The following is a 45455-nucleotide window of genomic DNA, read 5'->3' as shown; positions in this document are numbered from 1 at the left end:
ACCCATCGGGACCTGGTTCGTGATGAAGGCTTCTGCGAAGGTGGTGTGAACATTCACTACCTGGAACACAAACTGGCCAACCAGTAAGTGCTCCACCCAACAAAACCGCCTTCGGGCGGTTTTGTTGTTTCTGCACACCTGTTTTCCAGGATGCACACATTCCAAATGTGGGAGGGGGCTTGCTCCCGATAGCGGTGGATCAGTTACAGATACTGAGGCTGGCAGACTGCAATCGGGAGCAAGCCCCCTCCCACATTTGGTCCGCATTCACTCAGTAATGTCGTCTTATGCTGTTCGCTCGCGTAAACTTGCGCGCTTTCGCGACCTCGCTCGTCGCACACTCATTTTTTCAAAGGTGCCCGCCATGCCTTGGCTGCAAGTCCGTCTCGCCATCAGCCCAGAACAAGCCGAAACCTACGAAGACGCTTTCCTCGAAGTGGGCGCCGTCTCGGTGACCTTCATGGACGCAGAAGACCAACCGATCTTCGAACCGGAACTCAACACCACCCCGCTGTGGTCCCACACTCACCTGCTGGCCCTGTTCGAAGACGGCACCGATGCCGCCGCCGTGCTGGCCCATATGGAACTGCTCACCGGCGGCCCGCTGCCTGAGCATCACAGCGAAGTGATCGAAGACCAGGACTGGGAGCGCAGCTGGATGGATAACTTCCAGCCGATGCGTTTCGGTCAGCGTCTGTGGATCGTGCCGAGCTGGCATGCCGCCCCAGAGCCTGACGCAGTCAACCTGCTGCTCGACCCCGGTCTAGCGTTCGGCACCGGCACCCACCCCACCACCGCACTGTGCCTGGAATGGCTCGACGGCCAGGACCTGACGGACAGCAACGTGCTGGACTTCGGCTGCGGCTCGGGGATCCTGGCGATTGCCGCCCTGCTGCTGGGCGCCAAGGAAGCCGTGGGCACCGATATCGACGTGCAGGCCCTGGAAGCCTCCCGCGATAACGCCGGGCGCAACAACATTCCTGAAGGCAAATTCCCGCTCTACCTGCCTGAAGACCTGCCCCAGGTGCAGGCCGATGTGCTGGTGGCGAATATCCTCGCCGGGCCGCTGGTTTCCCTGGCACCGCAACTGTCGAGCCTGGTTAAGCCGGGTGGGCGTCTGGCGCTGTCGGGCATCCTTGCCGAGCAAGGCGAAGATGTCGCTGCCGCCTATGCCCAGGATTTCGAGCTGGATCCGATCGCTAACCGCGATGGCTGGGTACGCATCAGCGGGCGTCGGCGCTAGAATGAGCGCTTGCCTGAATCGGATGGCCGCATGACCGACAGTTTCGTCACCCAGTGCCCGCATTGCCAAACACGCTTTCGCGTCAACCACGCTCAATTGAGCGTGGCCCGTGGCGTTGTGCGCTGCGGCTCGTGCCTGCAAGTGTTCAACGCGGCTCGCCAGTTGCTGGAGCAGCGCGCCCATGCGCCGGAGCCTGAACAACCGGTGATCGCGCTGCCCCCTGAGGCACCGCGCGCCATCAGCCAAAAGCAATGGACCGCCGAAGAGCTGGACCTCGACAATCTGGACCTGGACGAAGAACTGGCCAAGCTGGAGCGCCGCGAGATTCAGCACACGCTGCCCGTGGGCGCGGAGCGTCGCCAACCGGGTGCCGAGCGCAGGCAGAAAGAAGACGCCCTCAGCGCCAGCCGTGAGACCGTCAAGGCCGAAGAAGAAAAATGGGCCGCCAGCCTGTTCAGCGAGCCGCCAGAAGAGCGCACCAACGTCTCGGAAGACGAGCCGGAATCGACCAAAGTCCCAGCAACCAAGCAGCGCACCGAACCGTCCATGTCGCATCACATCGACACTATCGACGACGAAACGCCGTTGCGCGCTTCGCCCGATGATGACGACATCGACCCACCGTTCACCCCGCTCACCCAGTCAGCGGACGAACCGGAACCCGAAGAGCGCCCCCAGTTTCGCCGCAAACGCCCACGCCCCGAGGCCGGCGTTCACGACGACCTGCTTCAGGACCTCGAAGACGATCCGCTGCACCTGTACGCGCAAAAACGCCCGCAGGGCTTGGGCCGCCGCCTGATCTGGATGCTGCTGGTGCTGATCGCCGCGGCCGGTCTGGCAGGCCAGTACATTGCCTACCAATTCGACGACCTGGCCCGCCAGGACGCTTACCGCCCATGGTTCCAGCAACTGTGCCCCACACTGGGCTGCACGGTGCCGTCACGGGTCGATATCGCCCATATTAAGAGCAGCAACCTGGTGGTGCGCAGCCACCCGGAATTCGCGGGAGCGCTGGTGGTGGATGCGATCATCTATAACCGCGCGACGTTCTCCCAGCCCTTTCCGCTGCTGGAGCTGCGTTTTGCCGACCTCAATGGCAGCCTGATTGCCAGTCGTCGCTTCAAACCCGCCGAATACCTCAGCGGCGAGTTGGCCGGTGTTAGCGAAATGCCATCTCAGACCCCGATCCATATCTCCTTGGACATCCTTGATCCGGGCAACAAAGCCGTGAATTACAGCCTGAGCTTCCACTCGCCCGAGTGAGGCGACCCATGCGCCGAAGCTTGACGGTGGATTATTGACTCGGCGCCGCGCATCCAAACCGGTGGCGATAAAGAAATAACTGTTCAGATTTTATCCAATCCAGCCTTTATCCAGTCATCGAGAGCGGGTATCATGCCAACCCTTTTTCGAACTCTAATGATCCGGCCCCACAACAGGGAAGTCCTATGTCGGCGGTACGCATCGGCCCATATACATTGCAGAACGGCTTGATCCTCGCCCCAATGGCGGGCGTCACCGACCAGCCCTTTCGTCAGCTGTGCAAGCGTTTGGGCGCGGGTCTTGTAGTCTCGGAAATGGTCACCAGCGACATGAGCTTGTGGAACACCCGCAAATCGCGGATGCGCATGATCCACGAAGGTGATCCCGAGCCCCGCTCGGTACAGATCGCCGGCGGTGATGCGCAGATGCTGGCGGATGCGGCCCGAGCCAATGTGGAGTTGGGCGCACAGATTATCGACATCAACATGGGCTGCCCGGCCAAGAAGGTCTGCAACAAGGCCGCCGGTTCCGCACTATTGAAAGATGAGCAGTTGGTTGCCGAGATCCTGCAGGCCGTTGTCGCCGCAGTGGATGTGCCGGTAACCCTGAAGATTCGTACCGGCTGGGACCGGGACAACAAAAACGGCCTGACGGTGGCGAAGATCGCCGAACAGGCAGGCATTACAGCGCTGGCAGTGCATGGCCGCACACGCGCCGATCTATACACCGGTGAAGCCGAGTACGACACCATCGCCGCAATCAAGCAGGCAGTGTCGATGCCCGTGTTTGCCAATGGCGACATCGACTCAGCCGAAAAAGCCCGGCGCGTGCTGCACGCCACCGGTGCCGATGGTTTGTTGATTGGCCGGGCCGCCCAGGGGCGTCCATGGATTTTTCGTGAGATCGAACATTTTCTGCGTACCGGTGAAGTCTTGCCTGCGCCGGAGTTGGTCGAGGTGGAACGTATTCTGCTTGAGCATCTGGCTGCACTTCACACCTTCTATGGAGACGTGATGGGCGTGCGCATTGCTCGCAAGCATGTGGGTTGGTATCTCGCAACCCTGCCGGGCGCCAGGGAGTTTCGCGCCGGGTTCAATCGTTTGGATGAAACGCAAGCACAGGTCACCGCCGTTCGTGAGTTTTTTGCCGAGCGAGACAAGAGCCTGAGAGCAGGGGACGGAGAAGGGGTGGCCGCATGACGATGATGACCGAGACTTTAGTGAGTGGAACAACACCCGTGAGCGACAACGTCAATTTGAAACAGCACCTCAACACGCCGAGCGAAGAAGGCCAGACCCTTCGCGGGAGTGTCGAGAAGGCGCTGCATAATTATTTCGCCCACCTTGAGGGCGCTTCCGTCACGGACGTGTACAACCTGGTGCTCTCCGAAGTCGAGGCGCCCTTGCTCGAATGCGTGATGAACTACGTCAAGGGCAACCAGACCAAAGCCAGTGAGCTGCTGGGCCTCAACCGTGGCACCCTGCGTAAAAAGCTCAAACAATACGATTTGCTGTAAGCATTCAATCCAACCAGAAAGGCGCCCGCGTAAAACCGGTCGCCTTTTTTGCTGACTCCTTTGCTTTTGATGGAAATTGAAATGACCGACCAGACTACCCGCCTGCCGATCCGCCGCGCCTTGATCAGTGTCTCCGACAAGACCGGGATCCTCGAATTTGCCCGGGAGCTGGAAGCCCTGGGCGTGGAAATCCTCTCCACAGGCGGGACCTTCAAACTGCTGCAGGACAACGGCGTGGCCGCAGTAGAAGTCGCGGACTACACCGGTTTCGCAGAAATGATGGACGGTCGGGTCAAGACCCTGCATCCGAAAATCCACGGCGGCATCCTCGGCCGTCGCGGCATCGACGACGCCATCATGACCGAGCACGGCATCAAGCCGATTGACCTGGTAGCGGTTAACCTCTACCCGTTCGAAGCCACCATCAACAAGCCAGGCTGCGACCTGCCGACCGCCATCGAGAACATCGATATCGGCGGCCCGACCATGGTTCGTTCGGCAGCCAAGAACCACAAAGACGTGGCCATCGTGGTGAACGCCGGTGACTACGCCCAAGTACTGGAAAGCCTGAAAGCCGGCGGCCTGACCTACGCCCAGCGCTTCGACCTGATGCTCAAGGCGTTCGAACACACCGCCGCCTACGACGGCATGATCGCCAACTACATGGGCACCGTGAACCAGGCCGCCGAGACCTTGAGCACAGAAGGCCGCAGCCAGTTCCCGCGCACCTTCAACAGCCAGTTCATCAAGGCCCAGGAAATGCGCTACGGCGAGAACCCGCACCAGAGCGCGGCGTTCTACGTGGAAGCCAAACCTGCCGAGGTGGGTATCGCCACTGCGACCCAACTGCAAGGCAAAGAACTGTCCTACAACAACGTGGCCGACACCGACGCCGCGCTGGAATGCGTCAAGAGCTTCGTCAAGCCGGCCTGCGTGATCGTCAAGCACGCCAACCCATGTGGCGTGGCCGTGAGCCCGGACGCGGAAGGCGGCATCCGCCAGGCGTACGAACTGGCCTACGCCACCGACACCGAGTCGGCGTTCGGCGGCATCATTGCCTTCAACCGTGAGCTGGACGCCGAGACCGCCAAGGCCATCGTCGAGCGTCAGTTCGTTGAAGTCATCATCGCCCCTTCCGTCAGCGAAGAAGCCCGCGCCATTGTGGCTGCCAAAGCTAACGTGCGTCTGTTGGCCTGCGGTGAGTGGTCGGCTGACCGCGCCGCAGCCTGGGACTACAAGCGCGTCAATGGCGGCTTGCTGGTACAGAGCCGCGACATCGGCATGATCGGCAGCGAAGACCTGAAAGTGGTGACCAAGCGCGCCCCTACCGAGCAAGAGATCAACGACCTGATCTTCGCCTGGAAAGTCGCCAAATACGTTAAATCCAACGCCATCGTCTACGCCAAGAACCGTCAGACCATCGGTGTCGGCGCTGGCCAGATGAGCCGCGTGAACTCGGCGCGTATCGCCGCGATCAAGGCTGAGCACGCTGGTTTGCAGGTTGTAGGTTCGGTGATGGCATCCGATGCGTTCTTCCCGTTCCGTGACGGCTTGGACAATGCAGCCAAGGCCGGCGTAACCGCCGTTATCCAACCGGGCGGCTCGATGCGCGACGCAGAGGTTATCGCCGCTGCTGATGAAGCTGGCATCGCCATGGTCTTCACCGGCATGCGCCACTTCCGTCACTAAACACCACTGCTTTCCTACTGTAGGAGCGAGCGGGACGCCTAGTTCTTGCTCGCGAAAAGCCCGAGAACGCCACGGGGAGTCAGATGCCCCCCGTTATCGTTGACGATCTTCGCGAGCAAGAACTAAGCGTCACCCTCGCTCCTACAGAAAGCACAGCGTTTCACAGAGGTTTTTGAAATGAATGTTTTGATCATTGGCAGCGGTGGCCGTGAACACGCCCTGGCCTGGAAAGTTGCCCAGGACCCACGTGTCCAGAAAGTTTTCGTAGCACCCGGCAACGCCGGTACCGCCATTGAAGCCAAGTGCGAAAACGTCGCCATCGACGTGCTGGCCCTTGAGCAACTGGCCGACTTCGCCGAGAAAAACGTCTCCCTGACCATCGTCGGTCCGGAAGTGCCATTGGTGGCGGGTGTTGTGGACCTGTTCCGCAGCCGTGGCCTGGACTGCTTCGGCCCTACCGCTGGCGCTGCCCAGTTGGAAGGTTCCAAGGCTTTCACCAAGGATTTCCTGGCACGCCACAAAATCCCGACCGCCGACTACCAGAACTTCACCGAGATCGAGCCGGCCCTGGCTTACCTGCGTGAAAAAGGTGCGCCAATCGTGATCAAGGCCGATGGCCTGGCCGCCGGTAAAGGCGTGATTGTCGCCATGACCCTGCAGGAAGCCGAAGACGCCGTGCGCGACATGCTCGCCGGCAATGCCTTTGGTGACGCCGGTTCGCGCGTTGTCATCGAGGAATTCCTCGACGGCGAAGAAGCCAGCTTTATCGTGATGGTCGATGGCAAGAACGTACTGCCGATGGCCACCAGCCAGGATCACAAGCGCGTCGGCGACGGCGACAGCGGTCCGAACACCGGCGGCATGGGCGCCTACTCCCCTGCCCCGGTGGTCACCAGCGAAGTGCATCAACGCGTTATGGACCTGGTGATCTGGCCGACCGTGCGTGGCATGGCCGATGAAGGCAATGTCTACACCGGTTTCCTCTACGCCGGTCTGATGATCGACAAGGCAGGTAACCCGAAAGTCATCGAGTTCAACTGCCGCTTCGGCGATCCGGAAACCCAACCGGTGATGCTGCGCCTGCAATCGAGCCTGGTGCTGCTGGTGGAAGCCGCCCTGGCTCAAGCCCTGGACAAGGTTGAAGCACAATGGGATCCACGCCCGAGCGTTGGCATTGTGCTGGCGGCCGGCGGTTACCCTGCCGACTACGCCAAGGGCGATGTGATTGAAGGCCTCGACGCTGCCGCTGTGCTGGAAGGCAAGGTGTTCCATGCGGGCACCGCGCTCAAGGATGGCAAGGTAGTGACCGCCGGTGGCCGTGTACTGTGCGCCACGGCAATGGGTGCCAGTGTCGACGCTGCGCAGCAACAGGCTTATGCACTGGCCAAGAAGATCGACTGGAAAGGTTGCTTCTATCGCACGGACATCGGCTACCGCGCCATTGCCCGCGAGCGTGGCGAAACCCAGTAACACTAGCTATCCGTTCGGTTAGGCAAGGGCCCAAGGCCCTTGCCGTATAAGGCTGCCCCGCGCATAGTTAACCGTGCATCAACCTACGAAGGGATTTCGCCGTGCGCTGGCTCAGGATCGCCATAGGTTTCACTGTCAGTCTGCTGACGCTGCTCTGCTTGCTCCCGGCCCAGGCCGCCGCGCAAGGCAGTGGCTGGGCAGTATTGCTTGATGAACAGGCCGACCTGCAACTGAGCGACATCCGTTCGCCCCGCTACACCAATCAATTCAGCCCCATCGAACTGGACCGCGTTACTGCTGCGCAGCCGGACGGTGCGTTGTGGGTGCGGTTCAAGCTGCAACCCGGCAAGCACGAACAAGTGCTGCGGATATTCGCTCCGGACCTGTCGCACCTGAGCCTCTACGTGCTGGACGGCGACACACTGGTCGAGCAACAAAGCACCGGCACCCGCCAGCCCCAGTCGGAACGCCCGTTACCCAGCAGCGACTTCATGCTACCGATGCCCCAGAGCCAGAAACCTCTTGAGGTCTACCTGCGTCTGGTGTCGGAACACGAACTTCGCCCCTATATCACCCTGGAACCGGCCGTGCTGGTCGCCGCCGACCAGACCCAGACGCTGATCTACGGCCTGCTGTTCGGCTGTCTGTTGATGCTGATCCTGCACAACCTCACACGCTTCGCTTACCACCGCTCGCGCAGCAGTCTATGGCTGGCAGCATCCGAACTGTTGTTGATGCTCAGCCTGGCGCTGCTGCTCAACCTGGTGGGCCCATGGCTGCCGAATTGGCACGGGATTCAGACCCCTGGCGCCTACCTGGCTCTGCTGCTGACCGCACCGTGCGGGCTGATGTTCGCCTATCGTTTCTTCATGCCCCTGGGTCCACACCCGCTGAACAAATTGTTGATGGCCGATATCCTGTTTATCGTGCTGTGTGGCCTGCTGCTGTTGTTCGTCAACACCCTGCCGCTGAACATCATGACCTACGCGCTGGTGGCGCTGGCGGGCCTGAGCATGCTGTTTGTCTCGTCATATCACTGGCAGAAAGGCTACCGCCCGGCACGCTTGTTCGTAGCCGGCATGGTGGTGTTCAACATCGGCACGCTGATTATCCTCCCCGCGTTGCTGGGTCTGACGATGGTGTCGCCCCAGGGGTTGATCATCACGCTGCTGGCGTTCATCTGCCTCAGCGGTCTGTTGATGAGCCTGGCCATGGGCGAGCGCCAGCGCGCGATTGTTGAGGCTCGCTTCAGCCTCAGTCGCGACCTGGCCGCCAGCAACGCCGAGATTGCCGCCAAGGCCGAGTTCCTGGCCAAGATCAGCCACGAAATCCGTACCCCCATGAACGGCGTGCTGGGCATGACCGAGTTGCTGCTGGGCACGCCGTTGTCGGTGAAGCAGCGCGACTACGTGCAGACCATCCACAGCGCCGGCAACGAGTTGCTCACACTGATCAACGAAATCCTCGATATCTCCAAGCTCGAATCCGGCCAGATCGAGTTGGATGACGTGCAGTTCGATCTCAATGCCCTGATTGATGACTGCCTGAGCATCTTCCGCGCCAAGGCCGAGCAGCAGAATGTCGAGTTGATCAGCTTTATCCAGCCCCAAGTGCCGCGCGTCATCAGCGGTGACCCCACACGCCTGCGCCAGGCGCTGCTGAGCCTGCTGGAAAACGCCCTGCACAAGACCGATGAAGGCGAAGTGCTGATCGTCGTTGCCCTGGACGACCGCAGCACCAAGCCACGCCTGCGCATTGCCGTGCAGGACAGCGGCCTGCCGATGGAGGCCGCCGAGCGCGACGCGCTGCTGCACAGCGAACTGCACAGCAAGAACTTCCTCTCGGCCACTCGCCTGAGCGGCCACTTGGGCCTGGTGATCGCACGCCAACTGATCATGCTGATGAACGGCGAGTTCGGCATCAAGAGTGGCAGCCATCAAGGCAGCACGTTGTGGCTGACCCTGCCGCTGGACCCGGAACGCCTGGAACACCCTACCTCCGACCTCGATGGCCCGCTCAAGGGCGCGCGCGTGTTGGTGGTGGACGACAACGACACCTGCCGCAAAGTGCTGGTGCAGCAGTGCACGGCCTGGGGCCTGAACGTCAGCGCGGTGCCATCGGGCAAGGAAGCCCTGGCATTGCTGCGCACCAAGGCGCACCTGCGTGATTACTTCGACGTGGTGCTGCTGGACCAGAACATGCCCGGCATGACCGGCATGCAACTGGCGGCGAAGATCAAGGAAGACCCGAGCCTGAATCACGACATTCTGTTGATTATGCTCACCGGCATCAGCAACGCGCCAAGCAAGGTCATCGCGCGCAACTGTGGGATCAAACGCATCCTCGCCAAGCCGGTCGCCGGCTACACGCTCAAGACCACCCTGGCCGATGAACTGACTCAACGCAGCAAAGGCGGCGTGCAGCCTCGCCCAGTGTTGAACGCCCCGGCTGCGGTGATCGTACCGAGCGATTTCAAGATCCTGGTGGCCGAAGACAACAGCATTTCAACCAAAGTAATTCGCGGCATGCTCGGCAAACTCAACCTCAACCCGGACACCGCCAGCAACGGCGAAGAAGCGCTGGAGGCGATGAAGGCCCAGCGCTACGACCTGGTGTTGATGGACTGTGAAATGCCGGTCCTCGATGGCTTCTCGGCCACCCAGCAGCTGCGTGCGTGGGAAGTCAGCCACCAGCGCATTCGCACACCAGTAGTGGCGCTCACGGCGCATATCCTCTCGGAACACAAAGAACGCGCACGCCAGGCAGGGATGGATGGGCATATGGCCAAGCCGGTAGAATTGTCGCAGCTGCGTGAGCTGGTGGAGTTTTGGGTGGCACAGCGTCAGCAGCGGGCGGAACACAGCACGGTTTCATGATCTGGAATGCAATGCCAATGTAGGTGGGGGCTTGCCCCCGATGGCGGTGGTTCAGTGACAGGTAATCTGACTGTTACACCGCCATCGGGGGCAAGCCCCCTCCCACATTTGAAGCCTATCGCCTGATAGACTCTCCCCCACTTTTCCTGCCGCGAGCCACTCCCCATGCTCCACGTGTTATTCAGCGTCTACCTGAAAATGCTGGTGCTCTACAGCCCGTTCTTCGTGCTGTCCTGCTTTATCAGCCTGACCCGTGGCTACTCCAGCAAAGAGCGCCGACGCCTGGCCTGGAAAGTGGCGCTGGCGACCCTGGTGTCGAGCGTATTGCTCTATCTGTTCGGCCGGGTGATTTTCAGTGTGTTCGGCATCACCGTGGATGCGTTTCGCATCGGTGCCGGCAGTGTGTTGTTTATTTCGGCCCTGGGCATGGCCCAAGGCAAGTCAGCGGTGCAGACCGATAACGTGCAGCAGGACGTGACCATCGTGCCGCTGACCATTCCCCTCACCGTCGGCCCCGGCACTATCGGTGCGTTGCTGGTGATGGGCGTCAGCCAGCCCCATTGGGATGACAAGATCACTGCCATCCTCAGCATCGCCCTGGCCAGCTTCACCGTTGGCGTGGTGCTGTACCTGTCCAACCGTATTGAACGCATTCTCGGTGACCAGGGCTTGCAGATTGTCAGCCGGTTGATGGGGTTGTTCGTGTGCGCCCTCGCCGCGCAAATTATCTTTACCGGCGTGCGTGGTTATCTGGTGCCCTAAATCCGGTACTTGGCAATTGCCAACTGCACTTTGTCGCCCGCACTCTCGCGCATCAATTGGATGGTTTTTTCGTTGACCACCGAGGTATTCAGCACCAGGCAGGTTTGCCCGCTGAAGGCCTCGACCGAGGAGCTGTCCCATTCAAGGAACGGCAACCCCACCTGCTTACTCACGCTTTGAGTGCTGTAAGTCACCAGCACCATTGTCAATTCGCCGTCCGCTTCTACGCAGGACGCCAGGCCGAAATCACCGCCCTGGTGCACCGTACTGTTGCGTTTGAACAGCTCAAAGGACGCCGGTTGTTGCTTCATGGCCTCCAACGCATCGGCCGCCAGTTTAGGCAGCGCCGTGATCAATGGCCCCGAAACCGACATCGATGCCAGCATCGTGGCGATGATATTCAGGGCCGCCAACTGCACCGACAAACCCTTGCCCGAATGTGAGACCCGCTCGAAACGGCTGCGCACCGGCAGCCAACCCAGGCTGATCATCACCTTGATAAATTCGTCGTACCAGGCCTCGGTACCTCGGTGAATCTTCAATACATCGCTGACATAGCTGCTGGCCAACAAATAGCTTTTGCGGATGTATTCCCGGTTCAGGCCGGACAGCCCCTCGGCAAACGACATGACGCTGTTGTTCACCACGGCAGCGTTGCAATCATCCTCGGCATTGATCGCCAGGGACGGCTGCTTGCCCGGCGCACCCGGCAGTTTGTAGGCGGCGATCAACTTGCGCCTTTTCGTACTGTTGATCCTTTTGTGTTGTCGCTCCATTTCAGTTCTCCACAAGCACCCCACATGGGGCTTGCTTGAACACTAGTCCAGGGGGCGATGGGCTTTCCAGACGACAAACATCCCTTGGCCAGACACGCCAACCAACCCACCCCAGCAATCACGCGGGGGCCCCGTGAGCGCTCGGTTTTTCCTCGTGTAAAAAAGAAAAAGCCCCGAACAACAGCAGAACAATCACTGCGTCATTCGGAGCTTTCCAGCAGCCAACAGGCCGTTTCAGGAGACGGGTTTTTCGCCGTACCAGCGAGGCGTATATACCCACTCACCACCACCGGCACGGGGGAATGTGCAGGTGGTGGACGAGCCGATCAGCACCATGGTGCGCATGTCCACTTGATCAGGCGTGAGTTGCCCAAGGGTGGTGACACGCAATGTCTGGCCCGGCCGGCCGATATCGCGGCCCAGCACCACCGGTGTTTGCGGCGTACGGTGCAGCGCGACGATTTCCAGGGCGCGGCCCAACTGCCACGGGCGTGACCGCGAGATCGGGTTATAGAACGCCAGGGCCAGGTCGGCCTGGGAAGCCAGATCCAGGCGTTTCTCGATGATCGACCAAGGCTTGAGGTTGTCCGACAGCGACATGACGCAGAAATCATGACCCAACGGCGCACCCGCCTGAGCTGCGGTGGCCAGAGAGGCCGAGACACCGGGCAGGATTTCCACGTCGACCTGATGCCAGGCAGGGTCGCTGGACTCGTGCAACGCCTCGATCACCGCCGCCGCCATGGCGAACACGCCAGGGTCACCGGACGACACCACCACCACCGAACGCCCTTGAGCGGCCAGCTCGAAGGCATGGCGCGCGCGCTGCATTTCTTCGCGATTGTCGGTGCAGTGCTGAACCTGGTCGTCGCGAAATGGCCCGGCCATGCGCACGTAGGTTTCATAGCCCAGCACATCGGTGCAACGTGCCAGTTCGGCTTTCACCGCCGGCACCATCAATTCGGCGGCGCCGGGGCCCAGGCCGATCACGGCAAGGCGGCCACGCGGGCGGCCAACGCGCGACAGGTCTAACGGCTGCTCGGCAACGTCAATCACGATGTCGGCATCCTGGATAACGCTGGTGAAACGCAACGGCACTCCCAATGCCGATGCGGCTTCATGCAGCGACGCCTCGGCCATCTGCGTGTCGCTGGCCAGCAGGCACGCCAGGGATTGCACGGCGATGCCGGCATCATGCAAAGCCCCTCGCACTCGCGCAGCCAAATCCGCACCCGGCTTGCAGGTGACAGATACCGTCTTCGGATAGATCAGCAATTCATTGGCCGCCGGCACGCGCTCGGCAGTGCCCACGTGAATCGCCAAACGCGCTTGCTGGTCTTGCGGCAAATTCGCTTGATCCAGCCACGGCGCCGCGCCTTCGATACGCACGCGTTCGCCGGCCAGCAGGTCGGACACGAAGCGCTTGCCCAGCTCCAGATCCGCCAGTTCATAACCCGCAGGCGGGTTGAGCAAACAAGTGCCGAAACGCAGCTCGCCACTGGTGGTGATCGCAGCCGCCACGTTGAGTGCGGCCGCGATGTCCCGCGCCATCACGTTCACACCGCCCAGGCCACCGAGCAACGGCACCACGGCGCTGCCATCTTCCGCCACGGCCAGCACGGCAGGTTCTTCGCCTTTTTCCAGCAGCAGCGGCGCCAGGGTGCGGATCACGATACCGGCGGCGCACAGGGCAATCAGCGGCGTGCCTTGCTGATACAACTGACGCAAGGTGGCGCCGAATTCGCTGTAAGCCTGGTCCGCACCTTCAACACGTCCGGCCAAGCCGTGGATCACTGCGCCGGGGTACACCTGCTGGATCTTGCGCGCGGTCGCCAGGCTGCCCTGGCCGAGGATGACAATTGCCGGATTCATCACCCTTGCCACCGTTCACCGGGCACGATGATCAGCGAGAAGTACGGTGAGGACGACGGGTCAACCTGATCCAGTGGCACGATTTTCTGGTTGGCCATGGTGGCGCGCTCCACATACAACGCGCGCTCGGCCAGGCCGAGTTCTTCCAACACTTGGCGCACCTTGGGGAAGTTGCGGCCCAGTTTCATGATCACCGCCGCGTCGGCATCCGCCAGGCGGCGCTTGAGGTCTTCATGGGGCAGCACACCCGAGAGCACCGACAGGCTCTGGTTGCGGTACACCAACGGCGCGCCCAGCACGGACGCGCCACCGAGCATCGAGCACACCCCCGGAATGACCTGCGCTTCGTAGCGCTCGGCCAAACGGTCGTGCAGGTACATGTAGGAGCCGTAGAAGAACGGATCGCCTTCGCAGATCACCGCCACATCGCGGCCGGCGTCCAGGTGCGCGGCCACGTCGATGCTGGCGGTGTCGTAGAAATCGCTGATCACTTGCTCGTAGGACAGCGGCGCCGGCAGTGCCTCGGTGGTCACCGGGTACACCAGCGGCATCAGGGTCTGTTGCGGCACCAAGTGGTCCTCGATGATGCCGAACGCGTTGCCCTTCTTGCCCTTGGCGACGAAGTACGCCACCACTGGCGATTCACGCAGCAGGCGCAGGGCCTTGAGGGTGATCAGCTCCGGGTCGCCGGGGCCGACGCCCAGGCCGATCAAACGTCCGCGTGCCTGCATTATTCGACCTCCGTGGCGAGTGCATTGACCGCCGCAGCGGCCATGGCGCTGCCGCCCAGGCGGCCTTGCATGATCACGAACGGCACACCACGACTGTCAGCGGCCAGCATCGCCTTGGATTCGGCAGCACCGACAAAACCCACGGGGAAACCGAGGATCAACGCCGGTTTCGGTGCGCCGGCGTCGAGCATTTCCAGCAGGTAGAACAACGCGGTCGGCGCGTTGCCGATCACCACCACACTGCCTTCCAGGTGCGGGCGCCACAGTTCCAGGGCAGCGGCGGAGCGGGTGTTGCCCAGCTCGCGCGCCAGTTGCGGCACGCTGTCATCGCGTAGGGTGCAGATCACCTCGTTGTTGGCCGGCAGGCGCGCGCGGGTCACGCCTTCGGAGACCATCCGCGCATCACACAGAATCGGCGCGCCAGCGGCCAGCGCATCGCGCCCGGCCTTGCCGGCGCCTTCGGAGAATTGCAGGCCGTCGATGGCGTCGACCATGCCGCAGGCATGAATCACCCGCACCGCGAGTTTTTCCAAATCAGCCGGGATACGGTCCAACTTGGCTTCCGCGCGAATAATGGCGAAGGAGTTGCGATAGATCTCCTGACCGTCGCGGATGTAATCAATCATCGATGTTGCTCCGTGGACGAGCGCGCAACAGGGCGCTCGCCGCTTCAATGGAAAGAGTGCGCGCGTGCAGCCGGCCGAAACCTGGGTAGGCTGCATCGCGAAAATAGAGGTCGTAGTGGCCGGGGCTCACCGCCAGCAAGGTGACCGGCGCAGTGTGCGCGGCGGCGCAGGAGCGCGGGCAGCCGGTCAGGTGCACGTCATGGTCGAGTTGCTGCGCAGCCAGTTGCAGGGCATCGGCCTTGGTATCGGCCAGGGCCTTGGCGCAGCCGCTGGAACCGGTGCAGGCGGTCAGGCGCGCCAGCGGTTGGTCGATGGTGCAAAGAAAGCCCAACTGCGCCAAGCGCTCGGTCACGGCGTGAGGTTTTTCGACGTTGGGCAACAGCACGCCTTGCCAGGGGGTGAAGCGCAAGGTGCCGTCGCCATAGTCGCGGGCGAGTTGTGCGGCGCCCTTGAGCATCGTCGAATCCAGGCGACCCAAGGGCGCGATAGCAGCGACATAGAACTGATTTTTTTGAGGCTGTGGATAAGTACCAAGGTGCAGTAAAGCGCCACTGGGCGGGCGTTTGAAGCCATCGGTCGGCAGCAGCGGCAGGCGCAGATGGCTCAGTAAGTTATCCACAGGCAAATGGCGCATGCGTGTTTGTTCTGGGGTGGCCAGGTCGAGAAAGGCTTCCAGCACGGCCACCACCAGCGCGTGGCCCTGATCCAATGGCACAGCTGCCAATGGCGCATCCAGGCCCGGACAGCCGGCCAGACCGAACGCGAGCAGCGTCTCGCCATCGCGTAGGAACGCCGACAGCCACAGATCGTGATGATGTTCGAGCATCGCCAGATCCTCACCGCCATCCAACTGCACGGCGAACTTGGCCGACAACTCATGGAAACGCGGGTGGTTTTGCAGGGTGGCGAGGATCTGCTCGGCCAGCGGGCGGGTGTCGAACAGCATCTGCGGGTCGATGCCGGCGCTGGGGCTGAGCATCAGATTGCGCACATCGTCACCGGCGGCGTTGCTCGGGCCGAGGCCTGCGGCCAGCAGCATGGCAATCAGCGCATCCTGCTCGGCGCCGATCCCGCGTATTTGCAGATTGGCGCGGTTGGTCGCCTCGATCACCCCGCCGGCATAGGCCTGGGCGGCATCCGCCACAGCGTCGGCTTGGGCTGAGGTGATCGAACCACCGGCCAATTTGATCCGGCAGATACCGCCATCCAAGGCCTGGACGATACGCAGCAACCCCGGACAAGCCGAGGGGCGCAAGGTATTCAGAGCGGGCGTTGGGTTCACGGGGCTACCGGTTCACAGGTAAAGGCGCGGTATTATGCCTGCTTTGTCCGGCGGCATGAAAAGCCTGCCCGTCGGATGTCGCTCAAGGAATGGATATGTCGCCCTGGCTGACGGTTGTAGGCATCGGTGAAGACGGCTTCAAGGGCCTGGGCAGAAATGCCCGGCATGCCCTGCTGCGCGCCACGCGGATTATAGGTGCTCAGCGCCAGTTGGACCTGTTGCCGGTGTGTATTCGCGGCGAGCGCCAAGTGTGGCCGAGCCCGTTTTCCCTTGAGCCGGTGCTGACGCAGCGCGGTACGCCTGTGTGTGTACTGGCCAGCGGCGATCCGATGTTCTATGGCGTGGGGGCCAGTCTGGCGCGGCAGGTCGCGGCTGAAGAACTGCTGATTTTACCGGCGCCGTCGTCGGTGTCGTTGGCGGCAGCGCGGCTGGGCTGGCCGTTGCAGGAAGTGGTGACGTTATCCGTGGTGGCCCGGCCGTTGGCGGCGATCAATGCGCATCTGGCCACGGGGGTGCGGTTGCTGGTGTTGAGCAATGACGGCAGCAGTCCTGCGTTGATTGCTTCGTTGCTGGCTGAGTCCGGGTTTGGGCCCAGCCGGTTGAGCGTGTTTGAACACCTGGGCGGTGTCGACGAGCGGCGCATCGATGGCTTGGCTGATGATTGGCAACACGCGCGCGTCGCTGATTTGAACCTGATCGCCATCGACTGCCTGGCCTGCAGCGACACACCGCGCCTGTCGCGCATCGCTGGCCTGCCCGATTCCGCCTTCCACCACGACGGCCAACTGACCAAACGCGATGTGCGCGCCATGACCCTCGCCCGCCTCGCCCCGATGCCCGGCGAACTGCTGTGGGACGTGGGCGCGGGCAGCGGCTCCATCGGTATCGAATGGATGCGCGCTCACCCAAGCTGCCGCGCATTGGCGATTGAAGCCGACGCAGGCCGCCAGGGCCTGATAGAACACAACCGCGACGCCCTCGGCGTGCCGGGTCTACAACTGATTCGCGGCAAAGCGCCGGACGCCTTGCATGGTCTGGAGGCACCGGACGCCATCTTCATCGGCGGCGGTGTCACCCGCGACGGCGTGCTCGACACCTGCTGGCAACACCTGCGCCCCGGCGGTCGGCTCGTCGCCAACGCCGTGACCCTGCAAAGTGAAATGACCCTGATGAACTGGCGCGCTCAACATGGCGGCGAACTGACGCGCATCCACGTCGCTCAGGCCCAGCCGCTGGGTGAATTCGATACGTGGCGGCAGGCGCTTCCGATCACCCTGCTGGAAGTGGTCAAGCCGCGATGAAACGGATTCTGCTGTTGGGTGGTGTGACCGAAGCGCTCGCCATCGCTCGCACGTTGGGCGCGGAGCATATCTACAGCCTGGCGGGCGTGGGCCGTGTGCCAACGGATCTCACCTGCCAAGTGCGTGTCGGCGGTTATGGCGGCGCCGAAGGATTGGCGCAATTTGTTCGCGACGAACAGATCAGCCTGATCCTCGACGCGACCCATCCGTATGCGGCGCAGATCAGCCGCAATGCCGCCGAGGCGGCAAAGGTGTGCGGTGTGCCGTGCTGGGCAGTACGTCGCCCAGCGTGGCAACCGCAGGCCGGTGACGACTGGCGTGAGGTGAGTGACTGGGCCGAGTTGATTACGGCGTTGAAACCCTTCAAGCGCCCGCTGTTCACCTTAGGCCGCGAGCCATTGCAGCATCTTGATGAAATCCCCGCCGACCAGTTCTGGACGCTGCGCGCGCTGGATGTGTATCCGGGCAATGAGCGGTGTGAAGTGATCGGTGCCCGTGGACCGTTTTTGATTGACGACGAGCGGGTGTTGTTTGAACGGCGTGGGATTGATGTGCTGATCAGCAAAAACAGTGGCAGCACGGCCACCGAGCCGAAGTTGGAAGTGGCGCGCGAGCGTGGAGTGCCGGTGTTGGTGTTGAAGCGGCCGGTGTTGGCGGCGGTGGACCGGGAGTTCCCAACGGTGGCGGCGGTACTGCAGGCAATCCACTCGCCTTGAATACCGAAGTTCAAATGTGGGAGGGGGCTTGCTCCCGATTGCAGTAGATCAGCCAATAAATCAGTGACTGACACACCGCAATCGGGAGCAAGCCCCCTCCCACATTTTGAACTGCATTGTTAGCTGCTTGCGGCGGACACCTGCCCAACGCCGCTGTGTACACGATCAGCCAACAACTGCGCCAGCTCAATCAACTGCGCAACGCCCAGCAACTCCTCTCGTTTTCGACCTTCCAGATCAAACGCCAAGTCACAACTCAGCGCGTTAGCCGAGGCGAGTGTTTCGCTGAGGTTGACCAACAGGTCTTCGGTGCTGATGCCATCGGCCACGGTGAAGAGCCGGACGGGGGGATTTGGGGTGGGCTTGATCATTGTGAAGCTCCTTAGGAAAGTGGAGCTGCCACTGATTCGCCGCGACGCGATAGGGTGGCAGCTGTACGCAGGTTCGCGGACCGGTCCTAAGGCAACCCGGCATACCCGAAGGTATCCCGCGCACAGCCACCATTGCGCCGCACAGTAGACGATAAAAAAGCGCCAACTGAAAGCAGACGATGACGCTCAGCGTCCATAGGAACCCGGGCCGCGACGCCCGTCCGCTGCGTTTGCAGCGGTGCGCGGAGACTAGAGATCAAGCGTCCTAGGGACAACCTCAAAGGCTTGTCGGAAATTTCTGTTTATACGAACAACCAGCTGAACGGCCAGCAATCAGGCCTCACCGCCTAAGGGCAAATCCCCCTACAAACACTTCCGAACCAGCTGGCTGGCTCAGCCAAAAGCCCCCGCCCTAACCTCCACCCTCGCGGTTTTGGGTTAACTCCCCGCGAGGGGGCACGCCGTTTCGACAACGTGTCACAGCTTGCCATTTTGTATCCTGAGGAATACGATCCGTGACAATTGAGTTCAATGAAACCACTGAGTTTGTCAAATGGTTGGAAGCAGTTCGGGACCCGTTCGTAAAAGTTCGCGTGATCAAGAGAGTGCGAATGGCTGAAGCCGGAAATTTTGGTGACTGCGAGTCAGTGGGGGATAGCGTGTTTGAAATGCGGATCCATTACGGCCCAGGGTATCGCGTTTACTTCACCCGCCGAGACGAGGTGGTTTATCTGTTGCTAATCGGCGGTGACAAATCAACACAGAGCAGAGACATCAAACGTGCAAAGCAAATCGCAATAAATTTTGGTAGCGAGGAATAAATTATGAGCGAGTCCTTTACCCGCTTCGATGCGGCAAAATATCTGAAAACCCCTCTGGAGATGGCTGCATATTTAGAGACCTGCTTTGAGGATGATGCTGGTGATGGTCTATTGATTCGTACCGCTCTCAACGATATCGCCCGCGCCCAAGGCATGACCCAAGTAGCCCGCGACGCCGGCCTCGGAAGAGAAAGTCTATACAAAGCCCTCTCCAGCAATGGCAATCCCGAGTTCGCGACTATCATGAAAGTCATGAAGGCTTTGGGCCTCAAGCTTCACGCCACAGCGATCTGATAGCACTGCGACACCAAACCACACCACCGCTTTTTACTTATCCCCACCGATCAGGCTAAATACCCGCCTGATCGTTTAACCCCACGGATTGTCCGCCATGGCCCGTCAACGCTTTGCAATTGCCTGGATCGCCTGCCTTGCAGTGCTGTTCAATGCGTTTGCCATGCCGATGGCCAGTGCGATGCAGCAGGCGGATGACCCGGTCAAGCAATTGCTCTGGGGCAGTTTCTGTTCTTCCAATGGTGCGAGTCTCAAGACCATCGCCCTGGGCAAGCTGGAGATTCCGGCGCCGCAGCAGGATGATCATTCCACCATGCAGCATTGCTGGTGTTGCTCAGGTTCGGCGCCGTTGTTGGCCTTGCCAGGGCACGTGCCCCAGTTGTATGTCACGCGGTTCGATGCGTTCCAGAATCTGCCGTCGTCTTCGCCCCAGCAACCCACCCCGCGCCAGCAATGGCCGAGCCTCAACCCCCGCGCGTCTCCAACGGTCTGATTGTCTTCGCAAGTGAACTGCGTTTAGAACCGTTCTGGAGAACTGCCATGCTCAAATCTTCCCTGCTTCTGGCCGCGTTGTTGCTGCCGGTGTTCAGTGCCGCCAATGCCGAGGACTACAAAGCCGGCGACTTGCTGGTCAGCGATCCCTGGTCCCAGGAATTGCCACCCAATGCACCCACCGTCGCTGCGTATTTCGTGATTCACAACACCGGTGCTGAGCCGGATCGCCTGGTCGGCGTCGCCACGCCGGTGGCCGAGAAGGCCGAGTTGCATGAGCATGTGATGCAGGGTGACTTGATGAAGATGCAACAAGTACCGAGCGTCACCGTGCCAGCCAAAGGTGACCTGACCTTCGCGCCCATGGCCTATCACGTGATGCTGCTGGGTCTCAAAGACCGCAGCCTGTTGGCCGATGGCAAGCAATTCCCCCTGATCCTGACCTTTGAAAAAGCCGGCAAGGTCGAGGTGGAAGTGTCCGTACAGAAAGTACCGCCGATGGCCGGCCACGAGCATAAGCACGCTCAATAGGCCAACACTCGATGGGCGCCCCTCGCGCCAGGCTCTCTCCACACCACCGCGTGAAGCGCGGCAGTTGGATCAGCCTGTTTGCCATGCTGATGATCTTTATCGGTCCGCTGATTTCCCAAGCGATGCCGATGGATCATCACGCCGGTATGTCGATGTCGATGCCAATGAGCATGTCCATGGACATGCCGGACGAGCATGGCGAATCCCATCACCCTAAAGCCCCCGACGAACATCACGCGCTCTGGGCCAAGTGCGGTTACTGCGACCTGCTGTTCAGTTGCCCCGCCCTGCCCGGCAGCGTCTCCTACGTCACCCTCAACACCCCGCCGCCGGCCAATGCGCTCACCCCCGCTACGCGCCTGGGTCATGCCCGGCAGAGCATCTTCCCCGGCGCCCGCAGCCGTGCGCCGCCCATCGCCTCGTAAACCCTAAGCACCGTTACTTCACCCCGGCCGACTTTAGACAGACAGCCGCAGGCTGCTGGCCGTGTTGTTTACGATTGATTGATGGAATTTGTCATGTCCAGGTTTTCTGCTGACACCCGTTTGGGATGTACCCCTGTGCTCGCCGTTTTATGCGGCGCCCTGCTGACGCCTCAGGCCCATGCCGAAGAGCATGAACATGAACTGAGCCCCACTGTGATCACCGCGATTGCGCCCAGCTCCCCCCTGACCGTGGTCACGAACCCGAAAGACCCGCGCCAACCGGTGCCCGCCAGCGATGGTGGCGACTACCTCAAGACCATCCCCGGCTTCGCCCTGGTGCGTAATGGCGGCACCAATGGCGACCCGGTGCTGCGTGGCATGTTCGGCTCGCGCCTGAATATCCTCACCAACGGCAGCATGATGCTCGGCGCCTGCCCAGGCCGCATGGACGCACCCACGTCGTATATTTCCCCGGAAACCTACGACACCCTCACGGTGATCAAAGGCCCGCAAACCGTACTCTGGGGGCCAGGCGCCTCGGCCGGTACCATCTTGTTCGACCGCGAGCCCGAGCACTTCGGCGAACTGGGCACACGGCTCAACGCGAGTGTGCTGGCAGGCTCCAATGGGCGTTTCGACAAGGTCATCGATGCCGCTGCCGGTGGGCCGCTGGGCTATGTGCGGGTGATCGGCAACCAGGCCCATGCCGACGATTACAAAGACGGCAACCACGACACCGTTGCTTCGCGCTACGACAAGTGGAACGGCGACGTGGCCGTGGGTTTCACCCCCGACGCGGACACCCTGCTGGAACTCACCGCAGGGCGTGGCGACGGCGAGGCGCGCTACGCCGGACGCGGCATGGACGGTTCACAGTTCCTGCGCGAAAGCCTCGGGCTGCGTTTCGAGAAGTCCAATATCGGTGATGTGCTGGATAAGGTCGAGGCACAGGTCTACTACAACTACGCCGACCATGTGATGGACAACTACAGCCTACGCACGCCGTCGGGCACCGGGATGATGGCCGGGCCGATGGCCTCCAACGTTGATCGTCGAACCCTCGGTGCGCGGATCAAGGCCACTTGGCGCTGGGCCGATCTGCAGTTGATCGGCGGCCTGGATGCGCAGACCAATGAACACCGCCAACGCAGCAGCATGGGCCTCGACACCTACAAAGAGTTGCCCAAGGTCAAGGACGCCAACTTCCACAACTACGGCGTGTTCGGCGAACTGACCTGGTACGCCGCCGACCGCGATCGACTGATCACCGGCGCACGTCTGGACCGCGCCTCGGCCAAGGACTTCCGGCAAACCACCGGCTCCGGGATGAGTGCACGCGCCAACCCGACCGCCGACGACACCCGCGCCGATACCCTGCCCTCGGGCTTTATGCGCTACGAGCACGACCTGGCCGACAGCCCCACCACCCTCTACGCCGGCCTGGGCCACTCGCAACGCTTCCCGGATTACTGGGAGTTGTTCTCTCCCAACACCGGCGCGGTCGGTTCGGTGAATGCCTTCGACGGCGTGAAACCGGAGAAGACCACCCAACTCGACTTCGGCGCGCAATACAAAGCAGACGACCTTGAAGCCTGGGCTTCTGGCTACATCGGGCAAGTGCGTGACTTCATCCTGTTCGACTACCGGCCGGGCATGATGGGCACCACCTCCCAGGCCCGCAACGTCGATGCTCGCATCATGGGCGGTGAAGTGGGCGCGGCGTACAAGCTGACCCGTCATTGGAAAGCCGACGCGACCCTCGCCTACGCCTGGGGCAAGAACAGCAGCGACGGCAAGGCCCTGCCACAAATGCCGCCCCTGGATGCACGCGTGGGCCTGACCTACAGCGAAGACGACTGGAGTGCGGGCGCGCTGTGGCGAGTGGTCGCCGCGCAGAACCGTATCGATCAGAACAAGGGCAACGTGGTCGGCAAGGACTACGACAAGAGCAGCGGCTTTGGCGTGTTCTCGCTGAACGGCGCCTATCGCATCACAAAAAACGTCAAGGTCAGCACCGGCGTCGACAACCTGTTCGGCAAGGCCTACGCCGAGCATTTGAACCTCGCGGGCAATGCCGGCTTCGGCTACCCGGCCAACGACCCGCAAGCCATCAAGGAGCCGGGGCGAACCCTCTGGACTAAAGTCGACATGAGTTTCTAAAGCACCGCAGTAGGAGTCGGCCTTACCGACAGCGGGGTTGCCTGGCAGCCCCACACCTAAGATCCATAGCCTTGCGGAGCACTACCTGATGAAGACTCAAAAAATCTCTTTCTACAACCTGGCCTGGCGCTGGCATTTCTACGCTGGCCTCTTTGTCGCCCCCTTCATGGTGCTGCTGGCCGTGACCGGCATCATCTACCTGTTCAAACCCCAACTCGACCCGCTGATGTACGGCAACCTGCTGACCGTACCCGCAGCCGAACACGCCTTGAGCGCCGACGAACAATTGATGCGCGCCCAACGCGCTTACCCCAAAGGCGCGATCAGCAAATACCTGCCGCCGGCCGACGCCACCAGCAGCGCGCAGTTTGTGATGCACAACGAGGGTCGCGAAGTGACGGTGTTCGTCGACCCTTATCGCGGCACCGTACTCGGTGAGCAGGACGCAACCTACAACCTGCAAGCCATCGCTCGTGCGCTGCACGGTGAACTGATGATCGGCACTACCGGCGACCGCCTCATAGAACTCGCCGCCGGGTGGGGCGTGATGTTGGTCGTGTCCGGTGTGTATCTGTGGTGGCCGCGTGGCAAGTCTTCAGCGGGGGTGCTGTGGCCACGCCTGGGCAGTCGCGGCCGGGTGTTCTGGCGCGACCTGCACGCGGTCGCCGGGTTCTGGGGCGCGGCATTTTTGCTGGTGATGCTCCTCAGCGGCATGACGTGGACAGGCTTCTGGGGCAAGCAGTACGCGGGGCTGTGGAATACCTTCCCAGCGGCGATGTGGAACAACGTGCCGCAGTCCGACCAGCAGGCGCGAGTGCTCAACACTGCGACCCAACAGACCGTGCCCTGGGCCATGGAAAATACGCCGATGCCCATGTCCGGCGACCACGCCGAACACATGAACCACGGCGCCATGCACGCAGGCCCGGCCGCGCCGACCATCCGCCTGCAACAGGTGGTGGATTTGGCCTCCGCACGCAAGGTCGAGCCAGGCTACAGCATCACCTTCCCCACCACCCCCACCGGCGTGTTCACCGTCGCGGTGTTCGCCAACGACCCGCGCAACGACGCCACTCTGCATGTGGACCAATACACCGGCAAAGTCCTCGCCGATGTGCGCTGGGAGCACTACAACTGGGTAGCGCGGACCACCGAGACCGGCGTGATGCTGCACGAAGGCAAGATGTTCGGCTGGGTCAACCAACTGATCGTACTGGTGATCTGTCTGATGATTTTGCTGAGCGCCGTCAGTGGCGTGGTGATCTGGTGGAAACGCAGGCCCCAGGGCGGCCTGGGGGTGCCGCCGTTGCGCCACGACCTGCCGAAGTGGAAAACCGCGATGGTGATCATGCTTGGGCTGGCGATCATTTTCCCGCTGGTGGGCGCTTCGCTGATCGTCGTATGGGCCTTGGATCGTCTGGTGCTGTCGCGTTTTTTTGGCCCGCGTGAGTCCGCCCCAGGTTCTGCATGAACCCGGCGAGGACCCAAGACAGAGGCCTTCTTTAGCCTTGCGCGACTCTCGTCCCGCAGCGGATAAGCGCTAGCTCATCACACGTTCTGCGTCATCGTTGCTCGCCGCTCATCGCGGCGAGCAACCCTCCAAGCAAAACAAACGACCCATCACCCAGTACCTTGCCAGCGGCCTGATGCACACGCGCTGAGCACTGGGTTACAGCTCATCACGGTCACGCAGTTGAAGCGGTTCGTCGACCAAGGGTTCGTCGGTTCCCACCTCTTTGCGACGGTCCTTTAGCACCTCGGAAATCAGCCCCTCGTTATGCCAGTAGCCATCCCGATCGAGTACCGACAGTTGACCGACTCCAGCCAATCGCCTGAAAAACTCAACAGACGTGAGACTGGCCGCAGACGTCATCAGCTCATTTTCCGGGGATGAAAGCCCCAACACGTATTTCAACAGCGCGCCCCCCCGAGTCATCAGGTAAAAGTTCGTCGTAGAGCGTGACTGAGCCTTGAGAATGCGGATGCAATAAGCCAGGAATGTCGGTTCGATAAAGTTGCTGTTCAGCGAATCATCCTCGGACGCCGCACTCTCGACGGGCGCCGTGTCCCGGTAGGCCAACTGCGCACCCACCACCCGGTACAAGTCCGGAAAATCCGGGTAAGGTACCGGCCCGCTCGCTGGCGGCGACATCGGCTGCACAGGCCCCGAAGGCCCGGTGTAAAACAGGCGGAACAGGCGCGTCGCATCCAGCCCCGGCCACAGCGGCAAGGTGGTGATGAACGATGAGTCGTTCGGGTTGGCCAGGACCGCGGCGACATAGTTATGGCCCTGGATTGCCGACAGCCGACGTTGAACGTAGCGGGCGGCATCGTCTGGGTGGGAAAACAACGGACCGCAACCCATCGGGTAATCGAAGAATCCTTCTCCCGTTCCCGGCTGCCAGCCGGGCGTGATTCGTCGCGTACCCGCCCAGACCGATCCCTCGACCAGGACATCAAGGTTGCCGAGTCCAGCCAGCTCATGCACATAGTCAAGCAGCGTGATCTTGCCCTCGTGCAGTTGCTGGCGAAGCCTCGGGAAATGGCTGCGATCGTCCAGCGCCTCGTCCGTTTGCAGGTATTGATACCTGAGCAACGCCCCCTCCGGGCAGGACAGGTACAGCGATAGCTGCTTGCCCTTCACACCATGGCGGGCGAAGCGAATGCCATTGTCGATGACCATGGGCGAATGAATCATTTGCCCATGGGGGTCGTGCCCCGGTGTCAGTGTTTCAAGGGCCGCACATAGATAGATACCTTCCAGGACATAACCCTGGGGCAGCAGGCCGCTTGGAAACACCTGCTCGAACTTCCAATAACTGCTACGCACCAACGGCATCGTCACCATGTACTGCTCTTTGCGCGCGTCCTTGAACACGTAGCCGAACTGCAACGCGGGCCCGTACTGACAGCGTTCATGGGCATAACGCACAGCCGCCCGCTCCTGGGCAAACACCGGACTGAAGGCAGGATCCGCCAGGGCGTTTTCGATCTGAGCCCCAGGCAAGCGAAACGCTTTGGGAACAAACCCCTGAAGTAAACGCGGCGGCCCCCAGACCTCGCTGCCTTCCACAACGCGCAAGCGCCCCGCCTTGCTCAAGCGCAGGACAAACGCTTCTGGCGTGAGCTCTCCTGCGCGGATCTGTTGCTCAAGCGTGTTCTCCAGGCGGTCCTCCCGCACCAGATTCAGGGGCGCCAAATCGTCTTTCAACGTCGCTTCCAACAACGAGTTGCTGCGGCTGTAACTGATGATGCTGCCGTCGGCGCCGAACAGGTACTCACGACTCAAGCTGGCATGGGCAGTGGTCAGCACAGCACTGATCACCCGGGTCGAGAGCATAGTGCGGTAGATGTCGCGTTGCGTGGCATCCAGGGTAAACGGCAGTTCGCGCCCAGGGCTTGAGCGGTAGCGCGCCACCAGGGTGTGGGCCGCGGGAAAGCCGCCAACCGCTACCATCTCATCAGGGAAAATCCAGGTGTGCTCGAAGTCTTCGCGCGGCACGCTGACCGGTTCAGTGGCAACGAACAGGCCGTCAGGACGCTGGAGAATCAGGCCGCCGAACAGCCGCCGTCCATTGACAGCCTGAAGGCGAGAATGGGCATACCGCGCCGCGTCATCCTGCTCGTTGAACACTGGCCCCAGGCGGCGGCGAATAAAGTGGGCGTAGGGTCGCCAGCGCGAAGATTCCTTGCTCACCGCGCCCCGGCGGTCCCAGCATTGACTGGAGTACAGCACCGTCAAATCACCGGTTTGCGCCATCAACGTCACATAGCGGCGAATATCCAAAGTGCCGCTGCGCAGGCTCATCCCCTGCACGCTGACTTCGCCGCCATTCTCGCCGCCACTGAACAGCGAGGTCTTGGCCGGCTGATAGCGCAATAGCGCGCCCTCAAGCGTCGACAGATAAACCGGTAACACGTCGCCGGTATCCGCGCCCGGCAAATGACGGGCATCTTTCTCGGCCCGTTGCAGCAAATGCGGAGTCGCGAAAAAGCGGGTCAGCCAGGCTTCAGAAGAACTCACGCCGCTGGGCAACCATTGCTGGGAATAGAGCATCCCGGCCACCACGAAACCATGAGCGAAATCCCCTCCCTCAAGATAAGGCGCGCCAAGCGATGCGTTACTTAACCGCCCCTCAGACGCCTGCGGCGCCAGCTCGCTGACCACGTATTCATTTTTTTGCGGGTGCTTGAGCAAGTAAGCCGTATACCCCTGAGCCTCCAGGCTGCGCCCATGGCCACGCTTATGGGCATTGATCGCCGCAGCGTCCAGGGTGGTGAAAATGGCGCTCAACGACGGCGTTTGCGGGGCTACCTGGGCGTATTCGAAATTTGGCGTCCAGTCGTCATAGACTCGCAGGCGCGGCCCCCACAACCGTGTATGGCTGAGCACCCGCAGTTCGCCTGCGTCCGCCAGGCGGATCACGATATCTTGCGGTTTGAGCGCACCGCGTTCCAGGCGAAGACGGTAGCTATCAACCCCCGGCGTTTGACGGGTATTGGCCAGTACCAACGCTTCCTTTTGTGAGCCGCTGGGGATGTAACAGATCAGGTTGTTGGGCGTTCCGCTCAAGTACGCCGGAAGCCCGGACTGGATCACCGAACGGATTTCCTGATCGGCGAACATCGTGACGGTGATCTCAAGATCGGTCAGTGTCCAACCCAGACGGCGCCAACGTTCCAGGTCAGCTTGGGACAGCGGTGGATGGGAACTGTAGCGCCCACAAATGACATGCTCGGCGGGCGGTACGACTAACCCATTGTCGGACGATGACAGCAGCAAGTCTGCGGCAAAGCCATTGCCCTGGAAACGTACCGGTTCGGTGAACGTGAAGCGCTGGTCGGGACGCCGCAGGATGTAGCCGCCATACCCCGCATCACGCCGTATGCCGATGCGCTCGTGGGCGTGCCGCGCGGCATCGTCGGCACTCAGGAAGGTTGCATCGACGCTATCACGCTTGGCCGCCCCCAATGGCAGGACTTCACTGTCATACACCACCCCTCGCTCGGTCCAAAGCTGGCCTGTCTGGCGTACCGTCAGCTCGCCCGCACGAATAACGCGACGCACAAACGCCCGGGGAGACAACGAACCGTCCATCAACGCTGCCTGGTTACCGTTATCCGTCACCGTGCCGTCAATGGCCACATTGAACAGTTCAGTGGCCGCCTTGGCTTCGGGCGCTTGCCATTGCAACAGCGCCCCGTCGTCGGTGTGCAAAAACAGCTTCAAGCCCATCTCGGCAATCTGCAGGCTCTGGGTGGCGGCCGCCTGATTCATCGCCGTGACCAGCAGTTGAGGGCTGACGAAACGCTTGTACAGCCAAGGTTCCGTGGCGGGTAACGGCGTTTCGGCCAAAGGCGCCGGGGAATAATAGAAGCCCACCACGCGGTGATTGGAGGGCAGCCGGGGCTGGCCGTTATTGCGTACCGGGAACAGCCCGGTCAACGCAGCGCCCAGGGCCGTGGGTTCGGTGGCGACATAGGTCGAAGCCGTCAGGTGCTTGAGGACAACCCCCTGATAGCCGGTCCGGGGCAAACCCGCCGAAAAGCTCAAGGCCACCAACACCGCCGCTTGCGCGGTACTGACGATCGGGGTGAAGAACGGTTGTGCCTGCGCAACCCCGTCGCTGCTGACTGGACTGCGCAAGGTCCAGTCCTGAGGCACCTTGCCGCGTACACCGCCCCACACGGGCGAGGGTACCAGCACGTGTAACTCGCCGGCTTTCGCCAACCGCCACACAGCGCCTTCGAACGCGGAGAATGGCACGACCGGCTCAGTGCCTGTCAGTTGAGCCTTGAGGCTTGTCTCCTCGGCCGAGCCGCTGCTCACATATTTGAGCAGCGAGTTGACCGTCCCAGACAGGTAATGCACGCGCGCAAAGTTACGATGGGTGATGACAAACACCTGGTCGGCGTTGGAATAAAAACTGTTGAACAGCTCAACCTGATCCGCGGTGAAACCGGGGTTGAATTGTCTTATCGAGCCTTCGTCGGCGGGATGGGAATGGTAGAGCGCATGGCACTCGTAAGGATGGGGCGCGATAAAGTTGCCCTCATCGTCCACTGCCAGGATCGTGCTGAAATCGAACAGCACCTGCTCACCGCTGGCCGGATGCGTGGCGAAGTAGCGGTTGCCGCGTTTGAGAATGAGCCCGCCATACTCTTTGTCACGCCGTGTGCCGATCTGGTTGTGTGCCCAGCGCGCAGCGTCATCGGGCTGAATGAAGGCCGGCCCCACCTTCACCTCCGGGACACCGGCAAACGGTCGCCACGCTGCGGTGACCACACCCGCGCGGTCCCACATGCGGTTGGTGGCGAGCACGGTCAGCTCACCGACGGCCGCGACCTGCCGGACATAGTCCTGGGGTGTGAGGCTGCCTGTGAGCAGCGCGTTATCGGCCTCAGGGCTGCTACCGAGGAGTTCGATTTCTGCGGGCGAGAAGTTAAATCGGTAGCGCAACAGCGCCCCATCTGCGGTTTGCTGATAGAGCCCAAGCGGCTGATCCGGCACCTGCAGGTTAGCGATAAGACCAGCCTGCTGTGCCGCGCTCCCCAAACCCAACGGCGGAAAAAAGCTGCGGTACAACCAGGGTTGGTTCACCGCCACGCGGCCGTGTTCGGCAGGAGGGTCGCAGTAAAAACCAACAATGTGATGCTCGTCCGGCAGCAGGTAATTGCCGTCCGCATCCGTCGATAACAGGTGGCTCACATAAAAGCGTGGCTCGTCGAGGAGGTGGGCCTGGGTCGCGACGAATTCATCCTTGCCATCGCGCTTGAGGACCAGCCCAAGGCGCCAGGACGTCCTGGAGCCGGTGCCGAGCGCCACGCCCGCTTGAATGGCATCGCTGACCGTGGCGCAGACGTGGGACAACAGCGGCAACAAACCCGGCGCTGGCGCAGCGAACGCCTGATAGGGCTGCCAGTTCTGCGGAACCACCCCCCGAGAGCCGCCCCACAACGGGTTGCTGGTGACAAAACTCAACTCACCCACCGCGAGCATTTTTTTAACGTGACCTTCTATCGAGCCATCCGTGCCCCACGCTGCCTCACTGACCTTACCCAAAATCCACTTGGCGTATTGCGCCTCGGCGAACGACCCACTGGGACGATAGCGCACCAGGGAATCATCGGGACCCGACAGGTAAGACAATGCAAAGTTGTGCTGATAGGTGATATCCCCCGCGGCATCCCATGGAGAAAAGAAATTCAGATAAGCCTTCACCTGATGCTCGGACATCTTCGGGTTGGCACTGGCAACCTGTTCGTAATCCGCCGGATGGGAATGATAAAGCCCGGCGCGGCGGTAACCAGCAATCGGCAAGAAACTGCCATCCTCGCGAGTGCCGAGGACGTCGCGGATGTCAAACTCAAGCCCCTGACCACTGACCGGCTCTGTGGCAAAAAAATACCCTTGCAGGTTGCGCAGAATCACACCGCCGTACTCACGATCACGCCGTGCACCAATACGCCGGTGCGCCCACAACGCTGCGTCATCGGCATGAATAAAGGCCGGGCTCAATGCGGGCAGCGTCACCGATGTGCCGCCGGAGCCCGGCGTGGTGGTAGATGTGGGCTGTGTAACGGTCTTGTCCGGCACCCAGTTCTCATCGACAACACCGGCCACACTCCACAATGCGCTGGTCTGCTCCACGCTCAGTTGCCCGGTGCTCGCCACCCGCCGTACAAAGTCGCGCGGGCTCATCTGGCCGCTCAACAGCGCGGCGTCCAAACCGTCATCCACGACAGAGCCATCCGCCTCAACCTTGAACAGTGCCGCTTCGGCACTGGTCAGGGAGCAGCGGTATTTGAGCAACGCTCGCCCCTGGGTACGGTAATAAATCGACACGCCCAAGGCCTGATCCACCGTCTCCAGCGTGTGCGCCTGGTAGATGCCGAGCGCCAGCGCCCGTGGCGCGAAGAATGCCTGGTAGAGCTCTGGCTCCTGGACGGGGAGCACGGTCGCCGGTGGCGTTGGCTCCAGGTAGAAACCCGCTACCCCATAATCGGCGGGCAATGCGAACTTGCCCTCGCGACTGGGGAACAGTTGCCGCAAGAAAGGCTGGTGAGGGTCGAGGGTCCTGCCGACAGTGGCGATATAGGCCTCCTTGTCGCGAGCCTTGAGCAACACGCCGCCAGCACCACCGCCGGCCAGGGCCGAGCGAATGGCCTTGGTAGCTTGATCGAAGACTGCGGTAAACAAGGGCAACTCGGTCAACGAGGACGAACTGAAGGGTTCGAACACTACCCAGTTCGCCGGCACCTTACCGAAAGAGCCGCCCCACAGTGCAGTAGGCACAATCAGGCTCAGCTCGCCCAGCGTGGAGACCTTTTTCACAAACTCATTGAAGGGCCCATACACCCCCACCCGACTGCCGGCCGGTTTTCCCGCCCGCAGCCACAGTGCGAAGCTGCGCTCCGGGGACGAACCGCTGGGCGCGTAGCGAATCAGTGAGCCGTCCGGCCCCGATAGATACGCCGCCGGAAAGAATTCGCGATCATCCACATCGTGGCTGAAGTCCGAACCTGAAAAAAAACCGAGAAACGCCTTGGCCATTCGCTCGTCAAACGACGGATTGCGCTCGCGGATCAACGCGTGCTGGGCCGGGTGCGAATGGTAACTGGCGACGCAGGTGTAGCCCCTGGGTTGCTGGTAATAACCTTCGGCGCTGATGCCCAGAACGTTGAGCAGATCGAACTGCATGCCATCCCCTGGCACCGGATCGGTGGCGAAGTATTTACCGGCGGGGTTTTTCAGGATGACGCCGCCGTACTCGCGGTCGCGGCGGTCGCCGATTTTCCGATGGGCCCAGTACGCGGCGTCGGCCTCATGCACAAACGCCGGGCTTAACGGCGGCAAGCGCGACGCTCCCCTCCCGGCACCGGCAGCGCGTTCCTGGCGTGATAATCGAATAGCCATACACATTCCTTTTGACTGAGTGTTGGCGGCCATTCTTGTACCTCTGGGAAGGCGTCGAGCGGTAAGTAGTTAGCCCGCACCGTTAGCGTGCGCCAGCGCGCACATCATCCGGTTCAAAGCCCCGATCTGGTGCGCGAAATCCTGGGCAAAACGTCAAGCACGCATGAATGCATCGCGACGGCACTGATAGGCACAGCCCTTGCAATTGCTCCCACATAACAACATTGACCTATGGAGACCGCACCATGAAGCGTCGCAGCTTGATCAAGGCTTTCACCCTGTCGGCATCCATTGCCGCCATGGGCATGACCTGGACTATCCAGGCCGCCGAGACCATTAAGGTCGGCATCCTGCATTCGCTGTCCGGGACCATGGCCATCTCGGAAACGTCCCTCAAGGACATGGCGCTGATGACCATCGACGAGATCAACGCAAAGGGTGGGGTGAACGGCAAGATGCTTGAACCGGTGGTCGTGGACCCAGCCTCGAACTGGCCGCTGTTCGCCGAAAAAGGCCGCCAGTTGCTGACCCAGGACAAGGTCGCGGTGGTGTTCGGTTGCTGGACGTCGGTGTCGCGTAAATCGGTGTTGCCAGTGTTCGAAGAACTCAATGGCCTGCTGTTCTACCCGGTGCAATACGAAGGTGAAGAGATGTCGCCCAACGTGTTCTACACCGGTGCGGCGCCGAACCAGCAAGCGATCCCGGCGGTGGAATACCTGATGAGCGAAGAAGGCGGCAGCGCCAAGCGCTTCTTCCTGCTGGGCACCGACTACGTGTACCCGCGCACCACCAACAAGATCCTGCGCTCGTTCCTGCATTCCAAAGGCGTAGCGGATAAAGACATCGAAGAGGTCTACACCCCGTTCGGCCACGCCGACTACCAGACCATCGTTGCCAACATCAAAAAATTCTCCGCCGGCGGCAAGACCGCTGTGATCTCCACCGTGAATGGCGACTCCAACGTGCCGTTCTACAAGGAACTGGCCAACCAGGGCCTGAAAGCCACCGACGTACCGGTCGTGGCGTTCTCCGTGGGCGAAGAAGAACTGCGCGGCATCGACACCAAGCCGTTGGTGGGCAACCTCGCCGCGTGGAACTACTTCCAGTCGGTGGAGAACCCGGTCAACCAGAAATTCGTCGCAGACTGGAAAGCCTACGCCAAGAAACACAACCTGCCGGGCGCGGACAAAGCCGTGACCAACGACCCGATGGAAGCCACCTATGTGGGCATCCATATGTGGGCCCAGGCAGCAGAGAAAGCCAAGTCCACCGACGTCGACAAAGTGCGTGAAGCCCTGGCCGGCCAGACCTTCGCCGCGCCGTCCGGCTTTACCCTGACCATGGACAAGACCAACCACCACCTGCACAAGCCGGTGATGATCGGTGAGATCCAGGCGGACGGGCAGTTCTCGGTGGTGTGGCAGACCCAGGAGCCGATTCGCGCCCAGCCGTGGAGCCCGTACATTCCTGGCAATGACAAAAAACCGGATCACGCTGTGAAGAGCAACTAAAGCCCCACCACAAGTCAAATGTGGGAGGGGGCTTACCCCCGATGGCGGTGAGTCAGTGACAGAAGTATCACCTGACACTCTGCTATCGGGGGCAAGCCCCCTCCCACACTGTCCACGCATGATCAGGACATTTGTTTATGCCCACTGCCCTCACACGCTACCTCCTGACGCTACTGCTGTTGCTACCCCTGGCCGCACACGCCAGCGACGCCGAAGACTTCCAGGCCGCCAACCCGACGCAACAAGCCAAGCTCCTCCAGGACTGGGCCGCAAAGCCTGACCCGGCGCGCATCGAGTTGGTGGACGCCCTGCAACAAGGTCAGCTTACGGTCAATGGCGAAACCAAAACCGTGCGCCTGAACAACCGCCTGCGCGGCTTGATCGATAACGTGCAAGCCAGCCAGCAACTGCTCGCCGCCGACCCCAAGGTGCGCTTGGCGGCTGCGCAAACGCTGCAAAAAACCGCGCAACCTGCGCAGCTCAAATTCCTCGACCAGCAAGTTGCCGCCGAAACCGACGAAGGCGTGCACACCGCCCTGAGCCTGGCCCTGGCCAACCTGCAACTGGTCGACACCGACCCGGCCGTGCGCCTGGCTGCCGTGCGCTTGCTCGGCAGCACCGGCGACCCGCTGGCCCGCACGCGCCTTGAAGCCTTGCTCGCACCTGGCGTCGAAACCGATGCCGCCGTGCACACCGCCGCCGAAACCAGCCTGGCCCAGGTCAAACGCAAATTGATGTTTGGCGAAATCCTCGGCCAGGCCTTCAGCGGCATGTCCCTGGGCTCGATCCTGCTGCTCGCGGCCCTGGGGCTGGCGATCACCTTCGGCCTGCTCGGCGTGATCAACATGGCCCACGGCGAGATGCTGATGCTCGGCGCCTATTCCACCTATGTGGTGCAACTGCTGATGCTGCGCTACGTGCCTGCGGCCATCGAGTTCTACCCGCTGATCGCGCTGCCGGTGGCGTTTTTCGTCACCGCCGCGATCGGCATGGCCCTCGAGCGCACGGTGATTCGTCACCTGTACGGCCGGCCATTGGAAACCCTGCTCGCCACCTGGGGCATCAGCCTGATGCTGATCCAGGCCGTGCGCCTGGTGTTCGGCGCGCAGAACGTCGAAGTGGCCAACCCTGAATGGTTGTCCGGCGGTATCCAAGTGCTGCCCAACCTGGTGCTGCCTTACAACCGCATCGTGATCATCGCCTTCGCACTGTTTGTCGTCGTGCTCACTTGGCTGCTGCTGAACAAGACGCGCCTGGGCCTCAACGTGCGCGCCGTCACCCAGAACCGCAACATGGCCGCCTGCTGCGGCGTGCCCACCGGGCGCGTGGACATGCTCGCCTTTGGCCTGGGCTCGGGCATCGCCGGGTTAGGCGGCGTCGCGCTGAGCCAGATCGGCAACGTTGGCCCGGACTTGGGCCAGAGCTACATCATCGACTCGTTCCTGGTGGTGGTATTGGGCGGTGTCGGCCAGTTGGCCGGTAGCGTCACGGCGGCCTTCGGCCTGGGTATCGCCAACAAGATTCTGGAACCGCAGATCGGCGCCGTGCTCGGCAAGATCCTGATCCTCGCGCTGATCATTCTGTTTATCCAGAAACGCCCGCAAGGACTCTTCGCACTGAAAGGACGGGTGATCGACTGATGAACCAGCCATTGATGCTTACGGCCGCGCAAAAGGCCGGCCCCAAGGCGACGATTGCCACCGGTGTGATCATCCTGATCCTGCTGCTGGCCTTGCCGCTGTGCTCGCTGCTCTCGCCGGAAAACCCGCTGCATGTCTCGGCCTACACCCTGACGCTGGTGGGCAAGATCCTCTGCTACGCCATCGTCGCCCTGGCCCTGGATCTGGTGTGGGGTTACGCCGGGATGCTGTCCCTCGGTCACGGTTTGTTCTTCGCCCTCGGCGGTTATGCAATGGGCATGTACCTGATGCGCCAGGCGTCCGGCGATGAGCTGCCGGCGTTCATGACCTTCCTGTCGTGGACCGAATTGCCCTGGTATTGGGCTGGCACCGATCACTTCCTCTGGGCGCTGTGCCTGGTGGTATTGGCGCCGGGTGTGCTCGCTTTGGTGTTCGGTTTCTTCGCCTTCCGTTCGCGGATCAAGGGCGTGTATTTCTCGATCATGACCCAGGCCCTGACCTTCGCCGGGATGCTGTTGTTCTTTCGCAACGAAACCGGGTTCGGCGGCAATAACGGCTTTACCAACTTTCGCAGCATCTTGGGTTTTGGCATTACCGAGCCGGGCACACGGGCAGCGTTGTTCCTGGCCACGGTGCTGCTGTTGGTCGCCAGCCTGTACATCGGCTGGCGCCTGGCCCAGAGCAAGTTCGGCCGGGTGCTGACCGCCCTGCGCGACGCGGAGAACCGCCTGATGTTCTGTGGCTACGACCCGCGTGGTTTCAAGCTGTTTGTGTGGGTGTTGAGTGCGGTGCTGTGCGGTTTGGCCGGCGCCTTGTACGTGCCACAAGTGGGCATCATCAACCCGAGTGAAATGTCGCCGACCAACTCCATCGAAGCCGCCGTGTGGGTGGCCTTGGGCGGGCGCGGCACCTTGATCGGCCCGCTGCTCGGCGCCGGTGTGGTCAATGGCATGAAGAGCTGGTTCACCGTGGCCTTTCCGGAATACTGGCTGTTCTTCCTCGGGGCGCTGTTCATCATCGTCACCCTGTACCTGCCCAAGGGCGTTATCGGCTTGCTGAAGAAATGAGGAACGTCATGCTCGAACCTATTTTTGACGCGGGCAGCGGCCGCGATGCCATCGGCATCGGCCAGGCCGCGGGCAAGGGCCTCAACACCCGCCATGGCACCATCCTGACCCTGGAAGACATCAGCGTCAGCTTCGATGGTTTCAAGGCCCTCAACGACTTGAATCTCTACATCGGCGTCGGTGAACTGCGCTGCATCATCGGCCCCAACGGCGCGGGCAAGACCACGATGATGGACGTGATCACCGGCAAGACCCGGCCCAGCCATGGCAATGCCTGGTTCGGCGAAACCCTGGACCTGACCAGCATGAGCGAAGTGCAAATCGCCCAGGCCGGTATCGGCCGCAAGTTCCAGAAGCCAACGGTGTTCGAAGCCTTGAGCGTGTTCGAAAACCTGGAGCTGGCGCAGAAGACCGACAAGTCGGTGTGGGCCAGCTTGCGTGCACGCTTGAGTGGCGAGCAGAAAGACCGGATTGATGAAGTGCTCGATACCATCCGCCTCACTGCCTCGGTGCATCGCCCCGCCGGATTGTTGTCCCACGGCCAGAAGCAGTTCCTGGAAATCGGCATGCTGCTGATGCAAGACCCGCAACTGTTGCTGCTGGACGAACCGGTGGCGGGCATGACCGACGCCGAAACCGAATTTACTGCCGAACTGTTCAAGCGCCTGGCGGGCAAGCATTCGCTGATGGTGGTGGAGCACGACATGGGCTTTGTCGGCTCGATTGCCGACCATGTGACGGTGTTGCACCAGGGCAGCGTGCTGGCCGAAGGGTCGCTGGAACAGGTGCAGGAAAATGAGCGGGTGATCGAGGTGTATCTCGGTCGCTGAACAGCTTCAGGCGGATGCGAAAATGTGTGTTGCGCAGGACTTTGTGGTGAGCAGGACTGACTATGTGCTGAGTAGGACTTTGTGGTTAGCAGGACTATTTGCTGAGCAGGACTTTGTGGTTAGCAGGACTATTTGCTGAGCAGGACTTTGTGGTTAGCAGGACTATGTGGTGAGCGGGCTTGCCCCGCGCTGGGTCGCGAAGCGGCCCCAAAACCAGGCAATGAGTTTTACCTGATAGAACGCGGTGAATGGGAAAGGGGCCGCTTCGCGGCCCAGCGCGGGGCAAGCCCGCTCACCACAAAAAGCCCGCTCACCACAAAAGTCGGTTCACCATAAAAGCCAGCTCACCATAAAAGCCAGCTCACCACAAAAGTCGATTCACCATAAAAGCCAGCCACCGGAACGATTTGAGGAGGGTTTGAACATGCTGCAAGTCGACAAGCTGCACCAGTATTACGGCGGTAGCCACATCCTGCGCGGGCTCTCGTTTGACGTGAAGATCGGCGAAGTCACCTGCCTGCTCGGCCGTAATGGCGTGGGCAAGACCACCCTGCTCAAGTGTTTGATGGGACTGCTGCCCGCCAAAGAGGGTGCGGTGAACTGGGAAGGCAAGGCCATCACCGGTTTCAAACCGCACCAGCGCGTGCACGCCGGTATCGCCTACGTGCCTCAAGGCCGGGAGATTTTCGGGCGGCTGACGGTGGAAGAAAACTTGTTGATGGGCCTGTCGCGCTTCCCGGGTTCCGAGGCCAAGGAAGTGCCGGCGTTTATCTACGAACTGTTCCCGGTATTACTGCAAATGAAGCATCGGCGCGGCGGTGACTTATCCGGCGGCCAGCAGCAACAGCTTGCTATCGGGAGAGCCCTCGCCAGCCGCCCACGCCTGTTGATTCTCGATGAGCCCACCGAAGGCATCCAACCGTCGGTGATCAAGGAGATCGGCGCAGTGATCAAAAAGCTCGCAGCGCAAGGCGATATGGCGATTCTGTTGGTGGAACAGTTCTACGACTTCGCCGCTGAACTGGCCGACCAGTACCTGGTGATGTCACGGGGCGAAATCGTGCAGCAGGGCCGTGGAGAAAATATGGAAAGCGAGGGTGTACGCGGTCTCGTAACCATCTAATCTGTAGCGTCCTAACGATAAGCATAAAGACATGAACCTGCCCGTTACCCCTGCCCTGTTCACCCCCAGCTGGCACGCCGAGCTGGAACTCGGCTATGCGCGTTTCGGCGACACCACGCGCCCGGTGATGCGCCGCCACCTCGGCCCGCTGCGGGTGCAAAAGCACCTGTATGCCGAAGGCCCCGAGGTGTGCCAGCACATCATCGTGCACCCGCCCGGCGGGATTGCCGGTGGGGATCGCCTGGACATCAGCGCCCACGTCGCCGAGGGTGCCTGGGCCCAATTGACCAGCCCTGGCGCGGCCAAGTGGTACCGCGCCAGCGGCCCGGCCTTCCAGCAACTCGAACTAACTGTCGAAGCCGGCGCCACCCTGGAATGGCTGCCGCAGGAAACCATCGTATTCAGCGCCGCCCAGGCCGAACTCACCACGCGCATCGACCTGCAAGGCGATGCCCGATTGTTCTACTGGGACGTGATCGCCCTGGGCCGTCCGGCCAGTGGCGAGCGCTTCGACTTGGGGCACTTTCAATCGCACCTGGATATCCGCCGCGACGGCCAGTTGCTCTGGCATGAACGCCAGCGCATTGTCGGCGCCGATGGGTTGCTCGACTCGCCTATCGGCCTGGACGGGCAGCCGGTATTTGCCACCCTGTTGGTGACTGGCGAAATCACCCCCGAATTGCTTGAGCAATGCCGCGCTCTGCCGAATGCAGTACGCGGCGACCTGACCCAATTACCCGGCTTGCTGGTCGCCCGCTGCCTGGCCAGTGAAGCGCTGCTGGCGCGGGGATGGTTGATTGATTTATGGAAATTGTTACGTCCCGCTCTGTTTGGGCGAGAGGCGGTCGCACCACGAATCTGGAGCACATGAAGATCAACATGTGGGAGGGGGCTTGCTCCCGATAGCGGTGGGTCAGTGACAGATGTATTGCCTGGCATTCCCCATCGGGGACAAGCCCCCTCCCACAGAGGATCTGCGGTGTTTTTATGAATGATGTTTGAAGGACCTTGAACCATGGACCTGACCCCACGGGAAAAAGACAAACTGCTGATCTTCACCGCAGGCTTAGTGGCCGAACGCCGCCTGGCGCGCGGGGTGAAGCTCAACTACCCGGAAACCATCGCCTATATCTCCGCCGCCTTGATGGAAGGCGCCCGCGATGGCCGCACCGTTGCCGACTTGATGCACTACGGCACCACCCTGCTCAGCCGTGAACAGGTGATGGAAGGCATCCCGGAAATGATCCCGGATATCCAGGTGGAAGCGACCTTCCCGGACGGCACCAAACTGGTCACCGTCCACCAACCCATCGCCTGAGGCCCGGTCATGATTCGTGATGCAAGTGAAAGCGACCTGCCAGCCATCCGCGACATCTACAACGATGCGGTACGCAACACCACGGCGATCTGGAACGAACAACCGGTAGACCTGGCCAACCGCTTGGCATGGTTTAACGCGCGTCAGGCCCAGGCGTATCCGATCCTGGTATCGGTCGAGCACGATGAAGTCACCGGCTACGCCTCGTTTGGCGACTGGCGCCCTTTCGAAGGCTTTCGCTACAGCGTCGAGCACTCGGTGTATGTGCGTAACGACCAGCGTGGCAAAGGCCTTGGCCCGCAGTTGATGGCGGCCTTGATCGAACGCGCGCGCATAGGCGGCAAGTACGTGATGGTCGCCGCCATCGAAAGCGGCAACCAGGCTTCGATCCGCCTGCATGAGCGCCTGGGGTTTATCACCACCGGGCAAATGCCGCAGGTGGGTATCAAATTTGGTCGCTGGCTCGACCTGACCTTTATGCAACTGGCCTTGAACCCGGGCGCCGAACCGCCCAAGGAGTGATCGATGAGCGCTGCGCAACTGCGTCGAGTCAATGCAGAGAGTTTTGCCCATTACCGCGAGGGCCTGATTGAGCTGTTGCTGGACGCGGTCAAGCACGGCGCATCGGTGGGTTTTATGGCCGACTTCGATGAAGCCCAGGCCCGCGAGTATCTGCGCGGCGTTCAGTCGAGCATCGAAGACGCCAGCCTGTTGCTGTGGGTGGTGGTGCGCGACGAACAGGTGCAGGCCAGCGTGCAATTGGCGCTGTGCCAGAAAGCCAATGGCCTGAACCGCGCCGAGGTGCAAAAGCTGCTGGTTCACAGCAGTGCGCGCCGCCACGGCCTCGGCCAACAACTGATGCACACCCTGGAACTTGCCGCGCGCCAGCACAAGCGCGGCCTGCTGTACCTGGACACCGAAGCCGGCTCCGGGGCCGAAGCGTTCTACCAAGCGCTGCGCTACACCAAGATCGGCGAACTGCCCGATTACTGCCAAAGCCCGGACGGGCGCTACAGCCCGACCGCCATCTACTTCAAGACCCTGGGGCAACCTGCATGATTCCTGGCGAATATCAGATCCAGCCCGGCGAGATCGAACTCAACGTCGGCCGTCGCACCATCACGCTCAGCGTGGCCAACAGCGGCGACCGGCCGATCCAGGTGGGCTCGCACTATCACTTTTTCGAAACCAATGACGCGCTGACGTTTGACCGTGCGGCAAGCCGCGGCATGCGCCTGAATATTCCGGCGGGCACGGCGGTACGGTTTGAGCCGGGGCAGAGCCGTGAGATCGAGTTGGTCGATTTGAGCGGCGGACGGCGGGTATTCGGGTTTGCCGGGCGGGTCATGGGCGATCTTTAGGGCCTCATCGGGGGCAAGTCGAATCGTCGCACCGCCCCTCCCACATTTGAATGTGTTCACACATCAAAGGTGGGAGGGGGCTTGCCCCCGATAGCGGTGTCACATTCAACACATTCTTCTCAGGGCACACACATGAAAATCAGCCGCCAAGCCTACGCCGACATGTACGGCCCCACCGTCGGTGACAAGGTCCGCCTGGCCGACACCGAGCTGTTCGTCGAAGTCGAACAGGACTTCACCGTCTACGGCGAAGAAGTCAAATTCGGCGGCGGCAAAGTGATCCGCGACGGCCAGGGCCAGAGTCAGTTGCTCGCCCATGAAGTGGTGGACACCCTGATCACCAACGCGCTGATCATCGATCACTGGGGCATCGTCAAAGCCGATGTCGGCCTGAAGAACGGTCGTATCCACGCCATCGGCAAGGCCGGCAACCCGGACATCCAGCCCGGCGTGACCATGGCCATCGGCGCCAGCACCGAAGTGATCGCCGGTGAAGGCATGATCCTCACCGCCGGCGGCATCGATTCCCATGTGCACTTCATCTGCCCGCAGCAGATCGAGGAAGCACTGACCAGCGGCGTCACCACCATGATCGGCGGCGGCACCGGCCCGGCCACCGGCACCAACGCCACCACCTGCACGTCGGGCCCGTGGCACCTGGCACGCATGCTTCAGGCCAGTGATTCATTCCCGATGAACATCGGTTTTACCGGCAAGGGCAACGCCAGCCTGCCGGAGCCGTTGATCGAGCAGGTCAAGGCCGGCGCCATCGGTTTGAAGCTGCATGAAGATTGGGGCACCACGCCCGCCAGCATCGACAACTGCCTGAGCGTCGCCGACCAGTACGACGTGCAGGTGGCGATCCACAGCGACACCCTCAACGAGTCCGGCTTCGTCGAAACCACACTCGCCGCGCTCAAGGGCCGCACCATTCACACCTACCACACCGAAGGTGCCGGTGGCGGCCATGCGCCGGACATCATCAAGGCCTGCGGCTTCCCCAACGTACTGCCAAGTTCGACCAACCCGACGCGGCCGTTCACGCGCAATACCATCGATGAGCACCTGGACATGTTGATGGTCTGCCATCACCTGGACCCGAGCATTGCCGAAGACGTGGCCTTCGCAGAAAGCCGCATCCGCCGCGAGACCATCGCCGCCGAAGACATCCTGCACGACCTCGGCGCGTTCTCGATGATCAGCTCCGACAGCCAGGCCATGGGCCGCGTGGGCGAAGTGATCACGCGCACCTGGCAAACCGCCGACAAGATGAAAAAACAGCGCGGCCCGCTGCCGGGCGATGGCGCCGGCAACGACAATTTCCGCGCCAAACGGTATATCGCCAAGTACACCATCAACCCGGCGATCACCCATGGCATCAGCCATATCGTCGGTTCCATCGAGGTGGGCAAATGGGCTGACCTGGTGCTGTGGCGGCCGGCGTTCTTTGGCATCAAGCCGACCCTGATTCTCAAGGGCGGCGCAATTGCCTCCAGCCTGATGGGCGACGCCAACGCGTCAATCCCCACCCCGCAACCCGTGCACTACCGCCCGATGTTCGCCAGCTTTGGCAGCTCGTTGCACGCCACCAGCCTGACCTTTATCAGCCAGGCCGCGCTGGACGCCGGATTGCCCGACGCCCTGGGTTTGAAGAAGCAGATCGCGGTGGTTAAGGGCTGTCGCGACGTGCAAAAAACCGACCTGATCCACAACGATTACCTACCGGAAATCGAAGTGGATCCGCAGACCTATCAGGTCAAGGCCGATGGTGTGCTGCTGTGGTGCGAACCGGCGGACGTGCTGCCGATGGCACAGCGTTACTTCCTGTTCTGAATCGTCACCCGCTCATGGGCTCAAGCTTCGCTGCCCTGAGCGGGTTGCGGGCTGCGGCCCATGATTTGATCGGTCATGGTGTAGAGCAGTTGCAAGCGCTCCTTTTGCACGGCGCTGATGTCGGAGAAATACTCCTCGTCACTCATCACGTGCCCCGGCACGGAGTTCACCGACGATTTGCCCAGCGCCAGCACCGTGGTATCGATCGTCTCGCGCAGCGCTTGCTTTTGCTGCGGCGAAAGGTCGCCGTCATTCGCCCATTCCTGTTGGGCGACCTGCAAACTGATCAAGTCATCGCCCCTGACCTGCAGCACCTTGAAGGGTTCCGGGTTCAACGACTCGACGAAGTTGGCCCAAAAGGGTTCCTCCACGATCTGGTTGCGTAGCTGGTCGCCTTCCTCCAACGCCCGCACACGCAGGTAAGCCTCGTCCACCATCGCGCTTGTGACATCCGGCTCGTTGAACATCATGCTCTTGGACTGCCAGGGTAAATCCATACGCCCGGCCAGCCGTGTGGCATAGGCCAGGTATATCTCGACTTCGTCGATGCTGCGCAGCGCATTTCCCTGGGCGTCGTACTGCCGCACCAAGTCACCCTGCGCGTCATATTGAGGAAAATTGCGACCCTGCGCGAGCAGTTCGTTGACTCTCGCTTGAGCGATCCGGCCCAACTCATGGAGCCTTGCACGCCCCCTGGCCAGGTCCAGCAGTTCGATTTTTTTCAGCTCGACATTGGGAATTGCGTTGGCTTGGGACACCAGCACCTCCCCGCCCATGGCATTGAACAACTGGGCCCCGGCGTCGACACACGTGGTGGGTGCAGCGGCCATTTTGAACAAGGTGTCACACAGCACACTGTCTTCATGCATGGCCTCGATCATGCGCCACACCTTGGCTGTCAAATCGTTCCTGTATTCAGGCGTTCCCGCATCGGAAGATTCGTTCAGTTTGCGCAGTTCATTGAAAAACGGCTCGCTGCCTTCGAGCTCCTCGACCGCGTCCCAGTAGCGGGCTTTCACCACCCACTCCTGTTGCGTCAGGCCGGCCATCCAATGGGCGCTGTCCTGCACGCCCCTGGGGGGAAAACGTCGCCCCGCATCCATCCCGATGGACTCTATATAGAGCTTGAGCCGATCGAGTGCCTCAGGCGCCAGCAACTCACGGGTCACCACGATTCTGGCGATGATCTCTGCCCTGTCCGAGCCCGGCGCCACATCAGGCATTTCAGTGATTGGATTGCCGGTCAGGTCCAGAACAAAACCTCGCGGCCTGGGGTGGGCGAAAAGGCCCGCAGGCAGTGCCTTCAAACCGCAGCCCGCCAGTTCCAGCCATTGCAGAAAACGCAGGCGCTTGAGGTTCAACCACTCACCGATGGGGTTACCGGCCAGTGTCAGCGAAATCAGTCGGGTCATATTGTTGATGTGCTGCGCGGTCTCTGCCGTCAGAACCAAGGCGTTATCGGCCAGGTCCAGCCCCTCCATGAACGGCATGTTCGCAAGGGCGGGCGGCAGGACAGTCAAGCGATTTTCGCTCAGGTCCAACAGCCGCACCCTGCGGAACGCCGACAGAAAACGCGCGCCCTGGTTGGTCAGGTCGCACCGGGTCACCTGCAGGTTGGTGACATGATCGAAGTTGCCTGGCAGCTCTGGCAGGGTTGCCAGCTGCGCCCCGAGCATCCGCTGCTGGTCGCGAGCGCCGCCTCGCAGATTGATCCGCTGCCCTCGCACGTTACCGAGGGGATCGATGTCCGGCTCGCCGGTCATTCTCCAGGCGTTCATGATGGCATCCACAATCCGATACCGTGCGCGCAAAATCGACGGCGTTCTCGGCCCCTTCAAAAGCCAGTTGTAAAACGTCTCTTCAAGGTCTGCGAAATCACGCTCCAACGCACGCAGCCAGGCGTCGTCGGTGAGGCTGCGGTCCTGCAGAAAGGCCTCAACCTGCTCCTCCGTCAAACTGGGGTAAAGCGTTCGCAGCCGACGACGGAAAGTGCCCTCAACTCCGCCCACCCCGCGTCCGCTCAACGGATAGCCCGGCTGGCCGCTCGGTGCGCGCTGCGGGAACCTGAAGAACGGCTTGTTCCGCGGCGCCATGCGCAAGGCGTTGCTTAAGGCATCCCGTGGCAGCGCCCGCTGAATGACCAACGCATGCAACTGATCACCTTGGCCGACATGGGGCAGGCTAATCGCGTTGCGATGGGCATCGGGCAAGGCGTGCTGCAACGCTCTATACAAGCTGTCGGTACCGTGTAGTTCATTGCCCTCTTCATCGAAGGGTTGATAAAGCCCATCAGCCACACGCGCCAGCACTTTGCGCTGGCCTGCGTCCTCGGGGCCAAACACCGCGCGCAAGCTGCCATCGAACGAACCCTCGCGCACTTCAAGCCGGATGTTGTCGTGCCAGCCGGGCAGGTTTTCCAGGGAGTGCAGCACCAGGGTTTCGGTATCCGGGTTGTCCAACCGCTCCAGATACAACCCTTCATAAGCGTGCAACAGACGCATCTGCGCCTGCAGCTTGCGCGCCTCTTCGGCCAGCCGTAAGGGGAGTCGACCCTTGGCAGTGATGAATTCCAGCTCTTTGGGGGAAGCCGAGTCCAGCAGTTCCTGGGCGATCAGGCTCGGCAAGCGCTTGAAGTCGC

The 45455-nt window shown here is 61.5% G+C and carries 36 protein-coding genes (1 of these 36 only partly in view); 28 read left to right on the top strand and 8 right to left on the bottom strand.

All coding sequences use genetic code 11. The features are described 5' to 3' along the window. Positions 1–364: 364 nt before the first annotated feature. The 8 genes from prmA to BW43_RS04270 all read left to right on the top strand — a co-directional run bounded on the left by prmA (position 365) and on the right by BW43_RS04270 (position 10819). Positions 365–1243, top strand: coding sequence for a 50S ribosomal protein L11 methyltransferase (gene prmA / locus BW43_RS04235; RefSeq protein ID WP_032890627.1), 879 nt, complete (start codon positions 365–367; stop codon positions 1241–1243). Between the two features lie 30 nt (positions 1244–1273). Then, entirely contained in the window at positions 1274–2506 is a 1233-nt protein-coding gene (locus BW43_RS04240; protein WP_032890625.1) for a DUF3426 domain-containing protein, read from the top strand. 185 nt (positions 2507–2691) lie between these two features. Beyond that, a complete protein-coding gene (gene dusB, locus BW43_RS04245) occupies positions 2692–3705 on the top strand; it encodes a tRNA dihydrouridine synthase DusB (protein ID WP_017527884.1) in 1014 nt (337 codons plus the stop codon). After that, positions 3702–4022 (top strand): DNA-binding transcriptional regulator Fis, encoded by a 321-nt coding sequence (fis, locus tag BW43_RS04250; protein WP_032890623.1) that lies wholly within the window; start codon positions 3702–3704, stop codon positions 4020–4022. The genes dusB and fis overlap by 4 nt, the downstream gene beginning before the upstream one ends. A gap of 81 nt (positions 4023–4103) precedes the next feature. Beyond that, positions 4104–5711 (top strand): bifunctional phosphoribosylaminoimidazolecarboxamide formyltransferase/IMP cyclohydrolase, encoded by a 1608-nt coding sequence (gene purH / locus BW43_RS04255; RefSeq protein WP_032890621.1) that lies wholly within the window; start codon positions 4104–4106, stop codon positions 5709–5711. Between the two features lie 177 nt (positions 5712–5888). Beyond that, on the top strand, positions 5889–7181 hold the full coding sequence (purD, locus tag BW43_RS04260) for a phosphoribosylamine--glycine ligase (protein ID WP_032890619.1): 1293 nt from the start codon (positions 5889–5891) through the stop codon (positions 7179–7181). A gap of 101 nt (positions 7182–7282) precedes the next feature. Then, positions 7283–10057, top strand: a complete 2775-nt coding sequence (locus BW43_RS04265) for a hybrid sensor histidine kinase/response regulator (RefSeq protein ID WP_032890617.1) — start codon at positions 7283–7285, stop codon at positions 10055–10057. A 165-nt stretch (positions 10058–10222) separates the two neighbouring features. Beyond that, the gene (locus BW43_RS04270) at positions 10223–10819 is read left to right on the top strand and encodes a MarC family protein (RefSeq protein WP_032890615.1); all 597 of its coding nucleotides are present in this window, start codon (positions 10223–10225) and stop codon (positions 10817–10819) included. Here BW43_RS04270 and BW43_RS04275 read toward each other — a convergent pair. From BW43_RS04275 to cobG, 5 genes are all read right to left on the bottom strand, one after another. Beyond that, positions 10816–11595, bottom strand: a complete 780-nt coding sequence (locus tag BW43_RS04275) for a hypothetical protein (protein WP_032890613.1) — start codon at positions 11593–11595, stop codon at positions 10816–10818. The two genes, BW43_RS04270 and BW43_RS04275, sit on opposite strands and share 4 nt — an antisense overlap. A gap of 234 nt (positions 11596–11829) precedes the next feature. Beyond that, positions 11830–13467, bottom strand: coding sequence for a precorrin-3B C(17)-methyltransferase (gene cobJ, locus BW43_RS04280; RefSeq protein ID WP_032890611.1), 1638 nt, complete (start codon positions 13465–13467; stop codon positions 11830–11832). Continuing rightward, positions 13467–14198, bottom strand: coding sequence for a precorrin-2 C(20)-methyltransferase (locus BW43_RS04285; RefSeq protein WP_032890609.1), 732 nt, complete (start codon positions 14196–14198; stop codon positions 13467–13469). Before BW43_RS04285 ends, cobJ begins: the two co-directional genes overlap by 1 nt. Next, complete coding sequence (locus BW43_RS04290) at positions 14198–14824, bottom strand: precorrin-8X methylmutase (RefSeq protein WP_032890608.1); 627 nt, start codon at positions 14822–14824, stop codon at positions 14198–14200. The genes BW43_RS04285 and BW43_RS04290 overlap by 1 nt, the downstream gene beginning before the upstream one ends. Then, complete coding sequence (cobG, locus tag BW43_RS04295) at positions 14817–16106, bottom strand: precorrin-3B synthase (RefSeq protein ID WP_081797847.1); 1290 nt, start codon at positions 16104–16106, stop codon at positions 14817–14819. Before cobG ends, BW43_RS04290 begins: the two co-directional genes overlap by 8 nt. A 95-nt stretch (positions 16107–16201) precedes the next feature. Here cobG and BW43_RS04300 point away from each other — a divergent pair, with 95 nt between their 5' ends. After that, positions 16202–17407 (top strand): bifunctional cobalt-precorrin-7 (C(5))-methyltransferase/cobalt-precorrin-6B (C(15))-methyltransferase, encoded by a 1206-nt coding sequence (locus BW43_RS04300; protein ID WP_032890604.1) that lies wholly within the window; start codon positions 16202–16204, stop codon positions 17405–17407. After that, positions 17404–18123: a cobalt-precorrin-6A reductase gene (locus BW43_RS04305; protein ID WP_032890603.1), complete on the top strand. Its 720-nt coding sequence runs from the start codon at positions 17404–17406 to the stop codon at positions 18121–18123. The genes BW43_RS04300 and BW43_RS04305 overlap by 4 nt, the downstream gene beginning before the upstream one ends. 119 nt (positions 18124–18242) lie before the next feature. Here the strand turns inward: BW43_RS04305 and BW43_RS04310 are convergent, their stop codons facing one another. After that, the gene (locus BW43_RS04310; protein WP_032890602.1) at positions 18243–18494 is read right to left on the bottom strand and encodes a DUF6124 family protein; all 252 of its coding nucleotides are present in this window, start codon (positions 18492–18494) and stop codon (positions 18243–18245) included. Positions 18495–19015: 521 nt separating this feature from the next. Between BW43_RS04310 and BW43_RS04315 the strand changes: the two genes are divergently transcribed. From BW43_RS04315 to BW43_RS04345, 7 genes are all read left to right on the top strand, one after another. Next, positions 19016–19315, top strand: a complete 300-nt coding sequence (locus BW43_RS04315) for a type II toxin-antitoxin system RelE/ParE family toxin (protein WP_032890654.1) — start codon at positions 19016–19018, stop codon at positions 19313–19315. A gap of 3 nt (positions 19316–19318) precedes the next feature. Then, positions 19319–19609 (top strand): addiction module antidote protein, encoded by a 291-nt coding sequence (locus tag BW43_RS04320; RefSeq protein ID WP_032890601.1) that lies wholly within the window; start codon positions 19319–19321, stop codon positions 19607–19609. 97 nt (positions 19610–19706) lie between these two features. Then, positions 19707–20102, top strand: coding sequence for a DUF2946 domain-containing protein (locus BW43_RS04325; RefSeq protein ID WP_032890599.1), 396 nt, complete (start codon positions 19707–19709; stop codon positions 20100–20102). A gap of 47 nt (positions 20103–20149) precedes the next feature. Beyond that, positions 20150–20632: a copper chaperone PCu(A)C gene (locus tag BW43_RS04330; protein WP_032890598.1), complete on the top strand. Its 483-nt coding sequence runs from the start codon at positions 20150–20152 to the stop codon at positions 20630–20632. Positions 20633–20643: 11 nt separating this feature from the next. Continuing rightward, the gene (locus BW43_RS04335) at positions 20644–21057 is read left to right on the top strand and encodes a DUF2946 domain-containing protein (RefSeq protein WP_032890595.1); all 414 of its coding nucleotides are present in this window, start codon (positions 20644–20646) and stop codon (positions 21055–21057) included. Positions 21058–21150: 93 nt separating this feature from the next. Continuing rightward, positions 21151–23217, top strand: a complete 2067-nt coding sequence (locus BW43_RS04340) for a TonB-dependent copper receptor (protein WP_032890593.1) — start codon at positions 21151–21153, stop codon at positions 23215–23217. 88 nt (positions 23218–23305) lie between these two features. Then, complete coding sequence (locus BW43_RS04345) at positions 23306–24688, top strand: PepSY domain-containing protein (protein ID WP_032890591.1); 1383 nt, start codon at positions 23306–23308, stop codon at positions 24686–24688. A gap of 198 nt (positions 24689–24886) precedes the next feature. On the opposite strand, the gene BW43_RS27995 is transcribed toward BW43_RS04345, so the two are convergent. Beyond that, positions 24887–32134, bottom strand: a complete 7248-nt coding sequence (locus BW43_RS27995) for a DUF4329 domain-containing protein (protein WP_177326458.1) — start codon at positions 32132–32134, stop codon at positions 24887–24889. A 245-nt stretch (positions 32135–32379) separates the two neighbouring features. On the opposite strand from BW43_RS27995, the gene urtA reads away from it, so the two are divergent. From urtA to ureC, 11 genes are all read left to right on the top strand, one after another. Continuing rightward, entirely contained in the window at positions 32380–33645 is a 1266-nt protein-coding gene (urtA, locus tag BW43_RS04350; protein ID WP_032890589.1) for an urea ABC transporter substrate-binding protein, read from the top strand. 137 nt (positions 33646–33782) lie between these two features. Beyond that, the gene (gene urtB, locus BW43_RS04355) at positions 33783–35285 is read left to right on the top strand and encodes an urea ABC transporter permease subunit UrtB (protein WP_032890588.1); all 1503 of its coding nucleotides are present in this window, start codon (positions 33783–33785) and stop codon (positions 35283–35285) included. Then, positions 35285–36352, top strand: coding sequence for an urea ABC transporter permease subunit UrtC (urtC, locus tag BW43_RS04360; RefSeq protein ID WP_032890586.1), 1068 nt, complete (start codon positions 35285–35287; stop codon positions 36350–36352). Before urtB ends, urtC begins: the two co-directional genes overlap by 1 nt. Then, complete coding sequence (gene urtD, locus BW43_RS04365; protein WP_095186045.1) at positions 36349–37182, top strand: urea ABC transporter ATP-binding protein UrtD; 834 nt, start codon at positions 36349–36351, stop codon at positions 37180–37182. The genes urtC and urtD overlap by 4 nt, the downstream gene beginning before the upstream one ends. Before the next feature lie 424 nt (positions 37183–37606). After that, a complete protein-coding gene (urtE, locus tag BW43_RS04370; protein ID WP_032890580.1) occupies positions 37607–38305 on the top strand; it encodes an urea ABC transporter ATP-binding subunit UrtE in 699 nt (232 codons plus the stop codon). Positions 38306–38336: 31 nt separating this feature from the next. Next, on the top strand, positions 38337–39176 hold the full coding sequence (locus BW43_RS04375) for an urease accessory protein UreD (protein ID WP_032890578.1): 840 nt from the start codon (positions 38337–38339) through the stop codon (positions 39174–39176). Between the two features lie 144 nt (positions 39177–39320). Next, positions 39321–39623, top strand: coding sequence for an urease subunit gamma (ureA, locus tag BW43_RS04380; protein WP_003171437.1), 303 nt, complete (start codon positions 39321–39323; stop codon positions 39621–39623). A 9-nt stretch (positions 39624–39632) separates the two neighbouring features. Next, positions 39633–40145, top strand: a complete 513-nt coding sequence (locus tag BW43_RS04385) for a GNAT family N-acetyltransferase (protein WP_032890576.1) — start codon at positions 39633–39635, stop codon at positions 40143–40145. A 3-nt stretch (positions 40146–40148) separates the two neighbouring features. Then, positions 40149–40682, top strand: a complete 534-nt coding sequence (locus BW43_RS04390) for an N-acetyltransferase (protein WP_032890574.1) — start codon at positions 40149–40151, stop codon at positions 40680–40682. Then, positions 40679–40984: an urease subunit beta gene (locus BW43_RS04395; RefSeq protein WP_032890572.1), complete on the top strand. Its 306-nt coding sequence runs from the start codon at positions 40679–40681 to the stop codon at positions 40982–40984. The genes BW43_RS04390 and BW43_RS04395 overlap by 4 nt, the downstream gene beginning before the upstream one ends. Positions 40985–41116: 132 nt before the next feature. Beyond that, positions 41117–42817 (top strand): urease subunit alpha, encoded by a 1701-nt coding sequence (gene ureC / locus BW43_RS04400; protein WP_032890570.1) that lies wholly within the window; start codon positions 41117–41119, stop codon positions 42815–42817. A gap of 20 nt (positions 42818–42837) precedes the next feature. Here the strand turns inward: ureC and BW43_RS04405 are convergent, their stop codons facing one another. Continuing rightward, positions 42838–45455, bottom strand: partial view of a dermonecrotic toxin domain-containing protein gene (locus BW43_RS04405; RefSeq protein WP_256226930.1) — the 3' portion only. 2500 nt of this gene lie beyond the right edge of the window; only the last 2618 of its 5118 coding nucleotides appear in the window; the start codon falls outside the window, past its right edge; the stop codon is at positions 42838–42840.

This window comes from Pseudomonas sp. RIT357, from assembly GCF_000632245.1.
Lineage (GTDB): Bacteria > Pseudomonadota > Gammaproteobacteria > Pseudomonadales > Pseudomonadaceae > Aquipseudomonas > Aquipseudomonas sivasensis.
The sequence above is the reverse complement of the archived record's forward strand: the minus strand, read 5'-3'. Positions and strand labels throughout refer to the sequence as shown.

Coding starts and splice junctions, on each gene's coding strand:
- BW43_RS04285 (WP_032890609.1), bottom strand. CDS start 14,198: ATGCAGGCACGCGGACGTTTGATCGGCCTGGGCGTCGGCCCCGGCGAC.
- BW43_RS04290 (WP_032890608.1), bottom strand. CDS start 14,824: ATGATTGATTACATCCGCGACGGTCAGGAGATCTATCGCAACTCCTTC.
- BW43_RS04300 (WP_032890604.1), top strand. CDS start 16,202: ATGTCGCCCTGGCTGACGGTTGTAGGCATCGGTGAAGACGGCTTCAAG.
- cobJ (WP_032890611.1), bottom strand. CDS start 13,467: ATGAATCCGGCAATTGTCATCCTCGGCCAGGGCAGCCTGGCGACCGCG.
- purH (WP_032890621.1), top strand. CDS start 4,104: ATGACCGACCAGACTACCCGCCTGCCGATCCGCCGCGCCTTGATCAGT.
- BW43_RS27995 (WP_177326458.1), bottom strand. CDS start 32,134: ATGGCTATTCGATTATCACGCCAGGAACGCGCTGCCGGTGCCGGGAGG.
- BW43_RS04270 (WP_032890615.1), top strand. CDS start 10,223: ATGCTCCACGTGTTATTCAGCGTCTACCTGAAAATGCTGGTGCTCTAC.
- urtC (WP_032890586.1), top strand. CDS start 35,285: ATGAACCAGCCATTGATGCTTACGGCCGCGCAAAAGGCCGGCCCCAAG.
- urtA (WP_032890589.1), top strand. CDS start 32,380: ATGAAGCGTCGCAGCTTGATCAAGGCTTTCACCCTGTCGGCATCCATT.
- BW43_RS04310 (WP_032890602.1), bottom strand. CDS start 18,494: ATGATCAAGCCCACCCCAAATCCCCCCGTCCGGCTCTTCACCGTGGCC.
- BW43_RS04390 (WP_032890574.1), top strand. CDS start 40,149: ATGAGCGCTGCGCAACTGCGTCGAGTCAATGCAGAGAGTTTTGCCCAT.
- BW43_RS04385 (WP_032890576.1), top strand. CDS start 39,633: ATGATTCGTGATGCAAGTGAAAGCGACCTGCCAGCCATCCGCGACATC.
- BW43_RS04305 (WP_032890603.1), top strand. CDS start 17,404: ATGAAACGGATTCTGCTGTTGGGTGGTGTGACCGAAGCGCTCGCCATC.
- purD (WP_032890619.1), top strand. CDS start 5,889: ATGAATGTTTTGATCATTGGCAGCGGTGGCCGTGAACACGCCCTGGCC.
- prmA (WP_032890627.1), top strand. CDS start 365: ATGCCTTGGCTGCAAGTCCGTCTCGCCATCAGCCCAGAACAAGCCGAA.
- BW43_RS04320 (WP_032890601.1), top strand. CDS start 19,319: ATGAGCGAGTCCTTTACCCGCTTCGATGCGGCAAAATATCTGAAAACC.
- BW43_RS04275 (WP_032890613.1), bottom strand. CDS start 11,595: ATGGAGCGACAACACAAAAGGATCAACAGTACGAAAAGGCGCAAGTTG.
- BW43_RS04375 (WP_032890578.1), top strand. CDS start 38,337: ATGAACCTGCCCGTTACCCCTGCCCTGTTCACCCCCAGCTGGCACGCC.
- dusB (WP_017527884.1), top strand. CDS start 2,692: ATGTCGGCGGTACGCATCGGCCCATATACATTGCAGAACGGCTTGATC.
- BW43_RS04395 (WP_032890572.1), top strand. CDS start 40,679: ATGATTCCTGGCGAATATCAGATCCAGCCCGGCGAGATCGAACTCAAC.
- urtB (WP_032890588.1), top strand. CDS start 33,783: ATGCCCACTGCCCTCACACGCTACCTCCTGACGCTACTGCTGTTGCTA.
- BW43_RS04340 (WP_032890593.1), top strand. CDS start 21,151: ATGTCCAGGTTTTCTGCTGACACCCGTTTGGGATGTACCCCTGTGCTC.
- ureA (WP_003171437.1), top strand. CDS start 39,321: ATGGACCTGACCCCACGGGAAAAAGACAAACTGCTGATCTTCACCGCA.
- BW43_RS04240 (WP_032890625.1), top strand. CDS start 1,274: ATGACCGACAGTTTCGTCACCCAGTGCCCGCATTGCCAAACACGCTTT.
- BW43_RS04325 (WP_032890599.1), top strand. CDS start 19,707: ATGGCCCGTCAACGCTTTGCAATTGCCTGGATCGCCTGCCTTGCAGTG.
- BW43_RS04345 (WP_032890591.1), top strand. CDS start 23,306: ATGAAGACTCAAAAAATCTCTTTCTACAACCTGGCCTGGCGCTGGCAT.
- urtD (WP_095186045.1), top strand. CDS start 36,349: ATGAGGAACGTCATGCTCGAACCTATTTTTGACGCGGGCAGCGGCCGC.
- BW43_RS04335 (WP_032890595.1), top strand. CDS start 20,644: ATGGGCGCCCCTCGCGCCAGGCTCTCTCCACACCACCGCGTGAAGCGC.
- ureC (WP_032890570.1), top strand. CDS start 41,117: ATGAAAATCAGCCGCCAAGCCTACGCCGACATGTACGGCCCCACCGTC.
- BW43_RS04330 (WP_032890598.1), top strand. CDS start 20,150: ATGCTCAAATCTTCCCTGCTTCTGGCCGCGTTGTTGCTGCCGGTGTTC.
- urtE (WP_032890580.1), top strand. CDS start 37,607: ATGCTGCAAGTCGACAAGCTGCACCAGTATTACGGCGGTAGCCACATC.
- fis (WP_032890623.1), top strand. CDS start 3,702: ATGACGATGATGACCGAGACTTTAGTGAGTGGAACAACACCCGTGAGC.